This window comes from Stenotrophomonas sp. TWI602 (genome assembly GCF_039674045.1).
GTDB lineage: Bacteria > Pseudomonadota > Gammaproteobacteria > Xanthomonadales > Xanthomonadaceae > Stenotrophomonas.
Genome location: NZ_JBDJMT010000009.1, coordinates 57,672 through 115,342 on the forward strand (window position 1 = coordinate 57,672; position 57,671 = coordinate 115,342).

General features: G+C 61.7%; 51 protein-coding genes, 1 tRNA gene and 1 pseudogene (2 of these 53 cut by a window edge). 39 read left to right on the forward strand and 14 right to left on the reverse strand.

Translation table 11 applies throughout. The features are described 5' to 3' along the window. The 7 genes from ABE483_RS10730 to ABE483_RS10760 form a co-directional block, all read left to right on the forward strand. Nucleotides 1-2,555 carry the 3' end of a filamentous haemagglutinin family protein gene (locus ABE483_RS10730; protein WP_346481656.1) on the forward strand. The gene continues 11,065 nt to the left of window position 1, outside the view, so 2,555 of the gene's 13,620 nt are visible here — the last part of the coding sequence; its start codon lies off the left edge, out of view; its stop codon occupies nt 2,553-2,555. Between the two features lie 151 nt (nt 2,556-2,706). After that, nucleotides 2,707-4,335 carry a ShlB/FhaC/HecB family hemolysin secretion/activation protein gene (locus ABE483_RS10735; protein ID WP_346481657.1) on the forward strand — a complete coding sequence of 543 codons (1,629 nt, stop codon included), beginning with the start codon at nt 2,707-2,709 and terminating at the stop codon, nt 4,333-4,335. A gap of 37 nt (nt 4,336-4,372) precedes the next feature. Beyond that, nucleotides 4,373-6,184: a DUF2341 domain-containing protein gene (locus ABE483_RS10740; protein WP_346481658.1), complete on the forward strand. Its 1,812-nt coding sequence runs from the start codon at nt 4,373-4,375 to the stop codon at nt 6,182-6,184. A 10-nt stretch (nt 6,185-6,194) separates the two neighbouring features. After that, nucleotides 6,195-6,608: a biopolymer transporter ExbD gene (locus ABE483_RS10745; protein ID WP_088433529.1), complete on the forward strand. Its 414-nt coding sequence runs from the start codon at nt 6,195-6,197 to the stop codon at nt 6,606-6,608. A 4-nt stretch (nt 6,609-6,612) separates the two neighbouring features. After that, entirely contained in the window at nt 6,613-7,305 is a 693-nt protein-coding gene (locus tag ABE483_RS10750) for an energy transducer TonB (protein ID WP_346481659.1), read from the forward strand. A gap of 50 nt (nt 7,306-7,355) precedes the next feature. Further along, nucleotides 7,356-9,086 carry a putative porin gene (locus ABE483_RS10755; RefSeq protein WP_346481660.1) on the forward strand — a complete coding sequence of 577 codons (1,731 nt, stop codon included), beginning with the start codon at nt 7,356-7,358 and terminating at the stop codon, nt 9,084-9,086. 68 nt (nt 9,087-9,154) lie between these two features. Beyond that, nucleotides 9,155-9,937 (forward strand): SapC family protein, encoded by a 783-nt coding sequence (locus tag ABE483_RS10760; protein WP_346481661.1) that lies wholly within the window; start codon nt 9,155-9,157, stop codon nt 9,935-9,937. Nucleotides 9,938-10,123: 186 nt separating this feature from the next. Here the strand turns inward: ABE483_RS10760 and ABE483_RS10765 are convergent. After that, nucleotides 10,124-10,200: transfer RNA gene (locus ABE483_RS10765), tRNA-Arg, on the reverse strand. 158 nt (nt 10,201-10,358) lie between these two features. Between ABE483_RS10765 and ubiA the strand changes: the two genes are divergently transcribed. From ubiA to ABE483_RS10780, 3 genes are all read left to right on the forward strand, one after another. After that, on the forward strand, nt 10,359-11,252 hold the full coding sequence (gene ubiA / locus ABE483_RS10770) for a 4-hydroxybenzoate octaprenyltransferase (protein WP_313212439.1): 894 nt from the start codon (nt 10,359-10,361) through the stop codon (nt 11,250-11,252). 207 nt (nt 11,253-11,459) lie between these two features. Next, nucleotides 11,460-12,884, forward strand: a complete 1,425-nt coding sequence (locus ABE483_RS10775) for a TIGR00366 family protein (RefSeq protein WP_346481662.1) — start codon at nt 11,460-11,462, stop codon at nt 12,882-12,884. A 267-nt stretch (nt 12,885-13,151) separates the two neighbouring features. Continuing rightward, nucleotides 13,152-13,295, forward strand: a complete 144-nt coding sequence (locus ABE483_RS10780; RefSeq protein WP_179459806.1) for a hypothetical protein — start codon at nt 13,152-13,154, stop codon at nt 13,293-13,295. Nucleotides 13,296-13,359: 64 nt separating this feature from the next. On the opposite strand, the gene ABE483_RS10785 is transcribed toward ABE483_RS10780, so the two are convergent. Further along, the gene (locus ABE483_RS10785) at nt 13,360-14,031 is read right to left on the reverse strand and encodes a VOC family protein (RefSeq protein ID WP_346481708.1); all 672 of its coding nucleotides are present in this window, start codon (nt 14,029-14,031) and stop codon (nt 13,360-13,362) included. A gap of 195 nt (nt 14,032-14,226) precedes the next feature. Here ABE483_RS10785 and ABE483_RS10790 point away from each other — a divergent pair, with 195 nt between their 5' ends. Further along, nucleotides 14,227-15,177 carry a glutathione S-transferase family protein gene (locus tag ABE483_RS10790; RefSeq protein WP_346481663.1) on the forward strand — a complete coding sequence of 317 codons (951 nt, stop codon included), beginning with the start codon at nt 14,227-14,229 and terminating at the stop codon, nt 15,175-15,177. A 31-nt stretch (nt 15,178-15,208) separates the two neighbouring features. On the opposite strand, the pseudogene ABE483_RS10795 reads toward ABE483_RS10790, so the two are convergent. The 5 genes and pseudogenes from ABE483_RS10795 to ABE483_RS10815 form a co-directional block, all read right to left on the reverse strand. Beyond that, nucleotides 15,209-15,670: pseudogene (locus ABE483_RS10795) on the reverse strand (ATP-binding protein); the annotation flags it as partial. Between the two features lie 200 nt (nt 15,671-15,870). Then, nucleotides 15,871-16,353 carry a hypothetical protein gene (locus tag ABE483_RS10800; RefSeq protein ID WP_293792137.1) on the reverse strand — a complete coding sequence of 161 codons (483 nt, stop codon included), beginning with the start codon at nt 16,351-16,353 and terminating at the stop codon, nt 15,871-15,873. A gap of 150 nt (nt 16,354-16,503) precedes the next feature. Continuing rightward, nucleotides 16,504-18,546, reverse strand: a complete 2,043-nt coding sequence (locus ABE483_RS10805; RefSeq protein WP_346481664.1) for a hypothetical protein — start codon at nt 18,544-18,546, stop codon at nt 16,504-16,506. Further along, on the reverse strand, nt 18,543-20,279 hold the full coding sequence (locus ABE483_RS10810; RefSeq protein ID WP_346481665.1) for a hypothetical protein: 1,737 nt from the start codon (nt 20,277-20,279) through the stop codon (nt 18,543-18,545). Before ABE483_RS10810 ends, ABE483_RS10805 begins: the two co-directional genes overlap by 4 nt. Further along, nucleotides 20,276-21,538: a site-specific integrase gene (locus ABE483_RS10815; RefSeq protein ID WP_346481666.1), complete on the reverse strand. Its 1,263-nt coding sequence runs from the start codon at nt 21,536-21,538 to the stop codon at nt 20,276-20,278. The genes ABE483_RS10810 and ABE483_RS10815 overlap by 4 nt, the downstream gene beginning before the upstream one ends. A gap of 591 nt (nt 21,539-22,129) precedes the next feature. Here ABE483_RS10815 and ABE483_RS10820 point away from each other — a divergent pair. Beyond that, the gene (locus tag ABE483_RS10820; RefSeq protein ID WP_346481709.1) at nt 22,130-22,588 is read left to right on the forward strand and encodes a cyclin-dependent kinase inhibitor 3 family protein; all 459 of its coding nucleotides are present in this window, start codon (nt 22,130-22,132) and stop codon (nt 22,586-22,588) included. Between the two features lie 281 nt (nt 22,589-22,869). After that, a complete protein-coding gene (locus ABE483_RS10825) occupies nt 22,870-23,232 on the forward strand; it encodes a hypothetical protein (RefSeq protein ID WP_346481667.1) in 363 nt (120 codons plus the stop codon). A 156-nt stretch (nt 23,233-23,388) separates the two neighbouring features. Here ABE483_RS10825 and ABE483_RS10830 read toward each other — a convergent pair whose 3' ends face one another. Both ABE483_RS10830 and ABE483_RS10835 read right to left on the reverse strand, forming a co-directional pair. Then, nucleotides 23,389-24,312 carry a LysR family transcriptional regulator gene (locus ABE483_RS10830; RefSeq protein ID WP_346481668.1) on the reverse strand — a complete coding sequence of 308 codons (924 nt, stop codon included), beginning with the start codon at nt 24,310-24,312 and terminating at the stop codon, nt 23,389-23,391. A gap of 6 nt (nt 24,313-24,318) precedes the next feature. Then, nucleotides 24,319-25,218 (reverse strand): LysR substrate-binding domain-containing protein, encoded by a 900-nt coding sequence (locus ABE483_RS10835; protein ID WP_346481669.1) that lies wholly within the window; start codon nt 25,216-25,218, stop codon nt 24,319-24,321. A 185-nt stretch (nt 25,219-25,403) separates the two neighbouring features. Between ABE483_RS10835 and ABE483_RS10840 the strand changes: the two genes are divergently transcribed. The 13 genes from ABE483_RS10840 (at nt 25,404) to ABE483_RS10900 (ending at nt 38,172) form a co-directional block, all read left to right on the forward strand. Then, nucleotides 25,404-26,270, forward strand: coding sequence for a pirin family protein (locus ABE483_RS10840; RefSeq protein ID WP_346481670.1), 867 nt, complete (start codon nt 25,404-25,406; stop codon nt 26,268-26,270). 71 nt (nt 26,271-26,341) lie between these two features. After that, entirely contained in the window at nt 26,342-27,022 is a 681-nt protein-coding gene (locus tag ABE483_RS10845) for a hydrolase (RefSeq protein ID WP_346481671.1), read from the forward strand. Between the two features lie 56 nt (nt 27,023-27,078). Continuing rightward, nucleotides 27,079-27,714, forward strand: a complete 636-nt coding sequence (locus ABE483_RS10850; protein WP_346481672.1) for an isochorismatase family protein — start codon at nt 27,079-27,081, stop codon at nt 27,712-27,714. Nucleotides 27,715-27,959: 245 nt separating this feature from the next. After that, on the forward strand, nt 27,960-29,372 hold the full coding sequence (locus tag ABE483_RS10855; RefSeq protein WP_346481673.1) for an alginate export family protein: 1,413 nt from the start codon (nt 27,960-27,962) through the stop codon (nt 29,370-29,372). Nucleotides 29,373-29,429: 57 nt separating this feature from the next. Continuing rightward, the gene (locus ABE483_RS10860) at nt 29,430-30,044 is read left to right on the forward strand and encodes a YceI family protein (RefSeq protein ID WP_346481674.1); all 615 of its coding nucleotides are present in this window, start codon (nt 29,430-29,432) and stop codon (nt 30,042-30,044) included. Nucleotides 30,045-30,287: 243 nt separating this feature from the next. Beyond that, the gene (locus ABE483_RS10865; protein ID WP_346481675.1) at nt 30,288-31,772 is read left to right on the forward strand and encodes an amidohydrolase; all 1,485 of its coding nucleotides are present in this window, start codon (nt 30,288-30,290) and stop codon (nt 31,770-31,772) included. 172 nt (nt 31,773-31,944) lie between these two features. Further along, a complete protein-coding gene (locus ABE483_RS10870) occupies nt 31,945-32,241 on the forward strand; it encodes a putative quinol monooxygenase (protein WP_089241651.1) in 297 nt (98 codons plus the stop codon). A gap of 63 nt (nt 32,242-32,304) precedes the next feature. Further along, nucleotides 32,305-32,946, forward strand: coding sequence for a hydrolase (locus tag ABE483_RS10875; protein WP_089241649.1), 642 nt, complete (start codon nt 32,305-32,307; stop codon nt 32,944-32,946). Between the two features lie 56 nt (nt 32,947-33,002). Continuing rightward, nucleotides 33,003-35,192, forward strand: coding sequence for an FUSC family protein (locus tag ABE483_RS10880; protein ID WP_346481676.1), 2,190 nt, complete (start codon nt 33,003-33,005; stop codon nt 35,190-35,192). Then, complete coding sequence (locus ABE483_RS10885; protein WP_346481677.1) at nt 35,182-35,382, forward strand: DUF1656 domain-containing protein; 201 nt, start codon at nt 35,182-35,184, stop codon at nt 35,380-35,382. The genes ABE483_RS10880 and ABE483_RS10885 overlap by 11 nt, the downstream gene beginning before the upstream one ends. After that, nucleotides 35,372-36,394 (forward strand): HlyD family secretion protein, encoded by a 1,023-nt coding sequence (locus ABE483_RS10890; RefSeq protein ID WP_346481678.1) that lies wholly within the window; start codon nt 35,372-35,374, stop codon nt 36,392-36,394. The genes ABE483_RS10885 and ABE483_RS10890 overlap by 11 nt, the downstream gene beginning before the upstream one ends. Then, nucleotides 36,391-36,789 carry a DoxX family protein gene (locus tag ABE483_RS10895; protein ID WP_346481679.1) on the forward strand — a complete coding sequence of 133 codons (399 nt, stop codon included), beginning with the start codon at nt 36,391-36,393 and terminating at the stop codon, nt 36,787-36,789. The genes ABE483_RS10890 and ABE483_RS10895 overlap by 4 nt, the downstream gene beginning before the upstream one ends. Nucleotides 36,790-36,966: 177 nt before the next feature. Continuing rightward, on the forward strand, nt 36,967-38,172 hold the full coding sequence (locus tag ABE483_RS10900; RefSeq protein ID WP_346481680.1) for a lactate oxidase: 1,206 nt from the start codon (nt 36,967-36,969) through the stop codon (nt 38,170-38,172). 540 nt (nt 38,173-38,712) lie between these two features. Here the strand turns inward: ABE483_RS10900 and ABE483_RS10905 are convergent. Next, entirely contained in the window at nt 38,713-40,557 is a 1,845-nt protein-coding gene (locus ABE483_RS10905) for an alpha/beta fold hydrolase (RefSeq protein ID WP_346481681.1), read from the reverse strand. Nucleotides 40,558-40,847: 290 nt separating this feature from the next. Here ABE483_RS10905 and ABE483_RS10910 point away from each other — a divergent pair, with 290 nt between their 5' ends. From ABE483_RS10910 to ABE483_RS10970, 13 genes are all read left to right on the forward strand, one after another. Next, nucleotides 40,848-41,129, forward strand: a complete 282-nt coding sequence (locus ABE483_RS10910) for an HAD family hydrolase (protein ID WP_346481682.1) — start codon at nt 40,848-40,850, stop codon at nt 41,127-41,129. Nucleotides 41,130-41,633: 504 nt separating this feature from the next. Beyond that, entirely contained in the window at nt 41,634-42,800 is a 1,167-nt protein-coding gene (locus ABE483_RS10915) for an efflux RND transporter periplasmic adaptor subunit (protein WP_346481683.1), read from the forward strand. Further along, nucleotides 42,797-45,973: an efflux RND transporter permease subunit gene (locus tag ABE483_RS10920; RefSeq protein ID WP_346481684.1), complete on the forward strand. Its 3,177-nt coding sequence runs from the start codon at nt 42,797-42,799 to the stop codon at nt 45,971-45,973. Before ABE483_RS10915 ends, ABE483_RS10920 begins: the two co-directional genes overlap by 4 nt. Then, on the forward strand, nt 45,970-47,475 hold the full coding sequence (locus ABE483_RS10925) for an efflux transporter outer membrane subunit (RefSeq protein WP_346481685.1): 1,506 nt from the start codon (nt 45,970-45,972) through the stop codon (nt 47,473-47,475). The genes ABE483_RS10920 and ABE483_RS10925 overlap by 4 nt, the downstream gene beginning before the upstream one ends. Before the next feature lie 60 nt (nt 47,476-47,535). Next, entirely contained in the window at nt 47,536-47,742 is a 207-nt protein-coding gene (locus tag ABE483_RS10930) for a hypothetical protein (RefSeq protein WP_346481686.1), read from the forward strand. Between the two features lie 55 nt (nt 47,743-47,797). Then, nucleotides 47,798-48,064: a glutaredoxin family protein gene (locus ABE483_RS10935; protein ID WP_346481687.1), complete on the forward strand. Its 267-nt coding sequence runs from the start codon at nt 47,798-47,800 to the stop codon at nt 48,062-48,064. Nucleotides 48,065-48,070: 6 nt separating this feature from the next. Further along, nucleotides 48,071-49,093 carry a 2Fe-2S iron-sulfur cluster-binding protein gene (locus ABE483_RS10940; RefSeq protein ID WP_346481688.1) on the forward strand — a complete coding sequence of 341 codons (1,023 nt, stop codon included), beginning with the start codon at nt 48,071-48,073 and terminating at the stop codon, nt 49,091-49,093. Nucleotides 49,094-49,243: 150 nt separating this feature from the next. After that, nucleotides 49,244-49,495, forward strand: a complete 252-nt coding sequence (locus ABE483_RS10945) for a MerR family DNA-binding protein (protein ID WP_346481710.1) — start codon at nt 49,244-49,246, stop codon at nt 49,493-49,495. A 180-nt stretch (nt 49,496-49,675) separates the two neighbouring features. Further along, nucleotides 49,676-49,951, forward strand: coding sequence for a heavy-metal-associated domain-containing protein (locus ABE483_RS10950; RefSeq protein ID WP_346481689.1), 276 nt, complete (start codon nt 49,676-49,678; stop codon nt 49,949-49,951). Between the two features lie 24 nt (nt 49,952-49,975). After that, on the forward strand, nt 49,976-50,830 hold the full coding sequence (locus ABE483_RS10955; protein WP_346481690.1) for a hypothetical protein: 855 nt from the start codon (nt 49,976-49,978) through the stop codon (nt 50,828-50,830). A gap of 623 nt (nt 50,831-51,453) precedes the next feature. Then, entirely contained in the window at nt 51,454-51,618 is a 165-nt protein-coding gene (locus ABE483_RS10960; RefSeq protein ID WP_346481691.1) for a hypothetical protein, read from the forward strand. Between the two features lie 89 nt (nt 51,619-51,707). Continuing rightward, nucleotides 51,708-52,088, forward strand: coding sequence for a hypothetical protein (locus tag ABE483_RS10965; RefSeq protein ID WP_346481692.1), 381 nt, complete (start codon nt 51,708-51,710; stop codon nt 52,086-52,088). A 455-nt stretch (nt 52,089-52,543) separates the two neighbouring features. Then, nucleotides 52,544-53,149 carry a hypothetical protein gene (locus tag ABE483_RS10970; protein WP_346481693.1) on the forward strand — a complete coding sequence of 202 codons (606 nt, stop codon included), beginning with the start codon at nt 52,544-52,546 and terminating at the stop codon, nt 53,147-53,149. A gap of 889 nt (nt 53,150-54,038) precedes the next feature. On the opposite strand, the gene ABE483_RS10975 is transcribed toward ABE483_RS10970, so the two are convergent. The 4 genes in view from ABE483_RS10975 to ABE483_RS10990 are tightly spaced (at most 9 nt apart) and all read right to left on the reverse strand, a layout consistent with a single transcriptional unit that may run on beyond the window. Continuing rightward, on the reverse strand, nt 54,039-55,562 hold the full coding sequence (locus tag ABE483_RS10975; protein WP_346481694.1) for an SAVED domain-containing protein: 1,524 nt from the start codon (nt 55,560-55,562) through the stop codon (nt 54,039-54,041). Between the two features lie 9 nt (nt 55,563-55,571). After that, on the reverse strand, nt 55,572-56,504 hold the full coding sequence (locus ABE483_RS10980; RefSeq protein WP_346481695.1) for an ATP-binding protein: 933 nt from the start codon (nt 56,502-56,504) through the stop codon (nt 55,572-55,574). Beyond that, nucleotides 56,504-57,016, reverse strand: coding sequence for a hypothetical protein (locus tag ABE483_RS10985; RefSeq protein ID WP_346481696.1), 513 nt, complete (start codon nt 57,014-57,016; stop codon nt 56,504-56,506). Before ABE483_RS10985 ends, ABE483_RS10980 begins: the two co-directional genes overlap by 1 nt. Nucleotides 57,017-57,023: 7 nt before the next feature. Further along, nucleotides 57,024-57,671, reverse strand: the 3' portion of a protein-coding gene (locus ABE483_RS10990; protein ID WP_237826908.1) for a CBASS oligonucleotide cyclase. It continues 318 nt past the right edge of the window; only the last 648 of its 966 coding nucleotides appear in the window; the start codon falls outside the window, past its right edge; it ends in the stop codon at nt 57,024-57,026.

The window sequence follows — 57,671 nt, forward strand, 5'->3', positions numbered from 1 at the left end:
CCGACGCCCGGGCGACCGACGGCAATCACGTGTATCCGTCGGTCCTGCGCGCGGTGGCTGCCAGCGGCAGCATCTACTACGGTCGCGCCCGCACGGCCCCGACCGCCGGCACCAACAACGAGGACTTCGTGGCGGGCGTGGTACTGGCGCCGTCGCCGGTGAACGGGCAGTTCGACGCACAGGGCACCGGTCAACTGGAACTGCTCGCGGCCGGCTCGATCTACGCCAACGGCACCGGCTTCGGCACCTCCGGCGCAGACCCGACCGCGTTGCCCAATCCCTGGAATCCCGGCTTCGTCGGGCTGGGGCAGGAGATGTGGTACGGGCGTCAATTCCTGCACAACGTCAGTACCGGCGCCCTAGCGCCCAGCGTGCTGATCTCAGGCGAACGCGCCAACGGCTCCCTGCAGATCTATCCGCTGTTCTCCTTCACTTCGCCGACCGCGTCCGGTTACGTGCACGTGGGCCAGACGCCTTCGCGCTACTACGCGCTCCACGGCGACCTGGTCGGGCTGCGCAGCGGCAGCGTGGTCGATACCCAGTACGGCGTCTTCAACAACGGTGTCACCACCAATATCACCAACACCTGGTACGACGGTGGTGGTGCCGTCGCCATCCGTGCCGGCCGGGACATCGTCAACTCGGGCACTCCGCTGGGTGCCTTCGACAACGTCGGCACGGTGTTTGGCAATGCCGATGGTGCGCTGGGCTGGATGGGCACCATCAACCGCGGCGATCCTGCCGCCGAGCCCCGGCCCACGGCGATCGCCAGCGGTACCGCACGCGGCAACCTGATCGTGCATACCAGTGCCGATGACGTGTCGGTCGTGCAGGCCGGGCGCGACATCCGCTTCAGCACGTTCTACGTCGCCGGCCCAGGGTTGCTCGACATCAGCGCCGGGCGCGACGTGTACATGGCCGACAAGGGCGAACTGCGCAGCCTGGGACCGGTCACCGGCGCCACGCCCGGCGACCGCAGCAGCGGCGCCAGCATCGCGGTGGCGGCCGGTCTTGGCGAGCACGGCGCGGATTGGAACGCCTTCGCCGCACGCTATCTGGATGCGGCCAACCTCGCCGATCCCGGCCGCGCGCTGGGCGATCAGGACGGCAAGGTGGTCCGTGTCTACGGCGGCGCGGTGTCGCTGGCGCAATGGCTGCAGGCGCAGTTCGGCTACGGCGGCGATGAGGCCGGTGCCGCCGCGTTCCTGGCACAACAGCAGCAGGCCCTGGACCAGGCGCACGCCACGGCGGTGGCCAGCGGCGGCACGGCCGCCAGCCGCGACCTCGCCCGGGAGTTCAAGCTGGAGAGCCAACTGCACCTGGTCAATTGGCTGACCGGCCGCTTCGGAGGTGCCAACGGACGCGGCCTGCACTTCGACGCCGCCAGCATGGACGCGCAGGCTTTCTTCGCCGCGCTGCCCGCCGAGCAGCAGAGCGCCTTCCTGCGCAACGTGTACTACGCGGAGCTGAAGGCCGCCGGCCGTGAGTACACCGCCGTCGACGGACCGCGCGAAGGCAGCTATCTGCGTGGCCGCGAGGCGATCGCCACGCTGCTGCCGACCAAGGATGCCAAGGGGGGCGAGATCGCCTACCAGGGCGACCTGACCATGTTCAGCAGTGCGCTGTACTACGAGGGCGTGCTCGAATCGGCGGCGGGCCGGCGCCCGAAGCCGGGTCAGACCTACCTGAGCGAAGCGGACTGGATTGCCGCCGGCCGCCCCACCACCGGGGTGCGCTACTACCGTGTCAACGACGCCGGTATCCACACCGATTTCGGCGGCGACATCCATCTGCTGGTGCCCGGCGGTCGCACCCTGGTGGGCGTGGATGGTGGCTTCCTGCCGGGGGCCGGTTCCGGTGTGCTCACCCAGGGCGAGGGTGACATCAACATCTACTCGCGCGGCAGCCTGCTGCTCGGGCAGAGCCGCATCTTCACCACCTTCGGCGGCAACATCCTGGCGTGGTCGGCCGAGGGCGACATCAATGCCGGCCGCGGCAGCAAGACCACGGTGGTCTACACCCCGCAGCGCCGCGTCTACGACACCGTCGGCAACGTCGCGCTGTCGCCGAACACCCCCAATACCGGTGCGGGCATCGCCACCCTCAACCCGATCGCGGAGATTCCGCCCGGCGACATCGACCTGATCGCGCCGCTGGGCACCATCGATGCAGGCGAGGCCGGCATCCGCGTCTCGGGCAACGTCAACCTGGCCGCGCTGCAGGTGCTCAATGCCGACAACATCCAGGTGCAGGGCAAGGCAGTGGGCATTCCGGTGGTCGCGGCGGTCAACGTCAGTGCGTTGACCTCGGCCAGCGCGGCGGCGAACACCGCGGTGCAGGCGGCGCAGGAGATGGTCAAGCGCCAGACCCAGCAAACCCGTCCCTCCACCATCAGCGTGCAGGTGCTGGGCTTCGGCAGCGAAACCAGCAGCGTGGCACCGCCGAAGCACGAGGACCGCTACGACCCAGACAGCGTGGTGCAGGTGGTCGGCATGGGCGAGCTGAGCATCGAGCAGCGCGCCCGCCTCGATGCTGCGACGACGAAGCGACAGTGATGACGACGTCTTTCCTGCCTCTGGCCAGCGCGCGTGGCCAACGCCATGCGCGCGCACGCAACTGCCTTGCCGGTGCAACGGCGCTGTTACCGCCGTTGCGCACGCTCACCTCCTGCGCATCTGAATCCCTTTCCGCATTGAGAAGCCACTGATGTCTTCAATCTCCCCGGCGCTGGCACGGGCATCCCTGCCACTGGGCCTGCTCTGCGCGATCTCGCTGGCCAACGCGCAGACCGCGCCTGCCGATGCCGACGCCGTCGCTGCCCCGATGGCGGCCGCGGCCGCCCCGGCTGCCCGCGTCAACATCAACGAGTACCTGGTGCGCGGCAACACCGTGCTCGGCGCGCGCGATATCGAGCAGGCGGTCTCCCCGCATCTCGGCCCCGACCGCACCCTGCAGGATGTCGAAGCGGCGCGCGTGGCGCTGCAGTCGGCCTACCAGGGCAAGGGCTACCAGTCTGTGTATGTGGATCTGCCCGAGCAGCAGGTCAGCGGTGGCGTGGTGATCCTGCAGGTCACCGAGACCCGCATCGGCCAGGTCAAGGTGGTCGGGGCCGAGCACAACGATCCCGCGCGCCTGGCCGAGCGTGTGCCGGCGCTGCAGGCAGGCGCCGTGCCGGATTTCGAGCGCGCGCAGGCGCAGCTGACCGAACTCAACCGCGGCGGCAAGCGACAGGTCGTGCCGCTGGTCAAGCCAGGTGTTGCCGACGGCACGATGGATGTAGAACTGAAGGTCGACGACAAATCCCCTTGGCGCTACAGCGCCACGCTCAACAACGACCACAGCGTGGACACCGAGCCGCTGCGCAGCATCCTCACGGTCGGCCACGACAACCTCTGGCAGCGCGAGCACACCGCCTCGTTGACCTTCTTCGCCGCACCGCAGGATCTTGACCAGGCCAATGTTTGGTCCGGTGCCTACGGTCTGCCGTTGGGCAGCCCGGACTGGATGTTGGATTTCTCCGGCTACCGCTCCGACAGCAACGTGGTCTCCACCGGCCAGACCAATGTCACCGGCAAGGGCCACGCGGTCGGCGTCAAGCTCAGCCACACCTTCCCGATGACGGGTGCCTGGTGGCACCAGCTGTCGGCCGGTGTCGATTTCAAGGACCTGGACGAATCGGTGGCGATGGTCGGCCAGGCTTCGGATTTCGCCCCGCTCAGGTACGCGCCGGTCACCGTGGCCTACAGCGGCTTCCGCCAGGGCACCAAGCACCAGCTCAATGTCGGCGTGCAGGCGGTGTTCGGTGCACGCAGCCTGTTCGGCTATGGCAGTACCGATGACGAGTTCGACTGGAAGCGCGCGTATGCCGATCCCAGCTTCTTCGCGCTCAAGCTGGAGCTGAGTGATACCTACACGCTGGAGAGTGGTGCGCAGTGGTTCGCGCGGCTTTCGGCGCAGATGACTGACCAGCCGCTGGTCTCCGGCGAGCAGTTCGCTGCCGGCGGCATGTTCACCACCCGCGGCTACCGCTCGGCCGAAGGCATCGGCGATTACGGCGCGTTGGCCACGCTGGAATGGCGCACGCGTCCGCTTGGCCTGTGGGGCCTGCAGGACTGGCGCTTCTACGGCTTCCTCGATGGCGCCTGGCTGGGCCTGCGCCGGCCGCTGCCTGAGCAGGCCGACAGCGCCGCGATGAGCGCCATCGGCGTGGGCAGCAGCCTGCGCATCGGTGAGCACTACAACCTCCGCTTCGACTACGGCCGGACGCTGCGCGACGGCCCGACCACGACCAAAGATGCCAACCGCCTGCACCTGAGCGTCGGCGCCAGCTACTGAGCCTGACTTTCCCAAGCATTTTCCGGAGATACCGTCCATGCAACGCCTTCTTGCCCTGTTGTTGTTCTGTCTGAGCATGTCCACGCTCGGCGTCGCCCACGCGGAAACCGCGTGGTGGCAGGCCGATTGGAAGTACCGCAAACCGATCACGCTCGATGCCAGCCCCAACGGTGCCGCCCTGGGCGGCAATCTCGGGCGCACCCCCGTGCTCATCCGCCTGCACACCGGCAACTTCGCCTTTGATGGCGTTGCCGAGGGCGGCAACGACCTGCGCTTCGTCGGGGCCGATGGCCACACGGTGCTCAACCACCAGGTCGAGCAGTACGACGCGGCGCTGGGCATGGCCCTGATCTGGGTGGATGTGCCCACGATCAGCGGTACCGCGGCGCAGACGATCTGGATGTACTACGGCAACGCCGGCGCGCCGGCGGCGGCCAATGGCCAGCGCGTGTTCGATCCGGACTACAGCGCGGTCTACCACTTCGCCGACAGCGGCACCGAGGCGCGCGACACCACCGCGTACGTCAATACGCTCACCGGTGAGTTCAAGCCTGCCGACGGCGCGATCATCGGCCGCGGTGCCCAACTGGCCGGCACGCCGCTGCATCTGCCGGGTGCACCGTCGCTGGCGGTGGCTGCCAACGGTGCGATGACCGTTTCGGCCTGGATCAAGCCGGACCAGCTCGGCCCGGACCAGGCAATCTATGCCCGTCGCGAAGGCGACAACGTCTTCCTCGTCGGCCTCGACAACGGCGTGCCCTACGTGCGCGTCAACGAGCAGCGCAGCCAGCCGATTCCGGCACTGGTGGCGGGCCAGTGGGCACACGTGGCGGTGACCAGCAGCGAAAATGCCGTGATCCTTTACGTCGCCGGCCGCGAAGCGGTACGTCTGGCCACCGGCCTGCCGGCCTTCACCGGTGAGGCCCTGCTCGGTGGCGATGCACTCGCCGCGGGTGCGGCGGGCGATGCGGCTGCCATTCCGGCCGCGCAGCCGTTCCTCGGTGTGATCGATGAAGTGCGTGTGTCCAAGGTGGCCCGCCCGGCCACCGCGCTGCTGGCCGATGCCACCGCGCAGGGCGCCGAGTCGCGCCTGATCGCCTTCGGCGAAGACGAGCAGTCGGCCGGCGTGAGCCACTTCGGTTTCATCCTCAAGGCGATGCCGGTCGATGCCTGGGTGGTGGTGATCGTGCTGGGCCTGATGCTGCTGCTGTCGTGGGCGATCATGATCGCCAAGAGCCGCTATTTTGGCACCGTGGCCAAGGCCAACGAGGCCTTCACCGTCCAGTACAAGAAGGTCACCGGTGCACCGGTCGCTTCGCTGCAGGCACTGGAACGCACCGGCAGCCTGGCCCCGCAGATTCGCGACAACTCCACGCTGTGGCGGCTGTACCGCATCGCCATGGAAGAAATGGACGGACGCGGCTCGCACCACCATGGTCTCACCGCCGCGGCGATCACCTCGATCCGCGCCTCGATGGATGCCGAAGTCACGCGCGAGACCGAGCGCATGTCCAAGCGCATGAACTGGCTGTCCACCACGATCGAAGGCGCGCCGTACATCGGCCTGTTCGGCACCGTGATCGGCATCATGCTGGTGTTTGCGGTGGCGGCGATGGCCGGCGCGGTGGACATCAATTCGGTGGCCCCGGGCATGGCAGCCGCCTTGCTGTGTACTGCTGCCGGCCTGGGCGTCGCGATCCCGGCGCTGTTTGGCTACAACTGGCTGGCCTCGCGCGCTGAAGCGATCGCGGCGGACATGTCGGTGTTCGTCGATGAGTTCACCGCGCGCCTGGCCGAAGAGTTCGATCGCACCGCACCGGCCGCCGCAGCGCGCCCGGCGCTGGCCTGAGGAGACCACCATGGCCAGGGCAAAGCGGTTCGGCATCAAGAAACGCGAGAAAGGCATCAACGTCACCCCGTTCGTGGACGTGCTGCTGGTGGTGCTGGTGATCTTCATCCTCACCAGCAACGCCACCATTCCCGGGATCGAGGTCAACCTGCCGAAGGCCAGTTCCAGCATGGCGCTGGAGAAGCCCAAGACCAAGGCGATCACGGTGGACAACGCCGGCCAGATCTTCCTGGACGCCTACCCGGTCAGCCTGGCCGAGCTGGAGGATCGCCTGCGCACGGAGAAGGCACTGAACCCGGATATCCCGGTGATCGTGCGCGGCGATGCGCAGGTGCAGTACGCGCGTGTGGTCGAAGTGCTCGACCTGCTGCGCAAGATCGAGCTGACCCAGGTCGGCCTGGTCACCGGCAAAGTGCAGGGGTGAGGGCGTGACTTCCCTCCACTCCCGCAGCGGTGACAGCGTGCCCGCGTGGCGCCGCTGGTGGCCCGTGGCGGCGTTGCTCGTCGGCCTGGCGGCCGTGGCGTTGCTCCTCTGGTACCTGCTGTTCAAGGACACCGCCAGTACGCGCCGGCCCGTGGCCGAGATCCCAATGGTGATGTTGCCGCCGCCACCGCCGCCGCCCCCACCGGAGCCCGAGCCCGAGCCGGAGGTGACCCCTGAAGAGGTCATGCCCGAGCCCGAGCCGCTGGACGAGGTGCCCAAGCCCACCGAAGAAGCGCCGACGCCCGACACCGCCGACCCGGTGACGATGGATGCCGACGCGCAGGCCGGCGGCGACAGCTTCGGTATCCAGTCCGGTTCCGGCGGCGGGCGCAGTGGCGTCGGTGCCGGTGGCGCCGGCAACGCGAGTTACGGGCGTTACCTGGGCTACGTGCTGCAACAGGCCGTGGCGCGCGATCCGAAGGTGCAGCGCCTGGCCTTCCAGCTGACCGTCAACGTCTGGCTGGACGAGGCCGGGCAGGTGACCCGCGTCGAGCTCGCGCGCGGCAGCGGCAACACCGAAGCCGATGAAGCGGTGCTGCAGGCGATCCGCGCGATCGGCCGCATCGACGAGCGGCCACCGGCGTCGTTGAGCTTCCCCGCGCGCGTGCTGGTACAGGGCCGTCGCCCGGCCGGATGAGCTGCGCTGTCTTTCTTCTTCCCTGATCTTTCCTTTCTGCGAGCAAGCCGATGACCCGTTCAACCCTCCACTCCGCGCTGCTGGGACTGCGCAGCACCGCCATCGCCACCGGTGTCGCCCTGGTCCTGGTCAGCGGCGGTGCCCACGCCCAGGCCACGGGCGGCGAGAGCACCATGATCAAGCTGATCCGCGGCCTGATGGACAGCGGTGCGCTCAAGCCCGAGGCAGGCCAGGCGCTGTTGCTGGAGGCGCAGCGCGAATCGGCCGCAGCTCCCGCAGCGCCGGCGTCCACCGCGATCGCCGCGCAGCCCGGTGACGTGCGCGTGCCCTACATCCCGCAGACCGTGCGCGATGAGATCCGCGAAGAGGTCAAGGCCAGCGTCATGGCCGAGGCCAAGGCCGAGCGTTGGGCGGCGCCGGACCAGGTGCCCGAGTGGACCCAGCGCCTGCGCGTGCAGGGTGACGTGCGCGTGCGCAACGAGAGCCGCCTGTATTCCGAGCGCAACAGCGACATCGAAGTGGACTGGGCGCGGATCAACGCCGGCAACGGCTACGACGTCAACGGCAACACCAACCTGGATCTGCCGCCGCTGCGCAATACCCGCCAGGACCGCAACAATTCCTGGCGGATCCGCGCACGCCTGGGCGTGATCGCCGAACTGGGTGAGCACACCCGTGCCGGCGTGCGCCTGGCCACCGGCAACGACAACGGCCCGGTGTCCTCCACCCAGACGCTGGGCGGTGGCCTGGCCAAAAAAGACGCCTGGCTCGACCAGGCATGGCTGTCGTGGTCGCCGGTGGCGGGCCTGGACATCCTCGGTGGCCGCTTCGGCAATCCGTACTGGTCCACCGACACGCTGTTCTCCAACGACCTCAACTTCGATGGCCTGGCGTTCAAGTACGCGCAGCCGATCGGCGATGACGGCCTGTCCCTGTTCGCCACGCTGGGCCTGACGCCGTTGGAGTACTCCTCGGACAGCTTCCCGAACACCAGCCAGGACAAGATGAAGAGCGAGAACAAGTGGCTCAACGGCGTGCAGGTCGGCGCCGAGTGGCAGTTCGGCGATGCGCAGAAACTGCGCGCCGCGGTGGGCTACTACGATTTCCGCAACATCGCCGGCGAGTACTCGCAGCCGTGCGCGCTGTATGCCGGCGCGGACTTCTGCAGCAGCGACTGGTCGCGCCCTGCATTCATGCAGAAGGGCAATACGCTGATGCTGCTGCGGAACATCGCGCTCAATCCGCTCGACCCGGCCAACACCCCGATGCCGCAATACGTTGGCCTGGCCTCGGAGTTCGAACTGCTCGACCTCAACCTGGCCTGGGAAACGCCGTTGTTCGCGGGCAATGCCCTGCGCCTGGAAGGGCACGCGATCAAGAACCTGGCCTACGATCCCAACCGCATGTGGGAACGCGCGCAGGGCGGCATCGTCACCAACCTGGGCACTGCCGCCAACGGCGTGGCCGGGCCGCAGGACATCCAGAGCGGTGACATGGCGTACATGGCGCAGGCGACCTTCGGCCAGCTGGTGATGAAGCAGGCCGGCGACTGGAACCTGGCGGTGGGCTACAAACGCCTGGAAGGCGATGCGCTGCCCGATGCCTACAACGATTCCAACTTCCACCTCGGTGGCACCAATGCCAAGGGCTACTACCTGAGCAGCTCCTACATGTTCGACCGGAACGTGTGGCTGACCGGGCGCTGGATGGCCGCCAAGGAGGTCACCGGCGCCCCGTTGTCGATCGACGTCTTCCAGCTGGAAGTCAACGCAGGCTTCTGACCGACGCAACGCCTGTCTCCGGGAGGCGGCGTGCCGCCTCCCTTGCTGCCCCACATTGGATTTTCACCATGAACACCGACACTTCCCTCGCGCCGGATGCCGGCGACGACGTCGATGCCGTCTCGGCAGCGGCCGACAGCATCACGCCGCCGGCCAGCTGGCCCATGCTCTACCGCCGCCCGGTCGTGCTGTCGTCGCAGCTTCATGCCCACTGGCGCGTGCGCCAGACCGGCGCCGCGTTCGCCGCCGGCAGTCACTCGATTCCAGTGATGATCGGGGAATTCGCCGCGGCCTCGCGCGCGTATCCGCTGGTCTTCGCCGGTCCCGATCATCTGCCGATCGCCGTGCTCGGCCTGGAGGCGGAGCAGAACCGCTTCGTCATCGCCGACCAATGGCAGGCCGGCGCCTACATTCCCGCCTACGTGCGGCGCTACCCGTTCGTGTTCGCGCGCACCAGCGAGCCGGACGGCTACGTGCTGGCCATCGATGCCGATGCGGACATGATCGTGCAGGAGGGCGAGGAAGGGCTGCCGCTGTTCGAGGGCGACCAGCCTTCGGCGATGACGCGTCATGCCCTGCAGTTCTGCGAAGCCTTCACCCGCGAAGACATCGCCACCCGCGCCTTCAGTGCCGCCCTGGCCGAGGCCGGCGTGCTGATCGAGCGCCAGGCTGACGTGGTCCTCGCCGATGGCCGCCGCCACAGCCTGCAGGGCTTCCATGTCGTCGATCCCGCGCGTCTGGATGCGCTGCCGGATGCCACCCTCGTGCACTGGCATCGCCAGGGCTGGCTGGCGCCAGTGTATTTCCACCTGGCTTCGCTGGGTCGCTTCGCCGACCTCGCCACAGGCTGACCTGTTCTACCGGGGCGCCGTGCAGGTGCCGTCACTCCAGGCCGGTGGGAAGACCAGCCCTTCGAGTGGCGTCATCTGTGCGGCACCCGATCCGGTGCGTTCGCGCGCGGCAGCCGGCACGGCACTCCGTCCGAGCGCACAAAAGCGCGCCGCAGCGGAAATACCTGCAAGGGAAGATGGCGAGGATGGTGCGCCCGGAGGGATTCGAACCCCCGACCAATGGCTTCGGAAGCCACTACTCTATCCGGCTGAGCTACGAGCGCGTTGTGTCCTGCGTCCCGCCGGGCCGCCTGATGGGGCCACGGACCGCCAAAGCGGCGCGGGAGGAGCATTCTATCCGTAAACGCCGCGCAGGTCTGCCCCCTGCATTGATGCGCCGGGCGACGGCGCGCCCGGCCAGCCCAGGCGGTATCCTTTACCGATGGCTTACGAACGTTTTGAGGCGCCCGAGGCGGCGCCCCCGTCGCGCTGGCGGCACTACTGGAAGTTGATGCGCGCCGACCGTCCGATCGGCACCCTGCTGCTGCTCTGGCCCACTTGGTGGGCGCTGTGGCTGGCCTCGGGCGGGCTGCCGCCGCTGTGGACGCTGTTCGTGTTCACCGCCGGCGTCTGGCTGACCCGCTCGGCCGGCTGCGTGATCAACGATTACGCCGACCGCTGGCTGGACCCGCACGTCAAGCGCACCAAGGACCGCCCGCTGGCCAGCGGCGCTGTCTCCGGGCGCGAGGCGCTGGCCCTGTTCGCCGGGCTGATGATCGTCGCCTTCGCCCTGGTGCTGACCCTGAACTGGCTCACCATCGGCATGAGCTTCATCGGCGTGTTCCTGGCCGCCAGCTACCCCTACCTCAAGCGCTACACCCACCTGCCGCAGGTCTATCTCGGCATGGCCTTCGGCTGGGGCATCCCGATGGCCTTCGCCGCGGTGCAGGGCGAGGTGCCGGTGATCGGCTGGCTGCTGTACGGCGCCAACATCCTGTGGTCGACCGCGTATGACACCTGGTACGCCATGGTTGACCGCGATGACGACCTGAAGATGGGCTCGCACTCCACCGCGATCCTGTTCGGGGATCTGGACCTGGTCATCCAGGGCATTCTCTACGCGCTGTTCCTGGGCACGATGGCGCTGGTCGGCCTGCGCGCCGGGCTGGGGGTCTATTACGGCCTCGGCGTCGGCGTGGCCGCAGGGTTGATCGCCTACGAGTTCTGGATCGCCCGCAAGCGCGAGCGCGATCCGTGCTTCAAGGCCTTCCTGCACAACAACTGGGTCGGCGCCGCGCTGTTCGCCGGCATCGCGGTGTCGTTGGCGGTGCGCTGAGGGGGGCCACCCGACCAACGGTCGGGTGCTACCGTCGAGCGCACGGTGATGTCCGGTAACGCGCACATGGGTAGTGCCGGCCGCTGGCCGGCGCCCGACCCCCTCGCAGAGCCGGGCAGCGCCCGGCACTACGACCATTAGGCGACTGACAGCGCCGCGCCCAACGCCCAGAATCCCTCCCATTGAATGATCGGGGAGGGCGGGACGATGAACACGTCGACGGTGGTACAGGACGGCTGGATGGCGCGCGCGGCACTGCGCTCGGCGGCCTGGGCGGAAAAATGGTTCCCCGACGCCTACGTGTTCGCGGTGCTCGGCGTGGTCATCGTCGCCGCCGCCGCGATGGGCTTCGGCGCGACCCCGCAGGCCACCGCCACCGCCTTCGGCGAGGGCTTCTGGAGCCTGATCCCCTTCACCATGCAGATGGCCTTCGTGGTCATCGGCGGCTATGCGGTCGCTACCGCGCCGATCGTCGCGCGCTTCATCGAACTGCTGGCCCGTGTGCCCAAGACCGGCCGTGGCGCGGTGGTCTATGTCGGCCTGATCAGCATGCTCGCCTCGCTGCTGAGCTGGGGCTTCTCGCTGGTGTTCGGCGGCCTGCTGGTGCGCGCACTGGCGCGTCGCCAAGCACTCAACATGGACTACCGCGCCGCCGGTGCCTCGGCCTACCTTGGCCTCGGCGCGGTCTGGGCGATGGGCCTGAGCTCCTCGGCCGCCCAGCTGCAGGCCAACCCGGCGAGCATGCCGCCCGGCCTGGTGGAAATCACCGGCGTGCTGCCTTTCACCGAAACCATCTTCCTGTGGCAGTCGATCGCGCTGACATCCGCACTGATCCTGGTGTCGCTGCTGATTGCCTGGCTGACCGCGCCCGGCGCCGCCACTGCGCGCACCGCCAAGGACTTCGAAGGCGCTGCCCGCGCCGAGGCCGAGCCGCTGCAGCCGCGCACCCGCCCGGGCGAGTGGCTGGAGTACAGCCCGCTGCTGACGGTGTTGCTCTCGCTGCTCGCGTTCGGCTGGTTGTTCGGCGAGTTCGCCAGCAAACCGGTGGTCACCGCCATCGCCAACCTCAACACCTACAACTTCCTGTTCATCTCGCTCGGCCTGCTGCTGCACTGGCGCCCGCGCAGCTTCCTCAACGCGGTGGCCAAGGCCGTCCCCAGCACCACCGGCGTGCTGATCCAGTTCCCGCTGTACGGCGGCATCGCGATGATCCTCACCCACGCCACCGGCAGTGGCGATGAGACCCTCGCCCATCGCCTCTCCACGCTGTTCGTGCACATCGCTACCACCGACACCTTCGCGCTGGTGATGGGCGTCTACTCGGCGGTGCTCGGCTTCTTCGTGCCCTCCGGCGGTGGCAAGTGGATCATTGAGGCGCCGTACGTGATGCAAGCGGCCAACGAACTCAAGGCCCACCTGGGCTGGGCGGTGCAGGTCTACAACGCCGCCGAGGCGCTGCCGAACCTGATCAACCCGTTCTGGATGCTGCCGCTGCTGGGCGTGCTCGGCCTGAAGGCGCGCGACATCGTCGGCTTCACCTTCATCCAGCTGCTGGTGCACATCCCGCTGGTGCTCGGCCTGCTGTGGCTGCTCGGCATGACGCTGACTTACGTGCCGCCGGTGATGCCGTGATCGTCATCTGCGCGTCATCCGCACCGGGCGGTGCCGGGATGGCCTGTTCAGTCGCACGGCAAGCCGGTTGGCGCGTAGCGGCATAAGGGAATTCGAACCGTTCATATGCAGGCCAACGCTTACTGCGACACGGGCTCCCGCACGGCAGGAAACGTCGGAACGGACGCGTTGACGTTTCCGTATGCAAACCCGCACACGTCGTTAACCTGCCGCTGCAGAGGATGGCCCCGACCGCGACATTCCGTTTGCGGCAACCGGAGAATCGAGATGGCTCAGCAGAACCAGCAGAACCCGAATCAGCGCGGTGAGCAGCAGGAACGCGGTCGCGACCAGCAGCAGCAACAGCAGCAGGAACAGCAGCAGCGCAACCAGAACCAGCAGCAGGGCGGCCAGCAGGACGAGGAAGAGTGAGCCCAGCCGGCTGTTGTGTGAACTGAAGCCCCGCTCCGGCGGGGCTTCGTTCGTCCGGGCCTGCTCAGGCCGAGCGCAGGTGCCAGCCCAGTGCGTGGTCTTCGACAACGGCGCCAGGCACCACGTCATGCAGCACGACGCGGATGCCGCGCGCATTCGGCAGCACTTTCTGCTCGGGGAACCAGCGGCGCGTGGCATCGACCACGATCAACAGGCCTTCATCATCGCCGAGCGGTGCGAAGTGCGGCGTCGGCTGTGACAACGGCGCCAGCCCGAAGGCGTTCTGTGCGTTTGCCTGCACCTCACCCACGTCTTCAGCGGGCAGGCCAACCTCGCTGATGCAGGTCATCTCGCTGCCATGGAACTCGCCCTGACGCACGCCGGCAGGCAAGCGCCGCCGCGCGATCAATTCCAGGATCAGGCCGTCCGGCCCGGTGAAATAGATCGATTCGGAATCCCAGCGACCATCGAAGGTGAAATGGTCATGGCCCTTCAGATCGCGCTGCAGGATGGCGCGTGCTTTCAGCCAGTCGGTGGCCGCTTCGAAGCGATTGGCCGGTACGTTGAACGCCAGGTGCACACCGCCGACCGGGTTCGATCCTGCGGGTTGCAGCTGCAGGGTGCTCCAGCCGATACGCACGGCCGAGCCCTCAACCGGCAGCTGTAGTTCATCGCGGAAGTACGCCACGGTGGCGGCGACATCGGATACGGGAAGATCGATCTGGTGGATACGCATGATGGTGGGAGTCTCGCGTAGATACTTGGACATTCTGCCGCAGATGCGTGTGCTTCGGCGATGAACGCGATGAAACATGCACCCGCTGCGAGGGCCCATCACCGGGCATTGCCGATGCGTTTGCTACAACACGCTGTAGAAGCCGCCACGCACCACCGGCGCATCAGACACCACTATCAGAGGAGTGCTCCCGCGATGGGCATGCTGGTCGATGGAACATGGCAGGAAGGCACCGCGGGTGCCGCTGACAAGGACGGTCATTTCAAGCGCGAGGAATCCACCTTCCGCGATTGGTTGAGCGCCGACGGCAGTGCTGGCCCGAATGGCGAGCCAGGCGTCAAAGCAGCGCCTGGACGGTTCCGCCTGTATGTAAGTCTCGCCTGCCCGTGGGCACACCGCACGCTGATCGTGCGCGCGCTGAAAGGCCTGGAAGATATGATGCCCGTGTCGGTGGTCAACTGGCACATGGGTGATCAGGGCTGGACGTTTGAGCCCGGCCCGCAGGTGACGCCGGAGCCAGAACGCGGTGCGCGCTATCTGCATGAACTGTACGCCGCCGCCAAGCCGGGAATGACCGGCAAGGTAACCGTGCCGGTGCTCTGGGATCGCGAGCGCGGGAGGATCGTCAGCAATGAATCGGCGGACATCATCCGCATGTTCAACACCGCCTATGACGGGCTGGGTGCGAAGGCCGGTGATTTCTATCCGGTGGCGCTGCGTGCTGAAATCGATGCGATCAACGAGCGGGTCTATGCGACCGTCAACAACGGTGTGTACCAAGCGGGTTTTGCATCAACGCAGCAGGCGTACGAAGAGGCTGTTGGGCCGTTGTTTGAGACGCTCACGTGGTTGGATCAGCGGCTCCAGCAAAGCGAGTGGCTGGTGGACGATGTCATGACGGAAGCGGATATCCGTCTGTTCACGACGTTGATCCGCTTTGATTCGGTGTACTACGTGCACTTCAAGTGCAACGTGCGGCGCATTGCAGACTTCGCTGGCCTGCATGCGTTCGTGGCGCGGATGATGGCGATTCCGGAGGTGGCGGATACGGTGAACTTCGAGCACATCAAGCACCACTATTACGGGAGTCACCGGCATCTCAATCCGTCGGGGATCGTGCCGGTGGGGCCGGAGTGCGCATACTGAGCCAGCATTCCGGGCATCACGGCGTCTGGCCTCACCCGCTACCTCCCCGATCCAGCTGCCGATACCCGATCGCCTCCGCCACATGCGCAGTTGCGATGTCCCGCGCATGACCCAGATCCGCCACCGTGCGCGCCACCCGCAGAATGCGATGCATCGAGCGCGCTGACAGCTGCAACCGCTCCACGGCGTCCTCCAGCAGCTGCTGATCCTCCTCCGACAACCGGCAATGCGCGCTCAGCTCGAATGGCAGCAGGTGTGCATTCGCCTTCCCACTGCGCAACAGCTGCACCTCCCGCGCGGCCACCACGCGCGCACGAACACTCGCGCTGTCCTCACCCAGCGGCGCGTCATCGCGCAGCTCGCGCGGGTCCAGCCGAGGCACTTCCACATGCAGGTCGATGCGGTCCATCAACGGCCCGGAAACCCGCCCGCGGTAACGACGGATGACCTCCTCGGTGCAGAGACAGCGCCCACTGCGATCACCGGCCCAGCCAGCCGTGTACCTGTGACATGACATGGCTTGAGTCAAGCAAAAAGCCTTAGAAGCCTAAAAATCCAAGGAACACCCATTGTCCATAGTGACATGACACCTAAGTTCGGCCTCATGACAACTGAGCTAAGTTGGGGTGCAAGAGGCCACGGCCCAATGGTGGACCTGATACTTGGATGCGTGAGGTTGAGTTGAAGGCGATGCTAGCGCTTAGGCACGCGCAACATGGTCACCTGCGGGCGAACAACTCCAGGAGAAGTCTCTTCGATGTGCCTCTCCAAGTCCCGCACTCTGAGCATAAGCCTCAGAACCTCGCTGTCCGCGCTGGCAAGAAGCGCTGCGGCATGATCACGTTGACGCTTCATGTCCTGATAGCGCTGTTTCTCGTCACGGCGCTCCTCACTTCTTGGAAGATGCGGCTTATGCCCCATGCGCCCAACGTTAGCCCTTGCGATACAAGCCAGGTCTCGAATTTCCTTTACCAATGCAGGGTAGCGACTGGCTCTCAATGCGGATGGATCGACCCCCGCCTCACGCGCAACGTTGTTCTGAGTGATCTGTGCACTCCTTTCGACGTTAAGAGCGCTTCCATCGATGATTCTGGCTAGTGCCGCACGAAACCTGCACTCCGCAGATACTTTGGAAGAGGGCGTGACGCGCTGGTAAGTTGGCTTTTCTTTCTTCATCTGGATGGAGCCCTAATAGGTTGGATCTACAGTCGTCTCGTCGTTCTTCGCCGGCAGCATGGACATGAAGGGGCGCGCAACGACGTGAGCGAGTGCCTCATCTACCATCATCTTTTGGAGCGCATTTGCATCTGAATCTTCAGCAGCAAGTTAACGCGAGCTATCTTCCACTCGCTCAATAGCGGCTACTTGAGCTGTCAGGCTGGCATAGAGTGGGCTGTCAGGATCGACTTCTCCGGCAGTTCGGCGCAGGTCGGCCTTAAGTTCGCCGAGGGCGGGAAGTTTCCTGCGGTCTACCAGTACGAACGCGCAGAATTCTGAGCGGCCGGCACATTCAACCAAGGCATCTACTCCGCCGAATCGGCAGGGTGAGGGATTGGTGCAGGCTCCGAGCAACGTACTCCTATAGGGTATGTCATGCTGGCGAGCGAGTTTGACCAGCTGCTTATGCTTCTTCTCTGAAACAAGGTTCAGAAGAGATGATTTGTGGTTGTCGCCGAATGGACTGGAGAAGTACGGCCCCTGTAAGGCTGTCATGTCCTTCGCTACTCCATCGTAAAGTGCCAGAAGGAACTCTTTCCTCGAGCCCTCATCTAGCACCAAATCAAGATTGTAATATCCTTGTGTGTAGTATCTTGTCATAGCCTCAGCCGAGTGTTTGAGCTGAAGTTGGAGAGATTTATCGCTGACGAGCGACGAACTGTTCATGTTGACTGCACCAGTCCGACGAAGCTGATGCCATGCGAAATGCCACCTCTTGCCGATTGCGAACTTCTCAGGGTCCAATCCAGGGGTAACGGACAGAGCGATGCTAAGGTCGTCGGGCGTGATCTGAAGCTCCCCGTCATCCAGTAGGAATTCGAATTCATCCAAGGTCTTCGCCAGGGCCTGTGCTCCGGGAAGCGAGTCGATAGGAAGGCCCACATCGCCGGAATTGGGTATCCAAGGTTCATAGGCGCGAAGTCTGAGCGGTCTGTTGTCGAGGTCTTCCCCCGTTGCAGGAGTCCGGGGGTCTTCGATTGCACACGACATACGTAGAAGGCTAACCCGCTCCATTGCGGCAACAGCGCTCCTGCAAAAATCTGATCCGATCCAATAAGTATCTTCCTCGATCGTCTTGGTCGTCTGCCCTCTGATCAGAGTTAGAGGAAGCCCGAGGCTGTCGACTCTTTGTTCAATGCAGCCTGCGCGTAAACTCCTCCCCTCACTCACTCGCGCCAGCGCGAAGCACGAGATGTACACTTCGCCGCAAAGCGTAATCAGGGACAGGTACTTAGACAGATCGCTGACCTTCAGAGCCACGTCCTCTGTCGGCATTCCCTTTATCCACTTTGATAGCAAATTGCGCACGCCAAACTGCTCAGCGCAGTGTTGGAATGGTCCGTGAATAACTACCGACGTGCGAGTGCCGCGATTTCCGGACGGAGTGGAGAACGGATTCCTGCCTGCTGAGAAAGAATCGACATAGAGATTCTTGCCTTCTATCAAGTTTACCCGATAGGAGTCAATTGAGAACTTGAAGAGAGCCTCCACTCGACTAGAGTTATCTATGAAATCCTCGAGGCATGACTTGCATCTCTTCATCAGGTGCGCCCATATTCTCGGCGGGATGTATGGTGTCTGGCTGCGTTCGTGCGTAGGAATCTTGCTCGCAAGTTCGTTGATCTGCTCAGGCAACAGGATGAAGAACCCAGTCTCCCGACGGAGTAGATAGATTTGATGAAGGATGGTAATGCTCTCGCGAGCACGGGCACGCGAAAAGCAGTCTTTGACTCTCGAAACGACGGCCGGAAAACGCCAAAGATCCGCCGCAGAAATCCCTGCTTGGGTGCAGAGGACAAACAGCGGCCTCATAAGTTCAAATTTTCCGACCACCGAACTTGGTTTCTGGACCCTATTGGGACCGAAGAGCCACGTTAGTACCACATACTTGAAGATCTTGGCGTTGGCCTGATCCAGCGGAAGCGAGCGCCTTCTGCTGGAGACGCTCTCAAAACTGAGCCGGGTAGGAGTGCGCGTCCAAGGGGTCAAGTTCCAATAAGGATCCCCAATCCGAGACACAACGGATCCAAACTCATCAACGACCAGAGCGTAGTCATCTGGTGGCGGCCACGACTCGATAGTATCGTTTGCGGCATCGTGTGACCGAGAGACGAATTCAGAACTGATCTGAAAGAATTTTCTAGAGCTCATGCGAGTTCCATTAGTCTTATGAATCCAGCCCATTTGGGATGAAAGTTACCTTCCCGGACTCGTTCCTCTGCCTCCTTCGCCCAATCTGCAGCCACTGGGCTGATGGCACCAAGCTCTATCAGTTTCTTTGAAGCCTCATCGGCGGCCTGAGCAGCAGGTGGCCTGTCTTCCGTTGGAGTGACGTTCGACGGCAACGGAGCATTTCGATGGTTCGCTACTTCCAGTACTTTAAGGGCTCTGTAGCTTGCGAGTGACCACATGTAGTCAAGGCTCTCGATGTCCTGATGGTTGACACAGAACAAGCAGCCGGCAGGATTGACGCAGTCAGGGATGGGGGCATTCACTGCCGACGTCTGGATCTGCCAAGGCTGAAAGGGAGCACTACACTGGCCTGGGCCAGCGGAAGCCAATGCCTGCTCGATCATCCTATTAAATTCGGATATCTCGCCCATCGCCCTCGACAGATTTGGGCGCTGATAGGCAGCGTTTGTCGATTCAAGGTGCTGGATTGCCTCCACAGATACAGATCGGTTCCCGATCCTCTCTGCAAGCCAGTTTGCCTTCACTCTCCTCAGGACCATGGGTCCAAAGAAGGGGACGCCAATTCCCAGCAACTCTTCCTTCAGTTTTTGAAATCCTTGGGATTTCCATGTGGTTCGCTTTTGCAGGCCGACAATAGGAAACAACAGTTCCTGCCGGTCAGGGAAGCAAGCGTCAAGCCAATCTAGGTAGCGAGAGAAATGTGTTCGATAGGAGCGAAACGCGCGGAAGACAACTTCACCTTGGCGGCGTCCCTTGTATGCTCTGACATAGGCCACCATTTCCCCTTCCACATAGCTGCGAAGCTTTTCGCGCTTCAGTGCTTGGGCTTGAGCCAAGTTCATGGAAGTCTGAGCTATAAAAATCAACATTTCTGCCCGGATTCGCATGTTGAATACGGTGAGCCGCTTGCGAGGGTTCGGATCGAGCTCCCAAGCAAGCCGAGCTCGGTCTGACTCGGCTTTCTTGTAGCTGTTCGCAGGCATACTTTGCGCAGCCACATTCTCCGGCGGCAGAAGACCGCACCAGTGTGAGATGGATCCGCTGTCGCCAACCCTTACAACAACCGGAAGACGGCCAAGGGTCAACTCCGGCGTCAGGGAATCGCAGATCGCTACCAAGGATCTGCCAAAGATCTCGAGGGATCGCATGTCCTGTCTATCAGCCAGGAATGTTTGTCGTGGAGGGCGCTTGGAAAGATTGGTCGCAGCTACTAAAGAGCGGTTAAAGCCAAGCGCTCGCACTAATACGGTATCCAGCCTGCCGACCAAACTATTGGCAGAACTCAAGGATATCCTCATTTCGCTGCCTTTGAGACTTCTTTGATAGACGTGTTCGCACCATTCCAAAAAGCTGTCCGCGGCTGTTGATAGATCGACGCGGCGCTGCTCAACATCAGCCCATTCGTAGAATTTAAACGCAGCCCGAAGCCTCGAGTAGGTGGTCGGACTTGTATCCCCGGCAGCCACGCCGCGTTTCATTGTTTCGTATAACTTCAGGAGCAGAGGTAAGCGGTGCGGTAAGAACTGGCCAAGCAGGCCCTTGGATTTTGCTTGATCAAAAGTTCTGAAGCGGAGCGCGACGCAGTCTAGTGACGCCCCGTTTCTGTACGCCAGGAAGCGGAGGTCGAAGAGTCGCTGTGAAGAGCTCTGGCGGATCTCAGGGAACTCCATAGGATGCATTTTCATTGTCATGGAAGCATCCCAAAGAACTCGTGAGAAAATTGGTCGGCAGTCTCTTCGAGAATTGAAATAGACTGCACAAATTTGATGTATCTGAGGGTGTCCTTCTCGCTCTTGTGCATGAGCGCACTTTTCACAAGCCAGATGGCGAAAGTGATGCCGCCATGCTTGAGGGCAGCTTTGGCCAACTCGGTTCCAAAGGTGGCGCGCGCGCGATGGAAGTTGAAACCGACGAGGCAGCTTTCTCCTATATCGGACGCCTTCTTGCGAAGTCGGCTGATCTGTGTATTCATAGCCATACTCTTGCTGGAGTTGTTGCCAAATGGGCGCCCTGACTTCGTGAGGAAGATCAGGTCGCGATCCTCAGCTTTGGCCATTGCCATACGCAGCAAGCGCCTTGGAGATCGGATGTAGCCCATCAGGGCCTCAATCGCTGCGCCCGGGACGAGGATCTCGCCGCTTCTGCCGAACTTAGTGTCTACGGGCACTGCGCCGGTTGGGCCCACGGCGATTGTGAACCACCCTGGAAACGAGGGATGGGGCGCTGCCCTTTCTACTGTCCTTTCTCTTAGCGACAGGACGGTTCCTACACGCATGCCCGTGCCGAAGCCGGTGCGAAGCAGAAGGGCAATTTCGGGTGAACCATGTCTGGAGGCGAAGCTGACGATTCTCTGGCTGACTTCTACCGAGACTGGGAGGACGCCGCCTTCAAGTGTCAGGAGGTTTGCTCTCGAATTTGGGATGCTAAGTTCGCTCGATGTGACAAGAACACTGCGCCGCATTCCGTACTTTTGATCGAGTTGCACAAGTACCGACTTGTCCTTCCATAACGGCTGGTCGGCCACTATCAAGCCATTCCCCATCACCCATCGATAGAAGCGGAGTACCGCATTCATCCGGGCAGAAACTGTGGAAGGCATGAGCTGTTCCGAGTCGCGCTGTCTGATCAGATGACCCCGGTATATCGTCAGACAACGCTGATCCTCCCTCTCGGGAAAGTGAGTCCATGTCATCCCGTTTTCTTCAAGCCATGCGGCAAAGGCTCGCAAGTGACCTATAGCGCTTTGCGCCGTCTCTACTTTCTTGGAGCCACGTTTGATTTGCCATATGACCCACATGTTGGCTTCGCGCCACGGGGTGCTGTCACGCCAGAAAATCTGTGGAATGTACATGGTTTGGCCCTTGACACCTTCGCCCCAGGTGATGGTCTCAAGCTCCGCATCCACCATAGGAGATGGGTGCGTGTAGGCGATTTTTTCTACAGTGGCCACGAGCTGTCCAATCCGTATCTGCTGTCATTCGTTAGAGTTCGCGAAAGCCCGATTTGACACGGATTTCGCCAGACTGCTTACGAAAAAGGCTAAGACACGCACAGCAACATTTCGACACCGTAACCTCAGTCTTTTGACCATTGGTTGGGCTGTTGACGCTTTCAGGGAAATGTGGCAATCAGCGGCGGAGATGATCACGAGCGCTGGTTGTTTCTGGCCGAAACGCATCTATCGTGATGACAAGATGCGATCCATCGGACGAGGCCTATGCTGCTACATTAACCGCATGATCTGAGCAGAAGGCGGTGGGTCATTACAAATGTGGCTCGGATACTCTCTCAGGAATTGGGCGATTTTGAGCTGCTTCCGGCACTCAGCCAGGTTCTAGCTGCACCACCAGGCTCACGGTTGGACATTCAGTTCGAAAGCGGGCAGCGTTTGCTTCCCGCCCTAAGTGGCAATCGATTTCGGAGAGCGCAGATGAGTAGAACAAGTGTCTCCCACCCACTGCAGATTGCGACCTTGCCTGTCGGGATGAACGGCGGCGGGATCGGTGTCACCTTCGCACCGGGAAAACATCAAGACGTAGCAATGACGGGGGCTTGGGCTCGAGATTTGGAGCTCGATCTAGCGTCGATAGTTAGGTGGGGAGCCCAGCACCTGATCACTTTGATTGAGCCATGGGAGTTCCAAGAGCTGCGAATCTCCTCGTTGGCAGAGCGTGCCCAAGCGCACGGGCTGAAGTGGCACGGCCTGCCGATTACGGATGGCGCGGCCCCAGATGCACGACTACTAGAGCCATGGAAGTCCCTAGGACCCCAGCTCGCAGCCGAACTCTTGTCCGGAAGCAGGATCGTAGTGCACTGCAAGGGAGGCTTGGGTCGGGCGGGGACCGTGGCGTCGATGCTTCTCATTGAAACAGGCTGCGCTTCGGACGGCACCGATGCAATTGCTAAAGTGCGCGCAGTGCGACCTGCTGCGGTGGAGACTCCGGAGCAGGAGGAATTCATCCTGAACTGGCCTGATCGCCGAGCTACACGTGAGAGGTAGCAGCGATGCCATCCGCTTCTGGCCGGAAGCAGACATTTGGACGGCCTGGCGGCTGGCCCGGTGGTAACGTCCGCCTTCGACCCATACCGGCCATTGGTGCTGCCGCCGGGCTTAGCGCTAGCGTTGGGTACGGTTATACGCTGGATTGTTAGCCGGACCCAGTCGCCTTAAGATCGAGCTGTATCAAGGGGAAAGCCCGCAATACGGCACTTTGTGGGTAAGTCGTATAGCCGGACCTCTGGACCCGTCTTTTAGGTGGTTAGGTAGACAGGAGAGTACATATGGACGTTAAAATTATTTCAGTGCACGGACAGGGCGACTTTGATTCAGAGTATGTATTGCTTCAAGTCACCGCTGACTGTGACGTTGGCAAGTATCAGCTATGTGACACCACATATGCCGATGATGACAAGGTTTCAAACAAGCTCAGACATACATACTGGTTTCCGGACAAGGCTGTAAAGAAAGGAGATCTCGTTTCTTTATGGACAAAGAGTGGAAAGAACACGACGGCCAAAAACAATTCCGGAACCACAATCCACCGTTTTTATTGGGGCCTTGGAAAGGCGGTCTGGAACAATGATGGTGATTGCGCCGTCTTGCAACAATTGACGACCTGGCAGCTCTTCAAGGCCAACGGCTGACTGCCTAACAATTCATTCAAGCCGATCTCGCTGTGCGAGTCGGCTTCATTCCGGAGTCGCGACCGTCCGCTCCTGGCCGGAAGCGGCCTTCGCAAGTAGATAGAGTTGACTGCAGGCTTGGCCAGCACGCATCAATTCTCTGAAAGCATTTGAAAACTAGTCCTCTCTAATGGCCTCAAAGCTCGCGCTCAAGTGGTCGATTAGCGCACGTACGGAGGGAAGAAGGCCACGTCTAGAAGGAAAGACCACGTGAATGATCCCATGCTTTGGGATCCAATTCGGCAGGACAGGAACCAAGTCTCCACGCTTTAAATCGTCAGCGAGCATCATCTTCGGCAGCATGACAATGCCGACCCCCGAGAGGGCTGAAGTTCTCAATGTGATCATGTCGTCAGTCACCATTCGCGGGACGTGGTGAACCGAAGCAATAGTGCCGCCAGTCCCGGATAGCTCCCAAATGTGTGAGGAGTCGCGACTGGTTAAGTCAACTGTCGGAGTACGCGCTATGTCGGCTGGAACCTCGGGGATGCCATGCTTCTCGATCAATGACGGACTGGCGGCCAAGCACCACGTACGCTTTGATAGGACCCTTACGACAAGATCGCTGTCCTCCAGCGGCGGTGGACGCACACGAATGGCAAGGTCGATCCCTTCACCGACTACATCGACGCGGCGATTGGTTGCGTCGAGGGAAATTTCCACCTTGGGGTTCTTTACCAGAAAATCAGCGAGCATTGGCCCCACGCTCGAGTGCAGCAAAGCGACAGGGCATGCGATCCGTACGATGCCTCTCGGCTCCGAACGTGTCAGTTCAATAGCCTCCTCTGCAGCAGCGGCCTCCACGAGCATGGCCTTGCAATGCCGGAAGTAGTCTTGGCCCGCTTCGGTTGTGGAGAATCGGCGCGTTGAACGTTGGATAAGGCGGACGCCAAGTCGCTCTTCCAGTAGCGCAATTCGGCGACTCAACTTTGACTTGGGAACGTTAAGTGCTCGACCCGCTTGGGAGAATCCGCCGTATTCGACTACCCATGCAAAGTACAGCAGGTCATTGAGATCTACCGCTCGCCCTGGCATCTTCATCGCTCTTTACTCCTTCGCCGCGAAATTCTCGACCAAGTGATCGACAAATGCTCTTACCGACGGAAGCATGTGCCTTCTGGATGGCAAGATCGCGTGGACAATATGCTCCGGACATTCCCAGTCTTCCAGAACACGACAAAGCGTGCCTGCCTTCAGGTCGGCATCGACCATTGAAATGGGAAGGATCGCCAATCCGGATCCACCGCGTACTGCTGCCAGGATGGTCTCAATGTCATCGCTGCATAGCCTCGGATGGTGGCGAACTCGCGTACTGCTTCCATCGCGCTGGGCAAGCCGCCACTCATGGGGTCCCGGCGTGCTCGTCAACTCGAGCGTAGGGAATAAAGAAATGTCAGCCGGCACAACCGGACGATCATGCTGGTCTAACAAAATGGGGGCCGCCACAAGGATCTGCTCACGCCTTGCGAGTACCCGTTGAACAAGCTCCGAGTCGGCTAGTTGGCCGCTGCTTTCGCGTATTGCAACGTCAAACCCCTCGCTGATGACATCCACCGGCCGGTTATAGGCCTTGAGGTACACACTGACCCGAGGGTAGAGGGCCATGTACTCCGCCACGAGCCTGCTAACTCCTCCCGACAGGAGTTCGGTCGTACTGGTGAGGCGCAGGCTTCCGCAGGGCTCGGTCTGGTTGACCTCAACCAAAGCACGGGCCGCGGCGGCCTCTTCCATCATCGCCTTGCAGCGGCCGAAGAATGCCAGACCCAACTCGGTGATGGAAAAGTGACGTGTCGACCTTTGGATGAGGCGAACCCCCAATTGCTCCTCAAGAAGGGCGACTCGCCGGCTCAGCTTCGATTTAGGAACGCCAATGGCGCGGCCCGCCTGAGCAAATCCCCCGTGCTCAACCACCATGGCGAAATAGAAGAGGTCGTTCAGATCTTGCATCGGCCGTTCCTCTTGGCTTGCGCGTAGATGAGAGCGAACGTCACGTCCAACAGGGACGGGCCCTGAGCGCAGCGTTCTCCCTGTAGGACTCTGAGGGTAAAACTTAGTGACTACCGCGTCCATCGTCTCGGGAATACCTTCTCTCTAGCACAAGAGTCGGGCCACAGCCCGGGACGGAGTTCACGATGAAAGCAGTTGTCGGCGTCTACAGCGCCCCGCGCCCCCATTGGGTCGGCGATGGGTTCCCCGCCCGCTCCCTGTTCTCCTACGGCACCCACGGTAAGCACATGAGCCCCTTCCTGCTACTGGACTATGCGGGCCCGTATCGCTTCGATCCCACCGAGCAGCAGCGCGGCGTTGGCCAGCACCCCCACCGGGGATTTGAGACCGTTACCATCGTTTATGAGGGTGAAGTCGCGCATCGAGACTCCACCGGTGCCGGGGGAACAATCGGTCCAGGTGATGTCCAGTGGATGACGGCCGCCTCCGGAATCCTGCATGAGGAATACCACACCCCTGAATTCGCTCGCCGTGGCGGCACCCTCGATATGGTCCAGTTGTGGGTGAACCTGCCCGCCAAAGACAAGATGAGCCCTCCGGGCTACCAGACGCTTCTGGACAAGAACATCCCGGTCGTTGACCTGCCTGAGAAGGCAGGGCGGGTTCGGGTCATCGCAGGCGAGTTCAGTGGTGCCAAGGGTCCTGCCCAGACGCATTCCCCGATGAATGTCTGGGACGTGCGGGTGCAGCACGGCCATAGCACAAGGCTGCCGGCACCGGAGGGATGGACGCTCGCGCTTGTAGTCCTCAAGGGCAGCGTTCGTGTGAATGGCGTGCAGAACATTGGCGAAGCTCAGATGGTGATGCTCGATCGCTCTGGCGAGGGGGTGTTCGTGGAAGCTGCCAGCGATGCAACGGTTCTGTTGCTCAGCGGTGAACCTATCGACGAGCCGATCGTCGGCTATGGCCCCTTCGTAATGAACACCCAAGAGGAAATCTCCCAAGCGGTCAATGACTTCAACAGCGGTCGCTTCGGTCAAATCACACACTGACGTTCCAACTTGGCGGGCTCCGGTCCGCCACGCCTTTCGGGCCATCGCCCACTTCCCCCAGGAGACTGACCATGACTACACCCGCCAACTTCAACGGTGCGCGCCCGGTGATTGACCCGGATAACGCTGCGATGTTGCTGATCGACCACCAGAGTGGCCTGTTCCAGACCATCGGTGACATGCCATTCACCTCTGTGCGCGCCCACGCCATCGCGCTGGCGAAGATGGCGACCCTGGCAAAGATGCCGGTGATCACTACCGCTTCGGTACCGCAGGGCCCAAACGGCCCGCTGATCCCTGAGATCCACGAAGCTGCACCGCACGCCAAGTACGTGGCGCGAAAGGGCGAAATTAACGCCTGGGACAACCCCGACTTCGTCGCCGCGGTCAAGGCCACTGGTCGTAAGCAGCTGATCATCGCCGGCACCATCACCAGCGTGTGCATGGCCTTCCCGTCGATCGCCGCTGCTGCCGATGGCTATCAGGTGTTCGCTGTCGTTGATGCGTCAGGCACTTACTCGAAGATGGCAGAGGAAATCACTCTGGCTCGCGTGACTCAGGCGGGCGTGGTGCCGATGGACACCGCCGCAGTAGCCTCCGAAATCCAGCGCACCTGGCATCGCGATGATGCCCAGCAGTGGGCCGAGATCTACACCAAGATTTTCCCGAACTACCAGCTGCTGATCGAGAGCTACATGAAAGCGCAGGACGTCGAGAAGAACCACGAAAAGCTGGATTCGCAGCGCGGCTAATGCTTGCCGCAGGCCCCATGGCTCGCCATGGGGTATCCCACGACTCGGAGATGACAATGACAGCGACCAAAGACGACACCCTGCTTACGCCTGAGAATCACGCGCTACTGTTGATCGATCACCAGTACCTTCAGCTACTAGCTTTGCGATCCCATCCCAACGAGGTAGTGGTCAACAACGCAGTGTTCCTTGCCAAAGCGGCCAAGGTATTTAAGGTGCCGACACTGTTCACCACAGCTTTTGCCGAACGGCAGGCTCTGTTCAAGGAACTGCAGGCGGTGCATCCGGACCAGGTACCGATCGATCGCACAGGCCTCAATTCCTGGGACGATCCCCGCGTTGTCCAATGGGTTAAACAAGCCGGTAAGCAGAAGCTGGTCATGGCGGGCCTCTGGACAGAGGTGTGCCTAAGCATGCCCGTCCTCTCGGCACTGGCAGCGGACTACGAGGTCTATTTCGTCACGGATGCTTCTGGTGGCACTGAAGAAGGCCACGAGCGTGGGGTCCAACGCATGATCCAGGCCGGAGCCCGCCCGCTCACCACGATTGCCTACGTCAGCGAACTGCAGCGGGATTGGAGTCGGCCGAGCGCCGAGCCGATTGCAGAGCTCTTCGCTGAGCACGGTGGCGGCTTTGGCCAAGGCTTGCGCTGGGAGTGGCAACTGCTGGGCCTCAAGGAAGGTACACGGTAGTCCTGTCGTTTGCCTACGGCTGCACCAAGTTACATCTGCCGAAGAACTACGAACTCGCCACACAGCGGGATTGAGTGTCAGCCAAAGGCGGCCGCCTCCCTTCCGTCCCCCGCGATAGGTGCCATCATGTGCTGGGCCAATCCATTCCCACATGTGCGAGCATCTCGAGCGGCGGCGCATGCGTTCAAGAGGGTTCTCCGTGTCGCCCTTCCTGAACTGGCCATCAAGCTGGCAATGGGGGGAGCATGAACGGGTCGCCCCCTCCGATTGCATTGACATGTGCGCTTGTCGCGTTTGCCAGCGCTTCGACAGCCCTTGCACAGGAGGCCGGCATCCAGGCCCCTCCGTCCATAGATCCTTGGCGCCACTCAGAAGACTACCGCTACCTCGCAGATCCGGCTGATCGCACGGGTGCCTGGTGGGAGGCGGGAAAGTGGATTCCGCTGAGCGAGTCCTCGGCGCTGACTGTGGGCGCCGAGCTACGGGCACGCTACGAGCACTTTAAGAACAACGAGTTTGGCGACGCGGCGGTTCCAAACGAAGGCTACGAGCTCTACCGCCTGCTGCCCTACGCCGACCTGCATGTGGGCGAGCACGCGCGCGCGTTCGCCCAACTCAACCTGACCACGGCCAACCGCGATGACCGCACGATCGGGCCGGTGGACGACACCGGAGCCGAGGTTCTACAGGGCTTCATCGACTTGTCCTACCCCTCTTCTGAGGCAGGTGCTACCGCGCGTCTGGGTCGCCAGATCATGGCGTACGGCAGCGAGCGCCTGATCTCGGTGCGTTACGGACCAAATGTGCTTCGCTCGTTTGATGGCGGAACGCTGAGCTGGCGAACATCGGATTCGCGCACCGACGTCTTCTTCGTCAGGCCGGTGCGCAATGCGATGGGGTCGTACAACGACCACGCTGATCGCGACCGGCGGCTCTGGGGGATCTACGCCACGTTCCTGGATCCAAGGAAGAGTATGGGTACCGGCTTGGACGTGTACTACCTAGGTCTCTCTGCTGACAACTCTCGCTACAACCAAGGTTCGGGACCGGAAACTCGCAATACCGTAGGAGCGCGCCTGTTCGGCAAGCATTCGGGGTGGAGTTGGGACTTGGAGGGCTTCTACCAGTTCGGCAACTTCGCAGGTGCCCCGGTACGGGCCTGGTCGGTGGCCAGCGATGTCCGGTACACCTTCCGCGACGTCAAGCTGCAACCACGCGTAGGCATGAAGGCCAACATCATCAGCGGTGATCGCGATCCGAACGATCCCGAGCTGCAGACCTTCAACGTGCTGTTCCCGAAGGGCAAATACTTCGGCGAGATCGGCCTGATTGGCCCGACCAATCTCATCAACCTGCACCCGTCGGTGACGCTGGACCTTGGTAACGGCTGGTCACTGGGTACGGCGATGGTCTTCTACTGGCGCGAGAGCACCAAGGACGGCGTGTATGGCGTCTCCGGCAACCTGCTGCGCGCCTCCGGCGACAGTCGCGCCGCGTACATCGGCACGCAAGGTGACGTCGTGCTGGGCTGGGAGGTCTCCCGCCAGCTGAGTTTTGAGGCCGCGTACTCCGTCTTCAAGCCCGGCGATTTCATTCGCGAAACCGGCAATGCAGAAACCGTTCACTTCGTCGGCCTGGAAGCGCTCTGGCGCTACTGACGGGAAAGCGCTGTTTCTCTTGCGAGGCAGCCCCAACCACTTCTTAGGACCCTCCCCATGAACAATCAGGTACTGGCATTCTCCTTCGCCCTTGTCTCGTCACTGGCGGCAGCCACCGCATCGGCCAAGCCGGTCACATACACCATCGATCCGACCCACACCCAGGTGGACTTCCGCTGGAACCATCTTGGGCTGTCCAATCCCGCGGCCAGTGTCGACGCCCTGTCCGGCACTCTGATCTGGGATGGAGAAGACCCTTCCAAGTCGTCGGTCCAGGTATCCATGCCGGTCAACAGCATCCGCACTCGGGTTCCGGTGCTGGACGCCGAATTCCAGAGCGAGAAGTTCTTCAATGCCGCCCAGCATCCGGTGATCACGTTTCGCAGCACCCGTGTCGAGCGTGTCGGGACAAGTGGGGCGTTCCGGATTCAGGGCGATCTGACGGCACATGGCGTCACACGTCCAGTCGTTCTCGATGCAACTTTGAACGGGGAAGCTCAGCATCCCATGTTCAATGCGCCGGCCATTGGCTTTGATGCCACGACAACGATCAAACGCTCTGATTACGGACTATCCGTGGCATTGCCGATGGTCAGCGATGAGGTTGAGGTTCGTATCACAGTAGAGGCCCTTGAAGCTGATGCAGCTAAAAAGGCATCGCCTGCACGCTGATTCGACCAAGGCGCACGGCGTGCCGTGCGCCTATCCATGTTTTGCCAAGTCACGGAGACGGCTGTGCGCCCCTTACCCCTTCTGCTTTCACTCCTGTTCCTTCTGCCGGGTCCCTCCCTTGCCCAGGATGCGGAGATTGTTCTTCGCAATGGCCTGTTGTTGACACAGGATCCGAAGTCGCCACGAGCAACCGCCATTGCCATACAGGGCGGGCGGATTCTCGCGGTCGGCAGTGATAGCAACATGAAACGTCACATCGGTCCGAGCACCAAGGTCATCGACCTGCAGCGGCACACGGTCGTGCCTGGGCTGATCGATACTCACGCCCATGCAATCCGAGGTGGACAAACGTACACGTTTGAGACCTATTGGCATGACGAAGGAAGCTTGGCCGCGGCGTTGGCAAAACTGGGGCGCGACGCGTCGGCCCGCCCTGTTGACCAGTGGGTTGCCGTCGTCGGCTCATGGCATCCCGAGCAGTTCGACGAAGGCCGTGGCCCCACCCGTGCAGACCTGGACCAGGCCGTTCCGGATCACCCTGCATACGTTCAGTACCTGTATGACTATGCGCAGGTAAACAGCGCAGGCGTTGACACGTTGGGCCTGGACTCACCCGACGCGCAGCTGCCACCGGGCATCACCGTGGAGCGCGATGCCAATGGTCAAGCGACAGGCCGCTTGCTCGGTGGTATCGGCCCCTTCAACGCGCTGTTCGCGCGGCTGAGCCAGACAGCCGATCACTATAAGAGCCTCAAGACCTTCTTTGCCGACCTCAATGCGCGCGGCGTGACCGGGTTCATCGACCCGTCCGCTGGCCCGCCCGAGACCTATCAACCACTGTTCCTGTTGCGAGATCGAGGGGAGTTGACCCTCAGGGCCGGCTACCGGATTCCCGCTGTCACCAATGGCGGTGAGGCCGAGTGGTTCCGGCACGTCATGGCCTATCGACCGCCCCGTCACGACGATGGCCAGATCGCGTTCCTAGGCTTGGGCGAGAACCTGGTGACCGCTATGAACGACGGCGTGTTGATGGCGCCGGGGTTCAACCCTTCGGCTGCGGCGCGCGACGAGTTGGCCAAGGTGGCGAGATTCGCTGCGGAGCAACGGATCCCCTTGGAGATCCATGCCTACACCGATGATGCCGCGAGTGCGATCCTCGATGCCTTCGAGGAGGTGGCCCGTGAGCACGATCTGCGGCCTCTGCGCTGGTCGATTGCCCACCTCAACACTGGTTCGGATCGCACACTGCAGCGCATGGCGCGCCTAGGCCTGGCCTACAGCGTGCAGATGGGTCCCTACTTTGAGACGACCGCAATTCACGCGGCCAACTCGGTCGACGTCGCAGCGTCTGCGGCACCCGTCAGTGCCGCCTTGGAACTCGGTATTCCGGTGGCAGGCGGGACCGACTCCACGCGCATCGGCGTGGCCGGGGTGTGGCACGCCATCCAGTACCACATCGATGGCCAGCCTCTGGCTGGTGTGCGCCGGCAAGACGACAACCTGATCAGCCGCGACGCAGCGTTGCGCATGTACACACGCACTGCCGCCTGGCTGTCCTTCGCCGAAGACACCCGCGGTTCGCTGGAACCCGGAAAGCTTGCTGATCTTGCCGTCCTGGATCAGCCCTATCTCACGATGCCGGCCAAAAAGATCCACACGCTCAGGTCGCTAATGACCTTTGTAGGTGGACGTGCGGTTCATGACTCTGGCGCCCTGTCTGTCGAATGACGTCCCGGCAAGTTGCGTTTCGTTAACTGAGTGTCAACACAAGGCAGCATCGTAAGCACAGGCCCCCAACTGTTCACGCAATGAGACGGTCAGGTCATTTTTTGGGGACTACCGCCGGACTTTCCCATGGCTAATGCTGATCTCGAATTGTTCCCAGCCAGACAGGTGTCCCATGAATGAACTCAATGTGCTGATCGTGCTCCGTGCCAAGCCCGGCCGCGAAGAGCATCTGCGCAGCAACCTGGTCGGCCTGGTCGAGCCGTCGCGAGCCGAGGCGGGGAGCCTTCGTTACGACCTCTACCGGGACGCTGACGACAAAGGCCGCTTCGTCTTCATCGAGAGGTGGGCAAGTCCTGAAGACCAGCAGCATCACCACAACCATAGTCCGCATATCCAATCCTTCCATGCCGATGGCGATGCGGACATTGAATCGCGAGAAATCGTCATGGTGCTTGAGCGTTTGGCCTGAGTTTTATCGCCCCACACAGGGCATCCACTGCGGCGCTTTGCCGCCAATCCCCCGGAGAATGACATGTCCAGCGAACCGATCCGTGACCCCAAGAAAGATGACCTTCTGACGCCGCAGAACTCCGCCTTCATCATCATCGACTACCAGCCCGTGCAGGTGAACTCCATCGCCTCGATGGATCGACAGTTGCTGGTCAACAACATTGTCGGCGCATCCAAGGCCGCCGTGGCCTATGGCCTGCCAATCGTGCACTCGACGGTAAATGTGAAGACCGGCCTGAACAAGCCGCCGATTCCGCAGCTGCGTAAGGTGCTGGGCGACTACCCGACCTACGATCGCACCACCATCAACTCGTGGGAAGACATCGAGTTCCGCAAGGCCGTCGAAGAAACCGGCCGCAAGAAGCTGATCATGACCGCGCTTTGGACCGAGGCTTGCCTGACCTTCCCGGCGCTGGACGCCCTGCGCGAAGGCTACGAAGTCTATGTGGTGGTTGATGCGGTTGGTGGTACTTCTGTGGCCGCCCACGAAGCCGCGCTTCGCCGCATCGAGCAGGCTGGTGCCAAGCCGATCAGCGTGGTGCAGCTGTTCTGCGAGCTCCAGCGCGACTGGCAGCGTAAAGAAACCGTTCCGGACTTCATGAAGCTCTTCATCGAGACCGGCGGTACGGCGGGCATCCAGTTCTCCTACGACCAGTCCGAGTAAGTAGTACCCACGGGGGCGGGACATCTATCCCGCCCCCCTCTTCCGAGCTGCGCACTATGTCTGCATCTACTGCGCCACTCACCCCCGCGCCCATTACGACACACCTGGCCACGTGGTGGCAGGAAGACCGGCCACGTCTTCTGCACGCCACGAAGACGTGTCTCGCCTTGGTGCTGGCGCTGTGGGTGTGCATGCGGCTGAATCTGGCACCCCCGCGCACAGCCACCGTTTCGGTGGTCATCCTGATGATGCATCAGCACGTCGGGATGGTGATCGCACGCGGCATCTATCGCGCGATCGGGATGCTGGTAGGGTGCTTGGCAGGACTGGTTCTCATTGCTGCCTTTGCGCAGCAGCCGCTGGTCTTCTTCATCGCCCTGGCGGCCTGGCTCGCTGTTTGCGTGTATGGGGCTGCCTACTACCGTAACTACCAGTCATACGGCTTTGTGCTGACGGGCTATGCGACCGCGATCGTGGCCATTCCAGCCTGGAATGCTCCGTACGCGGTCTTCGACAACGTAGTACATACGGCGAGCGAAGTCGTTATCGGCGTCGCGGCCGCAGCCTTGGTCAGCGCGCTGTTGTTCCCGTTGCACGTTAAGGAAGCACTGTTCGCCTTGGGGCAACGGCACGCCAGCACGTTCATCGGCTTCATCCGCGATTCCCTGCATTGGCAGGTGAATGACGCCCAGCCACGGGCCAGTCGGCTGCACCTGCAGTTGCTGGGTGAGAGAGCGCAGATCGAGCAGCTGCGCAGTGCGGCGATCTTCGAGGATCCTGCGCTCCGGCTCGGTGCGCCGTTGATGGCCAGCCTCAACCACGATTTTCTGGATACTGCCGCCGGCTTCCACATGATGCGGCAGATCCGCGCCAGAGCCGAGCGCGCAAACGCGGCACAGGCCATGGTGGCCATCGACGCGCTATTTGACGAGGTCTACGCGCTGCTCCCGCAGGCTGGTGAGAACGGCCGGATCCCTCTGGATGAGGTACGTGCTCTGGAGCTGCGGCTGGACGCTTTGGTGGCTTCCCTGCCGGCAACCATCGCGCGGCTGCGCGACACGCATGTCAAAGACACGGACACTGAAGACGCCTTTGCAGCGGCGGCGTCGGCGCTGTACTTCGCCGTGGGTGACCTGCGCGCCTACCTGCGCAGTTTTATCGCCATTCGCGATCGGCCAGCGCAGCCGGATCGGGCCAACCCGCCACGCAGGACCCGCATCCTCAGCACGGCCAATGGCATGGCTGCGACCGCGGCCGGGTTGCGCGCGGCCATCAGCGTCTTGTTGGTCGCAGGGTTCTGGGTCGCCTCGGGCTGGTCGGGCGGTGGCAGCGCCGTAATCGCAGCGGCCATCACCAGCGCGTTGTTTGCCGTGCTGCCGTTTCCGTCCAAGGCGAGCAGAAACATCTTCTTGGGGTGCCTGGCAGGTTGGCTGGCGGCATTCGTCTTCGATGCATTCGCGCTGCCCCGCTTGGATGGTTTTACCCAGCTTGCGATGGCCATCGCGCCGGTGGTCTTCCTTGGCAGCTACCTGGGTACGTTCCCGAAGTTGGCTGTCTTTGGTCTCGGCTTCAACATCTACTTTTGCTTCATCAGCAACATCAACAACCCGCATCAGTACGATCCGATGGGCCTGCTTGACACCGGCTTTGCGATGCTGATCGGTATCGGTGTGGCCAGCCTGTCGTTCTCCATACTCGTGCCTTACGCCGGCGCATGGGTCACCGCGCGCTACCTCACCCAGATCCGTGCACTGGTCGCGCGCACGGCGACCCGAGCGCCGGTCAGGCCAACGCTTCTGTTGCATTTTGAGAGCAGCATGCGTGACTTCATCCTGCAGGCGATGGGCCGGCCGGAGGAGGGGCGGATTGGCAGACGGCAGTTGCTTGGCTGGGCCTTCGCATCGATGGAGGTGGGGCGGGCCATCATCCAGATCAGGGAAGCCAGCCAGCAACACGCCGCGCAGCTACCTGCTCAATGGGCTGGCGCACGCCGGAATTGGGCCAGTGCCGTGGCTGAGTTGTTTGAGCACCCCAGCCCTGCCACCCATGAAAAGGCACTCGCTGCGACGCATGCAGCTCTGCAGGCCTTGCCACGGTTGAGTCAGTTCAACGAGGAACCACTGGTGCTGGCCTGGTTCCGCATCCGCGCCCTGCTCCGCTCGGTCGAGCTAACTCTCACCGACGAAGAGTTGCCGATCCATTCCAGCTTCTCGCCACCCACTCAAGGAGGACCTCATGCCCCGTGAAATCGGATTCCTCGGGATGTTGGTCCCCGGCCTGCTGCCGATCCTGCTGGCCTGCGCGGTGCTGTTCGTCGGCCTGGACCTGACGCTGTCTCGCACCGGGCTGTATCGCCACGTCTGGCATCCCTCGCTGTTCCGCGCATCACTATTTCTGGCGCTGTTTTCAGCTGCCGGACTGACCCTTGGTCGATAAAACCAGTGCCTACATTGCCGCTATGACTACTCACTCCTGGATCCGCTTTGCCCTGACGGCCCTTTTGCTGGCCATCGCCCTTTTGCTCGCCCATTGGCTCTGGGAGGACTACATGCATGCGCCGTGGACCCGGGACGGGCGCGTACGTGCCGATGTAGTGCAAGTAGCTGCCGACGTGTCCGGCACCGTGGTCGAAGTGCACGTTCAGGACAACCAGGTCGTGAAGAAGGGGCAGCTTCTGTATGTGATCGACCCGGCGCGCTTCGAAGATGCGCTGGCCAAAGCAGAAGCGGACGTTGCGCAGGCTGCGGCTCAGCGGGGCCTGTCACTTGCCCAGTCCGCAGAACGCGCCTCGGAAAGCAGCATGAAGCAAGCTCAAGCCCGCCGCCGCGCCGCGCTGGGTGAGTTGGTCATCTCGCGTGAGGCAATGGCCGATGCCTCGGCCGCCGCGGACCAAGCCCGCAGCAGCCATACCGCTGCCCGCTCCGGAGTACATGCCGCCGAGGCGGCTTATGAAGCCGCGCTGGCGGCCCGGCAGGTCGCCCAACGCGATCTGGAGCGCTCCCGGGTGACCGCCGCAGTCGATGGCGTGGTTACCAACCTGACCCTGCGCACCGGTGACTACGGCCAAGCTGGCCAATCGCGCATGGCTATCATTGCCAGCGGCTCGTACTGGGTATATGGCTATTTTGAGGAAACCCGTTTGCCCGGCATACGAATTGGTGACACGGCGGACATCCGCCTGATGGCGGGTGGCCGGCACTTGACCGGTCGGGTGGAGAGCATCGCCACCGGTATCGAGGACCGCGACAACGCCGGCGGCGATGGCCAACTGCACAACGTCAACCCGGTCTTTACCTGGATTCGCCTCGCCCAACGCATCCCCGTGCGCATCGCGCTGGATCCGGTACCAAGCGATGTGATGCTGGTGTCCGGCATGACCTGCACGGTCACTCTCACCCCCGCGCCCGCTCCGTCTCGGGGTACTGAAACGGCAGGTAGGATGCAATGAACGATTCCGTGAGCGTCAATGACGCCCTCCTGCTGGTTGGCCGGCTGCTGCTGGTCGTGCTGTTTGTGGGCAGCGGCATCGAGAAGCTGTTTCACTTCAAAGCAGGATTGGCTGAGGTGAATGCCAAGCGCCTGCCGCTACCGGCTCTAGCACTCTCGGCAACCATCGCCCTGCAGCTGATAGCCGGGGCCTGTATTGCAGCCGGCTGCTACGTCGAGTGGGCCGCGATTGCGTTGGCAGGATTCACGCTGGCCACTGCCGTGGTTTTCTACCCGTACTGGTCCGCGCCCCTCGCAGAGAGGGCTGCGCTGAAGAATGGGTTTTTGGAGCACGTCAGCATCATCGGCGGGTGCCTGCTGCTGATCGGAGCCGGGCCTGGGAAGCTGGTGCTGTAGCGAAAGATTCACCTCGTTGCCAATGCTGCCATTGATGCGCGAATCACATTGAAGAGACATCGAATCTCTCTCCGTTGATGCTCGCAGCGAAGTGAAGAGGAGGTGTCAACTCTCTACAGGGCAACACACGGGAAGCACCAATCAGCGGATCCACTCAACTTTATCAGGAGTCCGGAAATGACAACTCGCAGAGAAGTACTTGTTGGCACACTTGCGGCGGCTGCCTCCGCCAGTCTGCTGTCCCACTCACCCAATGCGCTGGCCGCAGGGACCGGTGCCGCAGCCGCTACACCAAGCAATGCGGCGCGCTACCAGGCCGGGACTGCGGAGCGGAAGCTCGACATCATCAACCTCTATGACCTTGAGGAGGATGCCCGCAAGCTCATTCCAAAGCCTCAATTCGGCTATATCAGCAGTGGTTCGGGAGACGAGTGGACGCTCCGCGAGAACGTCAGAGCCTTCGATGATGTTCAGATTCTCCCGCACTACCTTGCTGGGGTTGATCAGCCGGACACCTCGACGACGCTGTTGGGCTCCAAAGTGGACATCCCCATCTTCATTCCACCAATGGCGGCTCATGGACTAGCTCATGTCAACGCCGAAAAAGACACTGCCAAGGGTGCCGCAGATGCGGGCGCATTGTTCACTGCGCAGACCTTGGCGAATGTGTCGTTAGCCGACATCGGTAAGGCAAGCAAAGGCCCCAAGTGGTTCCAGCTCTACTACACCAAAGATCAGGGCGTGAATCGCGAATTGATTCGTCAAGCGAAGGCGATGGGCGCAACCGCCATAGTCTTCACTGTTGACCTCGAATGGGCTGGCAATCGTGAGGCTGATCGGCGAAATGGCTTTGTTTTCCCGTCCGATCTTCCATTTCCAAACGTCCCTGGCGCTCCAAAGGGCGCAACCCTGGCTGAGCTTTTTACTGTATTCAAGCGCAATCTAACTTTCGAAGACTTGGAGTTCATTGCGCGTGAATCCGGTCTTCCTGTCGTCGTGAAGGGGATCCAGTCTGCCGACAATGCTAGAGAAGCAATTGCGCGTGGGGCGGCTGCGATTCAAGTATCCAACCATGGCGGGCGTCAGCTCGATACCGTTCCCGCAGCAATTACGTCCCTGCCGATCGTGGTAGAAGCTGTCCAAGGCAAGGTGCCGGTATATCTTGATGGAGGAATCCGTCGTGGCGTGCACGTTTTTAAGGCTTTGGCCATGGGCGCGGACGCCGTGGCCGTTGGCCGCCCGGTTCTCTATGGGCTAGCGCTCGGTGGCGCTGCAGGTGTCACGTCGGTTCTGGAGACACTCAAGACCGAGCTTCGCTTAGCAATGAAACTCGCGGGGACGGCAAAGATCTCAGATATTTCTCGAAAGTACATAGCATCTTGAGCTAGCCGGCGCTCTAGCGCGCGACTACAGCGACTCCGTGAATGGTGTCGCTGCAGTCGTTCAGAATACGGATTCCTTACTTACGCTGACTAACATTCTTGCTGCCGGCATCGTCAACCGCACGTCAGACATTGGAGGTGCGGAGCATCAAAGTCGGGGATCCCGCCGGGTTGTTGGCACGGCGCCCAGACGGCGGGGCTGTACCCCCAGATTGAAGTCCAGCGATCTATCTACCTTTTAGCCGGCAGTCTGGGCTTCACGGGCGGCAGTTCGGCGTTGTCCAGTGTTCTGGCCCCACTGTCTCGCTGGTCTTTCCTGGATACCGGGTCGGGTTACTACGTCGAGTAGGCCGCGATTGCACTGGCAGGATTCACGCTGGCTACCGCCGTGGCTTTCTACCCGTATTGGTCCGCGTCAGCTGCGGAGGGGGCTGAGCTGAAGAATGGGTTCTTGGAGTACGTCAGCATCATCGGCGAGTGCCTGCTGCTGATCGCAGCCGGGCTTGGGAAGCTGGTGCTGTGAAAGAGCAAGCGGGGCAGATCATGGCCTCGTTGTCGCGGCCTGGCGCAGAATGCGCACCACTTCATCAACCGCCTTGCTGTTCTGATAGACGTAGTGGTCCGAGTCGACGACCAGGGTGGACGCTGCACTTGGCAGCAACGCGCTGTCCAGTGGTACCACGCCATCCCCAGGGGGGTGCTCCCCATGGAGATACCCGGCAATCGTGTGGTAGGAAACGCCGGGATGAGGCATCAGCGACTCCCCCACTCGACGCACAGGCTGTGCCGTCCTCAGCGTCGCTATGCTGTTCAACCGGGACTGCTGGTAGCTCTCGCGGAGCTCTTCGCGTACAGCCATTGGTTGCGCTTTCGCCACCCGGGCGAGCGCCTTCATCTCGGGGACCCGGCGCCCCACCAAGCGATTCATCAATCGACCGAGCCAACCATCAGCTGCAGGGCTTCCATGATGTGGTGCCGCCATGAAAATCACCTGATTGATGCCGGGGTAGTGCGAAAACAGGAATGTCTCCCGAATGACGTCAACATCCGCCGAGGCGCCCTGCAGCTGATCTGGCGGGACATTGAATGCGGCTGACCACAGCGCGCTTCCGCTGTCTGCGCTAAGTAGCTTGGCCAGTACCCCGCCCATGCTATGTCCGATCAGCACGATGCCTTGACGCGCGGCATCGTCCCCCTCTGGATCAAGCGCGTTGAACGCCGTGTCCAGGTACTGCTTCATGCGGCGCCGGGTGACCAGTAGCGGCGCGTTGGTCTGATACACCACATGCCAGACCTGAAAGTGTTGTCGCAGTAAGGGGTCGCCCCAAATTGCGTTTGACGTCCTGGCCCAGATCAGTGGGCTGCTTCCAAGACCGTGGATCATAACGACGGGGCGCCGATTCGGGTCATATTCCTCAAGCAGATAGACACCTGCACGGCTGCCGACCGTCTTCCCACCGAGCAACCCCCAAACGCCTTGCCGACGCAGGGCCGTCGTACCCGCGCCGCGGGCGTAGGGAGCAGATCGATCCACAGACAGCGCGCCCAAGGCAGGAGGGACGGAGGTGCGGTCTGGATTGGCAACGACCAACCTCGGCATCTCACCGTCCACACCTGGCTCAATCCACGCGGTCGCCGAGCGAAAGATACCTTCCGAAGGCAGTAATGAGCAGGCTGGACGGTTATCGCATCGTGGTGAATGTGCCACGAGCGGAACACCGAATCCAGTGCTCGAATGGCGCTGGCCACCATAGATTTTCATTGGCACGTCTGCCGCGCGAACTAGCTCCAACTCTGGCTGTAGGTCAGGCGACAGATCACGGAGTTGCACCCACATCGCTACGCCGCCGATACGCCGCGGACCTTCTCTCCAACCATGCACACCCTCCCGCAGTGCAGCTTGCAGGAGTTGGTCGGTGCAACGGGTAGCAAGAGACCTGGCGTGCAGCCGATCCTCATCCCCAAGGAGGATCGCCTCGTATGCCATCCCCGCGCAGGTCGCCCAACCGCGATTCGCGTCTGCACCATGTGGCATGCGTTGTGCTCTGATAGCGGCCTTCTGCGCGGTGAGCATTTGGTTGTCGCATGTATCCGCTGCAGGGCAGAGGGGCACTACCTGTAGGTGAACGGCACGCTCGGTTCCGGAGGTGGTCGCGCAGCCAGCAAGTAGACCAGCAAAGACCAACAGCCAGTTGGATCTAGCAGCAAATACAGTCCACCCAAGCGCGTTCATCACTCTCTCCAGCTGAGGAATTTCAGCCCAAAATACAAAAATCAAATTCCCAGTCCTGAAGCGTCGATGTGTACTCCGATCTGCGTACTTTTGAAACAAGGTGAATACGCGGCATTGTTTGGAAGCTCCAACGCAGCCTTCGACCAGGACCATGAACTTTGCAGTTGGCCAACGAGGGGAAGGCCACCTTCCACTTTCGACCGACTGCGGACACCTGTTGAGAGGGGAATGAGAACTGAATGTAGGGGTCAGTAATAGCCAGGTGACTCAGCTAACGAATGGCTGCATGAGCGGTTGACCAAAGCCCTTACGAGACCCCAGTTTTATTGACGGAAGTTATCACGATGCGAAAGTACCGCCCAAGCCTGTTAGCAAGAGCTCCCTAGCGCCGGGCACCCGCCATTCGGAGTGGCTTCTCTGCCAGTGGAATTACCGCGGCCGCCTTGATCGATGAACAGCAGGTCGTGGTGCCGGGTCTGCTGGCGGTGCGCGATGAGCCGCGTGCTGATAGACGTCATGTTGTTGCGGATCTGAAGGCGATGGGCGTGCGTTCGATCATGCTCACCGGCGACGACCGTCGCACCGCGGACGCCATTGCGGCCGGCCTTGGGTTGGGGTGCGAGTCCACGCTCCTTCCACAGCACAAGCTTCGACTGGTCAACCAGACGAAGCTATCGTCCCGCGTTGCAATGGTGGGAGCGGAATCAACGATACGCAGGCGCTAGCGGCGGCTGATGTAGGGATAGCGATGGGTGGCGGCACGGATGTCGCCCTAGAAGCCGCAGATGCCGCTCTGCTCAAAAGCCGGGTGATTGATGTGCCCCACTTGGCCTCGTTGTCGCGGGCGACCATGGCGAACATCCACCAGAACATGACGCTCGCACTGGGGCTAAAGGGGCTGGTTCAGGTTCCCAGGGGCATGGGCATCACTGACCAGTGGGGGGCCGTGCTGGTCGACACCGGAGCGACCAGGCTAGTGACATTGAACGCGCTCAGGCAGCTTCGCCTCAAAGGCTCTAGCCCGGCACCGTTGTCCAACAGCGGTAGCGCTTAGCCCCCAAGAAGCTGGCACTAGGCCCCTGCGCCCGGCGTGGCCGGCACGTCCGCGCAGACGGCCCTCCACACAAGAACTGCTTGACCTTCCAAGCGTGACATGCCGGACAACTGTCGCCGGAGCCGCTTCGGTTCAGCACACCAGAAATCCGACCGTAGTCGCGAAAGGCATAACGATGACAATCACGCGCACCACCTTGATGACAGTGGCGATTGGCGCCGCACTCGCTCTTGCTGGATGTAAGGAGGCCGCGCCTGGTGCTGGCTCTTCCCAGCCGCCCGGCGTGCCTGTAGCCGAGGTTATCGTTCGACCCGTTACGCCCTTCGCCGAGTTCACCGGCTCGCTGACTGCAGTCAAGCAGGTCGAGCTGCGGCCGCGGGTTGCTGGCTACATCCAGCAGGTCACGGTTCCGGAGGGCACCTTCGTGGAGAAGGGAAAGGCGCTCTTCCACATCGATCCGCGCCCCTTCCAGGCGGCACGTGACGCCGCCGCCGCGCGGCTGCGCGACGCAGAAGCGGCCTCCGCGTTGGCCCAGGCCGATCATGCACGCGCCGAACAGTTGTTCGCCCAGAAGATCGTGGCACGCAACCGACTAGACTCCGCCACGGCCGCGCTGGATTCAGGCAAAGCCCAGGTTGATGCGGCCAAGGCTGCCCTGGACGCTGCGCAGCTGGACCTCAGCTTTACGCGTGTCACCTCGCCAATCAGCGGCCGGGTGGGGCAGGTCCTGATCACCGAAGGCAACTATGTTGCCAGCGGGGTCACCCCGCTTACCACGATTGTTTCGCTCAACCCGCTTCACGTCTATTTTGACGTGGACGAGCGCACCTATCTGCGCTCATTGGCCGCGGGCCGGTCGCAGGACGCCGCTGCAGGCCCCGCAGCCGCCAAGGTCGCGGTGGCGCTGGTCACCGACAAGGACTACAGCCGCGAGGGGCGACTCGATTTCCTCTCCAACGCAGCCGATCGTGGGACGGGGACGGTGCGGGTGCGCGCGGTGATCGACAACCCCGATGGCCAGCTCACCCCCGGCCTGTTCGCCAAGGTAAGACTGGACGCGGGCCCGTCGAAAGACCGGGTGCTGGTGTCGGACCAGTCGATCAGCACCGATCAGGGTCACCGCTATGTGCTGGTAGTGGGAAAGGGTGATACGACCGAGTACCGGCCGGTGGAACTGGGACCGGTGGTGGATGGGCTGAGGGTCATCGAGCAGGGACTGCAACGCGGCGATCGCATCGTCGTTAAGGGGCTGGTGCGCCCTGGCATGAAGGTGACGCCGCAGGTCAGTGCCATTGACGGTACACCGCTGAAGGCGCCCGCGAAGAAAGGAGCGGCGCAGTGAATTTCCCGCGCTTCTTCATTGACCGGCCGATCTTCGCCATCGTGCTGTCGGTGCTGATGGTGATCGCCGGCATCGTCGCGTTCTTCCAGTTGCCGCTGAGCGAGTATCCGGCGGTGACGCCGCCTACCGTCCAGGTCACGGCGTCCTATCCGGGCGCCAACCCAAAGGTGATCGCCGAGACGGTGGCAGCACCCTTGGAGCAGGCCATCACCGGTGTCGAAGGCATGATGTACATGTCTTCGCAGTCCGCGACCGATGGCCGGATGATCCTTACCGTCACCTTTGCCGATGGGACCAATCCGGACATGGCACAGGTCCAGGTGCAGAACCGGGTGTCGCGTGCGTTGCCGCGCCTGCCTGCGGAAGTGCAGAGGCAGGGCGTGGTGACCCAGAAGACGTCTCCCGACATTCTGATGGTGGTCCACCTGCTGTCGCCGGACAAGCGGTACGACCCGCTCTACATCTCTAACTATGCCTATCTGCAGGTGCGCGACGAGCTGTCCCGGATTCCCGGCATCAGCGATGTACTGGTCTGGGGAGCGGGCGAGTACAGCATGCGGCTCTGGCTGGATCCCAGCCTCATCGCCGCCCGTGGCTTGACCGCAGGCGATGTCATTGCCGCGGTGCGCGAGCAGAATGTTCAAGTCGCCGCCGGTTCGGTCGGGCAGGCGCCTGATTCCACCGCCGCCTTCCAAGTGACCGTGAACACGCTGGGCCGCCTGACCGACGAAGAACAGTTCGGCGACATCATCATCCGTACCGGCGATGACGGCCAGGTCACCCGCTTGCGCGACGTGGCACGGATCGAGATGGGCGCTGATGCCTATGCACTGCGCAGCCTGCTCGATGGTGAGCCGGCGGTGGCCCTGCAGATCATCCAGAGCCCGGGCGCGAATGCACTCGATGTATCGGCTGCCGTGCGCGATACCATGGGCAGGCTCGAGAAGAGCTTCCCGGAAGGCCTGTCGTCGCGCATCGCGTATGACCCGACGGTCTTCGTGAGGGCCTCGCTGGAATCGGTCGCGACCACGCTGCTGGAAGCGATCATCCTGGTCGTCATCGTGGTGGTGCTGTTCCTGCGCAACTGGCGCGCATCGTTGATCCCGTTGCTGGCCGTCCCGGTGTCCCTGATCGGCACCTTTGCCGTCATGCACCTGATGGGGTTCTCTCTCAATACCTTGTCCCTGTTCGGCCTGGTGCTGTCCATCGGCATCGTCGTCGACGATGCGATCGTGGTGGTGGAGAACGTCGAGCGGCATATCGAGGACGGAGAGGAGCCGCTGGAGGCCGCGCGGCGTGCCATGCGCGAGGTGACCGGACCGATCATCGCGATCACCTCGGTGCTGGCTGCGGTATTCATTCCCACGGCGTTCCTGACCGGCCTGCAGGGCGAGTTCTATCGGCAGTTCGCCCTGACGATCGCGATCTCCACGATTCTGTCCGCGGTCAACTCGCTCACGCTCAGCCCGGCGCTGGCCGGGATGCTGCTGCGACCGCGCACGATCACACCCCCACGCGATCCGCGCAGTCTGCGTGGCCGTGCCGGGCGGGTGTTCGAGCGGCTCAGCCGTCCCTTCGAGCGTGCACCGGATGCCTATGGCAATGGCGTGCGCAAACTCGTGCGGGTCAGTGGGGTGGCGCTGTTTGTTTACGGTGGTTTGCTCGCGCTGACCTTGTTCGGCTTCAAGGTGGTGCCGCCGGGGTTTGTGCCGATGCAGGACAAGTATTACCTGGTGGGCATCGCCCAGTTGCCTAACTCGGCCTCGTTGGATCGCACCGACGACGTCGTCAAGCAGATGTCGAAGCTCGCGCTTGCCGAGCCGGGCGTCGAGAGCGTGGTCGCCTTCCCGGGGCTGTCCATCAATGGTTTCGTCAACGTTCCCAACGCAGCGGTCATGTTCGTCATGCTCGATCCGTTCAAGGACCGTACGTCGCCTGATCTCGCGGCGACGGCGATCGCAGGGCGTCTGCAGGCGAAGTTCGCCGGCATCCAGGATGGCTTCCTTGGTGTGTTCCCGCCGCCGCCCGTCCCCGGGCTGGGCGCCACGGGCGGCTTCAAGATGCAGGTCGAGGATCGCGGTGGGGTGGGGCTGGACACCCTGGTCCAGCAGACCCAGATCCTGATGATGAAAGCCACCGAATCCGGCCAGGTCGCCGGGCTGATGACCAGCCTGGATGTCAACGCGCCGCAGCTTGACGTGGTGATCGACCGGACCAAGGCCAAGAGCCAGGGCGTGCCCTTGGCGGATGTCTTCGAGTCACTGCAGGTCTACCTGGGCTCGCTGTACATCAACGACTTCAACCGCTTCGGTCGCACCTACAAGGTCACTGCGCAGGGCGACGCGGAACATCGCATGCAGGCCGAGGCGATTGGTCAGCTGCAGGTCCGCAATGCCGCCGGGCAGATGCTGCCGCTGTCGTCATTCGTGACGGTTACCCCGAGCTCCGGTCCGGACCGTGTCATCCACTACAACGGTTATCCCTCCGCCGACATCTCCGGCGGCGCGCCACCCGGGATCAGCTCGGGGCAGGTCGTGGCGGTGATGGAACGCCTGGCCAAGGAGGTGCTGCCCGAGGGCGTGAGCTTTGAGTGGACCGAGCTGACCTACCAGCAGAAGCTGGCCGGCGACGCGGCGCTGTACATCTTCCCGCTGTGTGTGCTGCTCGCCTACCTTATCCTCGCCGCGCAGTACAACAGCTGGTTGCTGCCGTTGTCGGTGCTGCTGATCGTGCCCATGTGTCTGCTCAGCGCGATCGGCGGGGTCTGGCTGATGGGGGGCGATAACAACGTGTTCGTGCAGATCGGCCTGATCGTCCTGGTGGGGCTGGCGGCCAAGAACGCGATTCTGATCGTCGAGTTCGCCCGGACACTCGAGGCAGAGGGATGGACCACCGTGGATGCGGTGGTGGAAGCGTGTCGACTGCGGCTGCGTCCCATTGTGATGACGTCGCTGGCCTTCATCGCCGGTGTCGTGCCGCTGGTACTGGCGACCGGTGCGGGCGCCGAGATGCGCCAGGCGATGGGCGTCGCGGTCTTTGCCGGCATGTTAGGGGTAACCGTGTTCGGCCTGTTCCTGACGCCGGTGTTCTATGTAGTGATCCGCCGCATTTCGTCCCGCTTCGAGAGGCGCAAGCGCGGCGCCATCCATCCTGCACAGGAGAGTGCGTCGTGAACGATCGTCGCCGCAGGATGTTCATGCTTCCTCTTGCCGCATGCGTGATGCTGTCCGCCTGCGCGTCGGTCGGCCCGGACTTCTCCCCGCCCTCACCGCCGCCGTTGCCATCTGCGGCGTTCCCAGCCGACTTCGGCGCGAGGTCTGTCGGGCTGGTACCTGGCACGGTGGACACTGAGTGGTGGCGGTCCTTCGACGACCCGGCGCTGACCTCGCTGATTCAACGCGCATGGGCCGCAAACCACGATATCGGGCTCGCCGCTGCGCGCCTGGATGAGTCGAGGGCCATGCTGCGTGAGAGCCGCCAGGGTTTCCTGCCGCAGGGCAGCGCGGAGGTGGGCCATGAAAATCGCCGACGTAGTGAAGTGGAAACCCCGCTGGGCCAGTCTCGTCGGAGCGAAACCTATCGGGGCGCAATTGATGCATCATGGGAGATTGACCTGTTTGGCCGTGTCCGTCGCTCGGCTGAAGCGGCCCAGGCCGAAGCCGGTTCCCGCGAAGCACTGCTTAGAGGTGTGCAGGCGAGCGTGGCGGCCGCCGTGGCCGCCACCTGGTTTGAACTGAACGGGTTGGACGCTGAGCTCAGCGTAATGGCCGACATCACGCAGAGTCAGCGGGAGAGCCTGCACTTGGTCGAGGACCTAGTGGAAGCCGGCTCCGCGAACGCGTTGGACCGCCTGCGCGCAGAAGCGGCACTGCGCGCCGTTGAAGTGGTGGCGCCCGAGTTGGAGCACCGCCGCAATGTGGCCTTCAACGCGCTCGCAATCCTGTTGGGTGAGACACCGCAGACATTCGTCACGCCGGCATCGTCAATCGCACGTCAGACATTGGAGGTGCGGAGCATCACAGTCGGGGATCCCGCCGCACTGTTGGCACGGCGCCCGGACATCGAGGCAGCAGAGCTGAGCCTGGCCGCGGCCACTGCTCACATCGGGATCGAGACCGCGGGGCTGTATCCTCAGATTGAAGTCCAGGGATCTATTGGCTTTGTGGCCGGCAGTCTGGGCTCCACGGGCGGCAGCTCGGCGTTGTCCAGCGTTCTGGCCCCACTGTTTCGCTGGTCTTTCCTGGATACCGGGCGGGTTCGCGCCAGAATCGCGGCGAGTGAGGCTCGCGCCCGCGAGGCATTGATCCGGTACGACCAGACCGTGCTGCGTGCACTGGAAGAGACTGACAACGCGTTCGGTGCCTTCAGCACGGCAGGCACCGCCCTACAGCTTCGCTACCAGGAAGCGTCTACCACCCAGCAGGCCGCAGACCTTGCACGAGCGCAGTTCTCGCATGGGGAGGGCATCTATCTGGATGTTCTCGATGCAGAGCGGGCAGACTTTGCCAGCCGACGTGCCTTGGTCGTGGCCCGCACCAATCAACGGCTGGCCATCGTCAGCATCTACAAAGCGCTAGGTGGCGGCTGGGTGACCTGTACGCGGGCAGACGTCGACTGCGCTGGCGCCAGCGGTGACTCCGAGGGGCGAATCATCGGGTTCGTTCCGGCGCCTTGACCTCCTCAGCGTCGGAACCGCGAAGTTCTTCTCAACTTAAACTCTTCAAGGGGTAGCTCGATGGCTTCCGCCGCTATCCAGAAAAGCACCAGACTGACCGAGTTTCCCGGCGGCGCAGGGATCAAGACGCTGGCGCTCTCCAGCATCTTCGTTCTGGGCAGCGCACTGCGGCTCAAGCGTGTCCCCGCGTCGATGAGCGTCGAGATCAATGCTGCTGTTACCGAGAATGTTGCCATCAACGTGCCGTGGCCGGTGAACGGCTACTGATGCCTTACACACGCCATTCTCGCCCCGACGCCAGACCCGCCTGAAGGAGGCCGCCATGGCTATCACATCCCATCCGCCCGTCATTCTCTACACGACGCCCATCTGCCCCGACTGCCACACGCTGAAGGCCTGGCTTGATCGTGAGGGGATCATGTTCGAAGAACGCGATCTGTCCATTCGCGAGATCATGGAGGAAGCCAAGGCACGCACGGGTGTACGTGTCGCGCCAATCACGCTGGTGGGCAATTCGATCTTCTACGGCACTTTCCTCGCCCAGAAGCCGCTGTTGACCGCGGCGCTCGGCCTGTCCGGCGCTGCGTAAACGACCATGAACAAACACGTCGAGATCCGCCCTGAAGGACGCACTATCGTTGTACCTGAAGGCACGACCATCTTGGAGGCTGCACTGGCGGCAGACGTCGCCTATCCGCATGGCTGCCGCTCTGGCCGCTGCGGCTCCTGCCTGTCGCGTTTGATCAGCGGGAAAGTGCTGCATCTGGAACATAGTCGCTTCGCACTTACCGAAGAGCAGAAGACGCAGGGCATGTTCCTGGCTTGTCGCGCTATGCCGGAGACCGATATGGTCGCCGCCTGCGGCGGCGACATCCATGCCTTCACTTCACCTGCGATACGACGCCTGCAGTACCGAGTGCAGGCCATCGAAACTCTCACCCACGACATAAAACGTATCCAGCTTGCCGCCAGTGGGGCCGAGCTGCTGGCCTTTGACGCGGGCCAGTACGCTCGGCTGACATTTCCCAGCGCCCCGCCCCGGGACTATTCGATGGCAAGTCGTGCGGGCAGCAAAGAGCTCGATTTCCACATCCGTCGCGTGCCGGGCGGGACCGTGACCGAGTGGATCCACACAGCATTGAAGCTGGGGGATCCAGTAGTGGTGGAGGGCCCATTGGGGTCATCCTACCTGCGTACGCGGCACTCCGGCCCCATCCTCTGTATCGCAGGCGGCTCGGGATTGGCCCCGATCCAGGCGATTGTGGAGGCGGCCATCGCCGAGGGCATGCGACAGCCCATCCATGTCTATTTCGGCGCGCGCAGTAATGCGGACCTCTACTTAGTTGCGCATTTCCAGCGGCTGGCGCAAATCCATCCCAACCTGACCTTCACTCCGGTCCTATCAGACGATCCCCCGCAGAGCTTGTGGCGCACCGGCTTGGTAACCGACGCCGTGGCCGCAGATCATCCTGTACTGGAAGGATGGAAGGCCTACGTGGCCGGTCCGCCCTTGATGGTTGAATCAGCCATGCGCGTCTGCCGGGAAGGACGTCTAAGCCCGGAAGACCTCCATGCAGATGTCTTTTTCACCCCCGATATGGCATCGGTTGCTCTTTGACATTGCGCTTCTATATTGATCGAGAAGATCCAAAGGTGAATGCTGTGAATATCGGAAAAGCGGCCGAATTCTCAGGAGTTTCGGCCAAATGATCCGGCAAGATCGGGCTCGCGCGATCTGGGTTTCACCGTCGAGCAGATCTCCGAGCTACTGCTACTTTGGCATGATCGGGAGCGGGCCAGCGCTGATGTGAAAAAGGTGGCCCTTTCCCATGTCGCCGAACTCGAGGCGAAGATCGCCAAATTGCAGGCGATGGCGCAGACGCTTCGCGAACTCGCAAGTAACTGCCATGGCAACAATCGCCGACTGTCCCATCATCGAGGATCTGGCCGAACCTGCCAATTCCTTCCAGCGCGTCGGCCCGCCCACGGTGGCGCGCGAGACGCCCAGCTTCAGCATTGATACGCCTGCCTCATTGCGCGTGCGAGAAGCCATCGTAAGCACGAAGTAAAGCGGCACGGGACATCGCTTTGAGGTAATCCATGCCGCTCTTGCGGTCATGGAATCTGCGTGTGCGCGTTGTCCGGCTCCTTTGGCCTCCACAATATGAACGGAAGCCGAGGAACAGAAAGATATTCAAGATTGCTGATTGACATTGCCACAGTGTCAACGCCCAGCGTGGTTGGTGCACCAATCAATCAGGAAATCAACATGCTTCAGTTCCATATTCCAAACATGACGTGCGGTTCTTGCGCCAAGCCGGTGAGAGACGCCCTGCTGAGCGTCGATCCGCTGGCGAAGATCGAAACCGACACGCCTGCGCGCCAGGTGCGCGTAGAAACGGCGCTGGGCGAAGCGGCATTCCTCGCGGTGCTGGCAGAGGCTGGATATCCACACCAGCTGCAGGCAAGCCAGTAACTTCCTTCCAACGGAGAACGTCCCATGTTCATCAAACACTTTCTTACTTTCGGCGTAGCCGCCATCGGTACCGCGGCTATGCCGTCGTCGGCGTCCAATGCCTCGCTGAAAGGTGCTTTTGCACTTTCGGGAGCGACCGAGAAGGTCACCGCAGAACTTTCCATCGAAAAAACCGGCCCACTTTCCCGCGAGTTGCTGATCACGTTCGCCGACAAGACCACCGGCAAGCGCATCGCTTACTTTGACGAGGAACTTGCCCAGGAGCTGCATGTTCTGGCCACCGACAGCAACTTCTCCAGCTTCTTGCACGAACACCCAGGCAAGGTAGGGTTAGACGGTCGCTTCCGGGTCGCGATGAAGTTCCCCAAGCCTGGCGTATACCATGTCTTCGCGGACGCTGTGCCCACCGGGCTGGGGCAACAAGTAGTTCGGTTCGACGTTTCCGTAGACGCACCAGCCGGTATGGAAGCAGCCCAGCCCGTCCCGGCTGCCAAGGAGGGAACCGATGGGCCGTATACGGTCCAGTTGGACCAGTCGGGTCTGCAGGCCGGTAAAGAGAGCATGTTGAACCTGACTGTTCTGAAGAATGGAAAACCCGCGCAGGACCTGGGCCTCTACCTTGGCGTGCCGGCACATGCGGTGTTCGTAGGCACCGATGACCTTGCATATGTCCACGCGCATGCCATGCCGGCGGATGCTGCCAAAGCCGCGCACGGTTCACACGGCTCGGCGCATGATCCGGCTGGCCCGGTCAGCGCACAGATGATGCTCCACGCGAAGCCTCCTCATGCGGGCACCTATGCGCTCTGGATTCAGTTCATGGCCAATGGTGAAATCCGAACAGTGCCTTTCGTCGTCAATGTTGCGCAAGGCTCGTGAGCAACGGCCTTTAGCTTAGCTATGGCCGTGGCCGGGGGAATCCCTGGCCACGGCAAGCTTTGGTGGAGACCGGTCAGAAGATTGATCGGGCATACGGCAGTCCAAGCCGACACCGCCCCGAGGCTCTTCTTGGCTCAGGCGCTGGCGAGCGTCCGCTTCTGGCCGAAAGCGGGCAACAACCACCGGCTCCATTCCACGCTGGGCTATCGTTCGCCCGCTGGCTACAAACGGGCCGTAGCCTGAAACGCCCTGTCCGGGTGTCTACGGAAACTTGACCACGGCACTGCCTTCGGGTAGACCAATGGCCGTTTGGTGGTTGGCTCCGGACAGCGGTCACCCCTGCTTTCGCCATCGGCCAGCACCGCTCCGCCCTATGCGTCATTGCTTAATCGCACCTGTTTCACTTGGCCTCGGTGGCACCGCGCGGCAGGGCTTTCTGGGCAAGTCCCAGTCTTGCGGACTGTGGCATCATCGGGCTTGGTTGTGCGGCACACTCGGCGGCAATGACCAAAGCGATAGTTGGTTGGCCAATCCCGCCTAACAAATCAATTAAGTCGAGTCTCTACCAGAGCGGCTTAGTTGTAGTGCTAGGTATTTTTAACCACATATCAAGGAGTTAAAGGATGAGCTTTATCATTACCAATCCATTCACAGGTAAGCCGCTGGAAAAAACGCCAGATGGAACGTCTTTGAAGGATGTCAATTTTGAAACCAAGGAGGAGGCCCTGCAGTTCTTTAAGGATCACGGTGGAAACCCTGTGGAAATGGTTGAGGTTCCAAGTAAATAATGCTAGAGCTACCTTCCAGCCGACCGCCTGCGGCGGCGACTGAACTTTGACGTTAGGCTGCTCTACACATATGTACACAGGAGTTTCGTATGGCTCAGTACGCAATCGCTTTTGATCTCGACACTACCGCAATGAAGGCAGCGGGACTTACACCTGCTGATCGGACTCGTATTTATCAGCAGGAGATTCCCCAAGCCCTCGCTGGTTGCGGATTTACAGCGCATCCCCAGGGCTCGCTGTACCACACCGAAGCGGAGCAAAATCCGATCAATGCAATCATGCAATTGCAGCATGCCATCACAGCAAATGCCCCTCAGTTCTGTCGCTTTGTCAAACGAGTCCATGTGTTCCGCATGGAGGAATGGAGTGACGTCACCAACCTCCTCGCTAACCGAGATGCAGCTCCTGCTCCGACTCCAGATGAGGAGCTTGCAGAGCAAGAGGAGATGGACGCTGCGGCAGCGGCCTGACAATTCATTCAAGCGGAACCCGCTACGTGGTTCGTCTTAATTCCGGAGTTAGGGGGGGGGCACGAGCAAGACCTGCTTGATCTTGTGCTTCTCCACTCGTTGATCGCCGGTCTTTGCGTCTGGGCATCGGTCAGTTGCACAGGAGATACTAAGGGCGAGTTCGCTCTTCTATAGCTGCCTCTTGCATTGCAGCTGGCTATTTTGGATTGACTGGGCTTGAGTTCCGCTCTGCCCAATCTATCTTGGGTGGCGGCCTACATGCTACTTGGCCTTCCTACGCTTGATCTGCCTTACAGTGTCGGCTGGGCACTTGGCAAGCTTGTTCACGCATTGGATCTTCGGGAGTACGCGCGGTCATCCTGTGGTCTGTGGGTACGGCGTGTAGCCAGGCCCTTGCGTTTTCCCAATCAGTAGTTTGGTCCCGCATCACACTTTGAGGCACTCGGGAGAATTCCATGGATTGGCTTACGTTCGTTGCGAGAATCGCCGAGGCCCTTGCTTGGCCAATCGTCGTGCTAGTCCTCGGATTGATGTTTCGCCGTAAACTCCTTGAGATCATTCCCACGTTGCGGAAGCTGAAAGCGGGCCCGGTCGAGGCAGAGTTCGAACTGGCAGCCAAGCAGGCGCTCGCGAACGCCGAAGAGACGAAGATTCAAGGAGTGGATGAGGCGTCAGTATTCGCTGTCAAAACCAAAGCCGACAGTGGGCAGGTCATAGCCAAACTACGTGAGGCACGCGGAGATCCGGCCGGGGCGATCCTAGAGGGGTGGGCTAAGCTCGACGGTGAGTTGTTCCGGCTTGGCATCCAAGTAGGCGCGGTCGTTAATCCACTGGAAAACACAGGGAAGGTATACAACGCTGTCATGTCCTCTGGAGTGCTTCCAGCCCAGACAATGAACTTGGTTAGAGAACTACGTGAGCTACGGAACCAGGTAGCGCACGTCAGGGTGAAGCCAACGGCAGAAGCAGCCCAGGACTACCTTTTGGCTGTAAATCGCGCCGTCGAGCTTATACTTAATTGTCGGAAGAATTTGCCTGATAGTACGTCGAGCAATCGCTAGCGGGAGTCTCGCGCAGGCGAAGCTCACCGCTCGATCGGGCCGACTGCATAGAGAGGGGAATTTGCGCCGCTGCTCATGTCGAACGTTAGATTGCGATGAAAGTTCCTCGGTCGAATCGGCAGAAAAAAGCTCTGACCTACACGCAGAAAGAGGCATGTTAATTTTACCGACACTGAAAGACGGTCGCGACGCTTCTTGAGAATCGTGATCTCGATACAGCTACAAGAGTGCATGCCAACAACGGCATTCGGATGGCTACGCTAACGCCGTCGGTCGTCTCGGCATCTCGCTGGCATCGCCATCCGCTGCCAAGAAAATTGCATGGTGGGCGGGACCGGGTCCTTACCAGGGACGGCTCCGAGAGCATGTGGTTCCTGGTAGTGTCATTTCGACGCACGTGCTGCAGGTTTGACGCTCTACCGAGAGACCTTCGTGGCTGAGAGCTGTTACCTTAGCCGAAAAAGGAAGATTGCCAGCACTGGGAGGGTGTAGATTCCGACTACTTCCTTGAAGTCACTGCGCCGCTTTCGGCATTGGTGGCCACCATAGTTCAACGGAGAACTCTCCTGGCATGGGTAACCTCGGCAGACAACGTCGAGCTGCGCAGTCGCGGACTTACCAAACGCATGCCGGATGGCAGCACGGATGATCCACGTGCTCGCTATGCGGCTTGTGGGATCAGCCTGGTCGACTTACGTGAACTAGCCGCAACCCCAGAATTGATTCGAGCCGATGCCACTTCCTAGCTTAATACCGGTGTTGAGCGTCCGCTCCTGGCCCCCGGCGTCGTGAGACCAGAAGCGAACACGTCGCGACTGGAAGTAAGTAGACCCCATCAACGCACGATTAACGAATTCCGCTGCGCGTCACTATCGGTATAGCCAACGATTCAAGCCACCGGCAGGGTCAGGGAGGACTTGTAGGAGCGACCCTGAGCTCCATCGAAGTCGAACTCGTAGAAACACACCCGCCCCATTAGCAGTTGATGTTGTCCAAGGTAGAAGGTGAGCGCGTTAGGCGCGGCGACAAACAGGTGCGTGGTCTCCCCGGATGCGGCGCTTCCGTTGGCTTTGACCTGCGAAGCTAGTGAAACCGCCAGCTGGAAGGCGTGTCGCCCATTGACCACGGAAGTCGGCCCCGAGCCTCCTGAGGGCCTGAACACCAACAGTCGACCGACGATGGGAAGCGAGTCCTCGATGTAGGACTTCGCATCAGCGGCGATGTCATGCGTCGCGGAGACGGCAACGGCGATTTCTGGTCGCGTGGCATCGATTACGATCTCAGTCAGTTCGAATTTCGGCCAGGCTGGATCCCAATTGGCGTCATCCGCCGCCCATACTTGACGCGCCGGGGAGCGTTGCTCGAGCTCGATGACACGGCCAATTTTGGTATTGAGTACGGAGCCGGCCGCAAACGCCAAGGTTGCGTGCGCATCCAGCACCAAGCGCGGCCTGTCGCTCTCTTGGGCGGCTTGGAGCAGGAACCGTTTGAGCGAGGGATAGAGCGTGTTCGACCACTCTGCTTCGTCGCGAATGTATCTCTCATCGAAGTCAGGCACAAAGTCCAGGACGCGGGTGCATCGATCTTCGAGGCGATCAACCGGATGGTTGAAGGATTTGACGCCGTAGAGGACAGGGCGAGGTGCCCCTCCATGGGTAAACAAGCCCTCGTCTTCGCACACGCGCCGAAAGCTGGCCCTGTCGAACTCCAATCGACCTTGGCCCAGCCACTTGTAGACGACGTCGTCATAGGGAAATGCACTTTCGTGAGTCGCAATGCGTCGCAGGCCCACGAGACCGAACAATGTGTCCAACTGGTCACGATAGTCATCTAGGGAATCATTAGCCGCGCGGAACGCCAGCATCCCCGCGAACTGTCGCAAGGCCTCGTCGTCAAGCGATAGATGCTCCCGCCATTCCTTGCGGACGGCCCCCGTCTTGCTGTTATCGGTCTTTGTGTCGAACAACCGCTCCACGCGAATGGCGCCGGATCGGGTGCCCATGATGGCCCGCAGCGGATCGTTCCGGTCCGGCTGCCAGTTCGTTAGCAGTGTGAACTGAACTGGATCTCCGGAGGCGCCATGCGTGAGATGGGCGCTGTGTGCGCGTTGCAATAACGACTTCTTTTCGGCATTGATGAAATCCGGATCGACGAGCTGCCGGTAGCCGTAGCTTCCAGGCGTCAGGTGCCACTTGCACTGGATGTGCTCGCGCAGTAGCACCTTCCCACTTAGGGTTCGGGGACCGCGACCGCGGTCATACTCGACCCAGATATCGTCGTAGCTTCGAGGGCCGGACTCAAACCCGACGCGCACGATCGGGCTCTCGCTATCGAGCAAACGACTGGCTCGCAACCAGAATTGCCTCGCTTGGAAATCGTCGCCCTCTCGCCGTGCTGTGTTTGCCTGGGTCATGGGATGGCCTTAGGCCTCATCGCGAAACGCCGGCGTCGGCGTCATCTGTTCCGCGATCTCGATCGCCCGTTTGCCATCGATGGCGCGCTCGGGATAGGCATCGAGCACGATCGATGGGATCAGGCGCTGGGTGAGATCGGAGAAGGTGAATCCGACATCGTGGCGGTTGCGTGCGCCAGTAGCAGCGACCAGGCCATCAAACTGGGCCTTCGACAGGCCAAGCGGCTCAAGTCGTTCGTGAAGCACATGGCGGCGCTGCGCCTCATCGGGGCGGGTGAAGGTGAGAATGTCTGCCGCACGACGTCGCACAGCCGGATCCAGTGCGCTCAGCCGGTTAGTGCACATTATGACGGCAGCCGGTACCTTCGCTTGTGCCAGACGATCGATACCGCGGATGAAGGCGTTGACGCCGGCGCGATCCTCATGATGCATCTGCGAGGACTCCCGCGACTGCGCAAGCGCATCAGCTTCATCGACGAAAAGGATAATGCCGCCATTGCTTTTGGCACCGCGAGCGGGTTGCAGCTTCTTGGCTTCAGCCAGTGTGTGATCAATCGCTGTCGTCAGCAACTGCGTCATCTCACCCACTTGACCCTTGCCGCGGGTGGCTAGGCTGAGCGGAAACAGGGTGATATCAATCTTTTCCAGGCGCGCCACGGAATCGCCGATCGTTTCCGCCAACTCGGTCTTCCCAGAGCCCACGTCGCCTGCAAGGATGACCAACGGCGGACGGCGCAGGACGGTGTCGAGCAAAGCGGTCGCACCCGGGTGATGCTTATTCGACCAAGCTTCCAGTCCTGCTGGATGGACCAGTAGGCCGAGGATCTTGGCCAGGCGTGACTTCTGTTCGTCTAGCCCGATCAGGCGATTTAGCCGCGTCCGAGCATCGGTGTCAGGATAGGTCTGGCGCTGATCGAACAGTTCGTCGAGAGTGGGCTTCATCAGTTGCTCCTGACGCTGGAACGATCAAGCGCCTTGCCACCGGCAGTGTAGGTCAGATCAGGCGAAAAGAACCCATTAACGGTGGGCTCGGGTGCGCCACCACGTTGGAACGGCAGGGACTTTTTGAATGTGTCCTGCTGCGTCGAACTGAGGTTGGACCAAGTCGTTGAGTAGGTCAGGTAGCTATAAAACGTCGCATCCTCAACATTTTTACCGGGCCGAACCTTTCCAGGATCGTCGCCATACCCATCGGCGCCATCCAGATCCTTGGCCGAGTACCGCAGCGTGGGTTCGATCCATTGGCCGTCGCGCTTGTAGCCGTAGGTCACCGTGCCGAGATAGCCCGCCTTTAAAAGCTCAACGACCTCGGTCTCGTAGGTTGTGATGTCGGCGTCGCTGGGCTGGCCATACAAGCGCTGCATGCGCTTCAAGTCGGCCGCGACCTTGGCCGCCATGTGTCGGGCGTGGGTGACGGTGAAGGTGTTGGTTTGCGAGGCGGTGTAGCTGTTCATGGGATCCTCAGGCCTGGAATGAGGGGCCGAAGACCTTCTGCCAGTAGCGAACGGTCTCCTGCTTGTTGGGTGCAGCAAGTGCGGCATCGATCGCATCACCGGCATCCAGCGCAGCGTCCACGATCGCGTCGGCTTGCTGCCGGGTGTAAAGCATCGATACGTTATTGGCTTGATTGACCGGATCGATAATCTTCACCGGCTCGGCAAAAGTACCGATGCTCGAAAGCGGGTAGTAGTCGTTGAAGGCGATCTGTTCGCGGAGATCGCTGCGCGCCAGATAGGTGAAAAAATTTTGCATTGCTTCGGGATAGTCTGAGAAGTCCAGGCCGTCGTCGCATAGCTTCGCCATCACCATCTCGATCATGAAGGACTTGAATCGGAAACCGGAGTTCTCCGCCTTCTGGCGCTTCGCCCAGAACTTGGCGAGTCGCACCACCTGGACGAAATGCGTCTGCTGGGCGACCTTGCGCTTCTTCGCGAATTCCAAGTGCCTAGGAATGCTGGTACGCAGGAAAGACCCGTCTTCCTGGCTGACTAGGTTGCCATACCAATCCGGATCGCCGTCGTAGAGGATCGGCACAACATCGACATCCAGCCCCGATCCCGCGAAGGAAACCGTAACCGAGTAGGTTTGCGGCTTCACCTGCTCCGGCTT

Excerpts from the sequence above, each read along its gene's own strand:
- ABE483_RS10735 (WP_346481657.1), top strand. The coding sequence starts at position 2,707 with ATGTCTTCAATCTCCCCGGCGCTGGCACGGGCATCCCTGCCACTGGGC.
- ABE483_RS10740 (WP_346481658.1), top strand. The coding sequence starts at position 4,373 with ATGCAACGCCTTCTTGCCCTGTTGTTGTTCTGTCTGAGCATGTCCACG.
- ABE483_RS10745 (WP_088433529.1), top strand. The coding sequence starts at position 6,195 with ATGGCCAGGGCAAAGCGGTTCGGCATCAAGAAACGCGAGAAAGGCATC.
- ABE483_RS10755 (WP_346481660.1), top strand. The coding sequence starts at position 7,356 with ATGACCCGTTCAACCCTCCACTCCGCGCTGCTGGGACTGCGCAGCACC.
- ABE483_RS10760 (WP_346481661.1), top strand. The coding sequence starts at position 9,155 with ATGAACACCGACACTTCCCTCGCGCCGGATGCCGGCGACGACGTCGAT.
- ubiA (WP_313212439.1), top strand. The coding sequence starts at position 10,359 with ATGGCTTACGAACGTTTTGAGGCGCCCGAGGCGGCGCCCCCGTCGCGC.
- ABE483_RS10775 (WP_346481662.1), top strand. The coding sequence starts at position 11,460 with ATGAACACGTCGACGGTGGTACAGGACGGCTGGATGGCGCGCGCGGCA.
- ABE483_RS10780 (WP_179459806.1), top strand. The coding sequence starts at position 13,152 with ATGGCTCAGCAGAACCAGCAGAACCCGAATCAGCGCGGTGAGCAGCAG.
- ABE483_RS10785 (WP_346481708.1), bottom strand. The coding sequence starts at position 14,031 with ATGCGTATCCACCAGATCGATCTTCCCGTATCCGATGTCGCCGCCACC.
- ABE483_RS10790 (WP_346481663.1), top strand. The coding sequence starts at position 14,227 with ATGGGCATGCTGGTCGATGGAACATGGCAGGAAGGCACCGCGGGTGCC.
- ABE483_RS10800 (WP_293792137.1), bottom strand. The coding sequence starts at position 16,353 with ATGAAGAAAGAAAAGCCAACTTACCAGCGCGTCACGCCCTCTTCCAAA.
- ABE483_RS10805 (WP_346481664.1), bottom strand. The coding sequence starts at position 18,546 with ATGAGCTCTAGAAAATTCTTTCAGATCAGTTCTGAATTCGTCTCTCGG.
- ABE483_RS10810 (WP_346481665.1), bottom strand. The coding sequence starts at position 20,279 with ATGACAATGAAAATGCATCCTATGGAGTTCCCTGAGATCCGCCAGAGC.
- ABE483_RS10820 (WP_346481709.1), top strand. The coding sequence starts at position 22,130 with ATGACGGGGGCTTGGGCTCGAGATTTGGAGCTCGATCTAGCGTCGATA.
- ABE483_RS10825 (WP_346481667.1), top strand. The coding sequence starts at position 22,870 with ATGGACGTTAAAATTATTTCAGTGCACGGACAGGGCGACTTTGATTCA.
- ABE483_RS10830 (WP_346481668.1), bottom strand. The coding sequence starts at position 24,312 with ATGAAGATGCCAGGGCGAGCGGTAGATCTCAATGACCTGCTGTACTTT.
- ABE483_RS10835 (WP_346481669.1), bottom strand. The coding sequence starts at position 25,218 with ATGCAAGATCTGAACGACCTCTTCTATTTCGCCATGGTGGTTGAGCAC.
- ABE483_RS10840 (WP_346481670.1), top strand. The coding sequence starts at position 25,404 with ATGAAAGCAGTTGTCGGCGTCTACAGCGCCCCGCGCCCCCATTGGGTC.
- ABE483_RS10845 (WP_346481671.1), top strand. The coding sequence starts at position 26,342 with ATGACTACACCCGCCAACTTCAACGGTGCGCGCCCGGTGATTGACCCG.
- ABE483_RS10850 (WP_346481672.1), top strand. The coding sequence starts at position 27,079 with ATGACAGCGACCAAAGACGACACCCTGCTTACGCCTGAGAATCACGCG.
- ABE483_RS10855 (WP_346481673.1), top strand. The coding sequence starts at position 27,960 with ATGAACGGGTCGCCCCCTCCGATTGCATTGACATGTGCGCTTGTCGCG.
- ABE483_RS10860 (WP_346481674.1), top strand. The coding sequence starts at position 29,430 with ATGAACAATCAGGTACTGGCATTCTCCTTCGCCCTTGTCTCGTCACTG.
- ABE483_RS10865 (WP_346481675.1), top strand. The coding sequence starts at position 30,288 with ATGAAACGTCACATCGGTCCGAGCACCAAGGTCATCGACCTGCAGCGG.
- ABE483_RS10870 (WP_089241651.1), top strand. The coding sequence starts at position 31,945 with ATGAATGAACTCAATGTGCTGATCGTGCTCCGTGCCAAGCCCGGCCGC.
- ABE483_RS10875 (WP_089241649.1), top strand. The coding sequence starts at position 32,305 with ATGTCCAGCGAACCGATCCGTGACCCCAAGAAAGATGACCTTCTGACG.
- ABE483_RS10880 (WP_346481676.1), top strand. The coding sequence starts at position 33,003 with ATGTCTGCATCTACTGCGCCACTCACCCCCGCGCCCATTACGACACAC.
- ABE483_RS10885 (WP_346481677.1), top strand. The coding sequence starts at position 35,182 with ATGCCCCGTGAAATCGGATTCCTCGGGATGTTGGTCCCCGGCCTGCTG.
- ABE483_RS10895 (WP_346481679.1), top strand. The coding sequence starts at position 36,391 with ATGAACGATTCCGTGAGCGTCAATGACGCCCTCCTGCTGGTTGGCCGG.
- ABE483_RS10900 (WP_346481680.1), top strand. The coding sequence starts at position 36,967 with ATGACAACTCGCAGAGAAGTACTTGTTGGCACACTTGCGGCGGCTGCC.
- ABE483_RS10905 (WP_346481681.1), bottom strand. The coding sequence starts at position 40,557 with ATGGTCCTGGTCGAAGGCTGCGTTGGAGCTTCCAAACAATGCCGCGTA.
- ABE483_RS10915 (WP_346481683.1), top strand. The coding sequence starts at position 41,634 with ATGACAATCACGCGCACCACCTTGATGACAGTGGCGATTGGCGCCGCA.
- ABE483_RS10930 (WP_346481686.1), top strand. The coding sequence starts at position 47,536 with ATGGCTTCCGCCGCTATCCAGAAAAGCACCAGACTGACCGAGTTTCCC.
- ABE483_RS10935 (WP_346481687.1), top strand. The coding sequence starts at position 47,798 with ATGGCTATCACATCCCATCCGCCCGTCATTCTCTACACGACGCCCATC.
- ABE483_RS10940 (WP_346481688.1), top strand. The coding sequence starts at position 48,071 with ATGAACAAACACGTCGAGATCCGCCCTGAAGGACGCACTATCGTTGTA.
- ABE483_RS10955 (WP_346481690.1), top strand. The coding sequence starts at position 49,976 with ATGTTCATCAAACACTTTCTTACTTTCGGCGTAGCCGCCATCGGTACC.
- ABE483_RS10960 (WP_346481691.1), top strand. The coding sequence starts at position 51,454 with ATGAGCTTTATCATTACCAATCCATTCACAGGTAAGCCGCTGGAAAAA.
- ABE483_RS10965 (WP_346481692.1), top strand. The coding sequence starts at position 51,708 with ATGGCTCAGTACGCAATCGCTTTTGATCTCGACACTACCGCAATGAAG.
- ABE483_RS10970 (WP_346481693.1), top strand. The coding sequence starts at position 52,544 with ATGGATTGGCTTACGTTCGTTGCGAGAATCGCCGAGGCCCTTGCTTGG.
- ABE483_RS10975 (WP_346481694.1), bottom strand. The coding sequence starts at position 55,562 with ATGACCCAGGCAAACACAGCACGGCGAGAGGGCGACGATTTCCAAGCG.
- ABE483_RS10980 (WP_346481695.1), bottom strand. The coding sequence starts at position 56,504 with ATGAAGCCCACTCTCGACGAACTGTTCGATCAGCGCCAGACCTATCCT.
- ABE483_RS10985 (WP_346481696.1), bottom strand. The coding sequence starts at position 57,016 with ATGAACAGCTACACCGCCTCGCAAACCAACACCTTCACCGTCACCCAC.